Source organism: Marinobacter alkaliphilus (assembly GCF_055394375.1).
In genome coordinates, this window is record NZ_AP043751.1 from 57,672 (window position 1) to 115,342 (window position 57,671).

At 56.5% G+C, this 57,671-nt stretch carries 50 protein-coding genes, 2 tRNA genes and 3 rRNA genes (2 of these 55 cut by a window edge); 10 read left to right on the forward strand and 45 right to left on the reverse strand.

Annotated features, from left to right (window positions below; all coding sequences use genetic code 11):
* The 20 genes from ACZ5Q2_RS00290 to ACZ5Q2_RS00385 form a co-directional block, all read right to left on the reverse strand.
* Positions 1-845 carry the 5' portion of a cytochrome b gene (locus tag ACZ5Q2_RS00290; protein WP_058092412.1) on the reverse strand. Its footprint begins 388 nt before the window's first position, so 845 of the gene's 1,233 nt are visible here — the first part of the coding sequence; its start codon is at positions 843-845; its stop codon lies off the left edge, out of view.
* Positions 845-1,438, reverse strand: coding sequence for a ubiquinol-cytochrome c reductase iron-sulfur subunit (gene petA / locus ACZ5Q2_RS00295; protein WP_058092411.1), 594 nt, complete (start codon positions 1,436-1,438; stop codon positions 845-847). Before petA ends, ACZ5Q2_RS00290 begins: the two co-directional genes overlap by 1 nt.
* Positions 1,439-1,675: 237 nt before the next feature.
* Positions 1,676-2,068 carry a 30S ribosomal protein S9 gene (gene rpsI / locus ACZ5Q2_RS00300; RefSeq protein ID WP_058092410.1) on the reverse strand — a complete coding sequence of 131 codons (393 nt, stop codon included), beginning with the start codon at positions 2,066-2,068 and terminating at the stop codon, positions 1,676-1,678.
* 12 nt (positions 2,069-2,080) lie between these two features.
* A complete protein-coding gene (rplM, locus tag ACZ5Q2_RS00305) occupies positions 2,081-2,509 on the reverse strand; it encodes a 50S ribosomal protein L13 (protein ID WP_022988664.1) in 429 nt (142 codons plus the stop codon).
* A 219-nt stretch (positions 2,510-2,728) separates the two neighbouring features.
* Positions 2,729-3,496, reverse strand: coding sequence for a TatD family hydrolase (locus tag ACZ5Q2_RS00310; RefSeq protein ID WP_432210554.1), 768 nt, complete (start codon positions 3,494-3,496; stop codon positions 2,729-2,731).
* Between the two features lie 19 nt (positions 3,497-3,515).
* A complete protein-coding gene (gene prfC / locus ACZ5Q2_RS00315) occupies positions 3,516-5,096 on the reverse strand; it encodes a peptide chain release factor 3 (RefSeq protein WP_432210553.1) in 1,581 nt (526 codons plus the stop codon).
* Between the two features lie 61 nt (positions 5,097-5,157).
* The gene (gene rimI / locus ACZ5Q2_RS00320; protein ID WP_432210552.1) at positions 5,158-5,637 is read right to left on the reverse strand and encodes a ribosomal protein S18-alanine N-acetyltransferase; all 480 of its coding nucleotides are present in this window, start codon (positions 5,635-5,637) and stop codon (positions 5,158-5,160) included.
* Positions 5,637-6,446, reverse strand: a complete 810-nt coding sequence (locus ACZ5Q2_RS00325; RefSeq protein ID WP_432210551.1) for a hypothetical protein — start codon at positions 6,444-6,446, stop codon at positions 5,637-5,639. Before ACZ5Q2_RS00325 ends, rimI begins: the two co-directional genes overlap by 1 nt.
* Positions 6,447-6,488: 42 nt before the next feature.
* Positions 6,489-8,039: a 2-isopropylmalate synthase gene (locus tag ACZ5Q2_RS00330; protein ID WP_432210550.1), complete on the reverse strand. Its 1,551-nt coding sequence runs from the start codon at positions 8,037-8,039 to the stop codon at positions 6,489-6,491.
* A gap of 114 nt (positions 8,040-8,153) precedes the next feature.
* A 5S ribosomal RNA gene (rrf, locus tag ACZ5Q2_RS00335) occupies positions 8,154-8,267 on the reverse strand.
* Positions 8,268-8,373: 106 nt separating this feature from the next.
* Positions 8,374-11,266, reverse strand: a 23S ribosomal RNA gene (locus tag ACZ5Q2_RS00340).
* A gap of 344 nt (positions 11,267-11,610) precedes the next feature.
* A tRNA-Ala gene (locus ACZ5Q2_RS00345) sits at positions 11,611-11,686 on the reverse strand.
* A 124-nt stretch (positions 11,687-11,810) separates the two neighbouring features.
* Positions 11,811-11,887: transfer RNA gene (locus tag ACZ5Q2_RS00350), tRNA-Ile, on the reverse strand.
* 240 nt (positions 11,888-12,127) lie between these two features.
* Positions 12,128-13,668, reverse strand: a 16S ribosomal RNA gene (locus ACZ5Q2_RS00355).
* Together the 16S, 23S and 5S rRNA genes with 2 tRNA genes alongside form the textbook arrangement of a ribosomal RNA operon.
* A gap of 413 nt (positions 13,669-14,081) precedes the next feature.
* Entirely contained in the window at positions 14,082-14,669 is a 588-nt protein-coding gene (locus tag ACZ5Q2_RS00360) for a protein-methionine-sulfoxide reductase heme-binding subunit MsrQ (RefSeq protein WP_374814545.1), read from the reverse strand.
* Between the two features lie 35 nt (positions 14,670-14,704).
* Entirely contained in the window at positions 14,705-15,676 is a 972-nt protein-coding gene (gene msrP, locus ACZ5Q2_RS00365; protein ID WP_061332341.1) for a protein-methionine-sulfoxide reductase catalytic subunit MsrP, read from the reverse strand.
* A 92-nt stretch (positions 15,677-15,768) separates the two neighbouring features.
* Entirely contained in the window at positions 15,769-16,581 is an 813-nt protein-coding gene (gene pssA / locus ACZ5Q2_RS00370; RefSeq protein WP_061332342.1) for a CDP-diacylglycerol--serine O-phosphatidyltransferase, read from the reverse strand.
* Between the two features lie 90 nt (positions 16,582-16,671).
* On the reverse strand, positions 16,672-17,688 hold the full coding sequence (ilvC, locus tag ACZ5Q2_RS00375) for a ketol-acid reductoisomerase (RefSeq protein ID WP_061332343.1): 1,017 nt from the start codon (positions 17,686-17,688) through the stop codon (positions 16,672-16,674).
* A gap of 63 nt (positions 17,689-17,751) precedes the next feature.
* Positions 17,752-18,243: an acetolactate synthase small subunit gene (gene ilvN, locus ACZ5Q2_RS00380; protein ID WP_061332344.1), complete on the reverse strand. Its 492-nt coding sequence runs from the start codon at positions 18,241-18,243 to the stop codon at positions 17,752-17,754.
* A gap of 2 nt (positions 18,244-18,245) precedes the next feature.
* The gene (locus ACZ5Q2_RS00385; protein WP_061332345.1) at positions 18,246-19,964 is read right to left on the reverse strand and encodes an acetolactate synthase 3 large subunit; all 1,719 of its coding nucleotides are present in this window, start codon (positions 19,962-19,964) and stop codon (positions 18,246-18,248) included.
* A 473-nt stretch (positions 19,965-20,437) separates the two neighbouring features.
* Here ACZ5Q2_RS00385 and ACZ5Q2_RS00390 point away from each other — a divergent pair, with 473 nt between their 5' ends.
* On the forward strand, positions 20,438-20,917 hold the full coding sequence (locus ACZ5Q2_RS00390; RefSeq protein ID WP_061332346.1) for a DUF4124 domain-containing protein: 480 nt from the start codon (positions 20,438-20,440) through the stop codon (positions 20,915-20,917).
* A gap of 76 nt (positions 20,918-20,993) precedes the next feature.
* Here the strand turns inward: ACZ5Q2_RS00390 and clpB are convergent, their stop codons facing one another.
* The 3 genes from clpB to rluD all read right to left on the reverse strand — a co-directional run bounded on the left by clpB (position 20,994) and on the right by rluD (position 25,637).
* The gene (clpB, locus tag ACZ5Q2_RS00395; protein WP_230715621.1) at positions 20,994-23,570 is read right to left on the reverse strand and encodes an ATP-dependent chaperone ClpB; all 2,577 of its coding nucleotides are present in this window, start codon (positions 23,568-23,570) and stop codon (positions 20,994-20,996) included.
* A 341-nt stretch (positions 23,571-23,911) separates the two neighbouring features.
* Positions 23,912-24,670, reverse strand: a complete 759-nt coding sequence (gene pgeF / locus ACZ5Q2_RS00400) for a peptidoglycan editing factor PgeF (RefSeq protein WP_432210549.1) — start codon at positions 24,668-24,670, stop codon at positions 23,912-23,914.
* On the reverse strand, positions 24,660-25,637 hold the full coding sequence (gene rluD / locus ACZ5Q2_RS00405) for a 23S rRNA pseudouridine(1911/1915/1917) synthase RluD (protein ID WP_432210548.1): 978 nt from the start codon (positions 25,635-25,637) through the stop codon (positions 24,660-24,662). The genes pgeF and rluD overlap by 11 nt, the downstream gene beginning before the upstream one ends.
* A 63-nt stretch (positions 25,638-25,700) precedes the next feature.
* Between rluD and ACZ5Q2_RS00410 the strand changes: the two genes are divergently transcribed.
* Complete coding sequence (locus tag ACZ5Q2_RS00410; protein WP_138438111.1) at positions 25,701-26,534, forward strand: outer membrane protein assembly factor BamD; 834 nt, start codon at positions 25,701-25,703, stop codon at positions 26,532-26,534.
* Positions 26,535-26,600: 66 nt separating this feature from the next.
* On the opposite strand, the gene ACZ5Q2_RS00415 is transcribed toward ACZ5Q2_RS00410, so the two are convergent.
* Positions 26,601-28,265 (reverse strand): NAD+ synthase, encoded by a 1,665-nt coding sequence (locus ACZ5Q2_RS00415; protein ID WP_432210547.1) that lies wholly within the window; start codon positions 28,263-28,265, stop codon positions 26,601-26,603.
* 93 nt (positions 28,266-28,358) lie between these two features.
* Between ACZ5Q2_RS00415 and ACZ5Q2_RS00420 the strand changes: the two genes are divergently transcribed.
* Together ACZ5Q2_RS00420 and ACZ5Q2_RS00425 are read left to right on the forward strand one after the other, a co-directional pair.
* Positions 28,359-30,005 carry a sensor histidine kinase gene (locus ACZ5Q2_RS00420; protein WP_432210546.1) on the forward strand — a complete coding sequence of 549 codons (1,647 nt, stop codon included), beginning with the start codon at positions 28,359-28,361 and terminating at the stop codon, positions 30,003-30,005.
* Between the two features lie 54 nt (positions 30,006-30,059).
* Complete coding sequence (locus tag ACZ5Q2_RS00425; RefSeq protein WP_432210545.1) at positions 30,060-31,445, forward strand: sigma-54-dependent transcriptional regulator; 1,386 nt, start codon at positions 30,060-30,062, stop codon at positions 31,443-31,445.
* 5 nt (positions 31,446-31,450) lie between these two features.
* Here ACZ5Q2_RS00425 and ACZ5Q2_RS00430 read toward each other — a convergent pair whose 3' ends face one another.
* Positions 31,451-31,621 (reverse strand): hypothetical protein, encoded by a 171-nt coding sequence (locus ACZ5Q2_RS00430; RefSeq protein WP_342631862.1) that lies wholly within the window; start codon positions 31,619-31,621, stop codon positions 31,451-31,453.
* Here ACZ5Q2_RS00430 and ACZ5Q2_RS00435 point away from each other — a divergent pair.
* A complete protein-coding gene (locus tag ACZ5Q2_RS00435; protein ID WP_432210697.1) occupies positions 31,541-32,062 on the forward strand; it encodes a GspH/FimT family pseudopilin in 522 nt (173 codons plus the stop codon). The two genes, ACZ5Q2_RS00430 and ACZ5Q2_RS00435, sit on opposite strands and share 81 nt — an antisense overlap.
* Positions 32,063-32,072: 10 nt before the next feature.
* Here the strand turns inward: ACZ5Q2_RS00435 and ACZ5Q2_RS00440 are convergent, their stop codons facing one another.
* The 12 genes from ACZ5Q2_RS00440 to murJ all read right to left on the reverse strand — a co-directional run bounded on the left by ACZ5Q2_RS00440 (position 32,073) and on the right by murJ (position 46,756).
* Entirely contained in the window at positions 32,073-32,546 is a 474-nt protein-coding gene (locus ACZ5Q2_RS00440) for a type IV pilin protein (RefSeq protein ID WP_058091304.1), read from the reverse strand.
* A 13-nt stretch (positions 32,547-32,559) separates the two neighbouring features.
* Positions 32,560-36,261, reverse strand: coding sequence for a pilus assembly protein (locus tag ACZ5Q2_RS00445; protein ID WP_432210544.1), 3,702 nt, complete (start codon positions 36,259-36,261; stop codon positions 32,560-32,562).
* A 32-nt stretch (positions 36,262-36,293) separates the two neighbouring features.
* Positions 36,294-36,893 (reverse strand): PilX N-terminal domain-containing pilus assembly protein, encoded by a 600-nt coding sequence (locus ACZ5Q2_RS00450; RefSeq protein WP_058091302.1) that lies wholly within the window; start codon positions 36,891-36,893, stop codon positions 36,294-36,296.
* Positions 36,890-37,978, reverse strand: a complete 1,089-nt coding sequence (locus ACZ5Q2_RS00455) for a PilW family protein (protein ID WP_432210696.1) — start codon at positions 37,976-37,978, stop codon at positions 36,890-36,892. Before ACZ5Q2_RS00455 ends, ACZ5Q2_RS00450 begins: the two co-directional genes overlap by 4 nt.
* Entirely contained in the window at positions 37,978-38,439 is a 462-nt protein-coding gene (gene pilV / locus ACZ5Q2_RS00460) for a type IV pilus modification protein PilV (protein ID WP_058091300.1), read from the reverse strand. The genes ACZ5Q2_RS00455 and pilV overlap by 1 nt, the downstream gene beginning before the upstream one ends.
* Before the next feature lie 12 nt (positions 38,440-38,451).
* A complete protein-coding gene (locus tag ACZ5Q2_RS00465; RefSeq protein ID WP_058091299.1) occupies positions 38,452-38,970 on the reverse strand; it encodes a GspH/FimT family pseudopilin in 519 nt (172 codons plus the stop codon).
* Between the two features lie 128 nt (positions 38,971-39,098).
* Positions 39,099-40,049: a 4-hydroxy-3-methylbut-2-enyl diphosphate reductase gene (gene ispH, locus ACZ5Q2_RS00470; RefSeq protein WP_432210695.1), complete on the reverse strand. Its 951-nt coding sequence runs from the start codon at positions 40,047-40,049 to the stop codon at positions 39,099-39,101.
* Positions 40,050-40,239: 190 nt separating this feature from the next.
* The gene (gene fkpB, locus ACZ5Q2_RS00475) at positions 40,240-40,692 is read right to left on the reverse strand and encodes an FKBP-type peptidyl-prolyl cis-trans isomerase (RefSeq protein ID WP_106693201.1); all 453 of its coding nucleotides are present in this window, start codon (positions 40,690-40,692) and stop codon (positions 40,240-40,242) included.
* A gap of 5 nt (positions 40,693-40,697) precedes the next feature.
* A complete protein-coding gene (gene lspA / locus ACZ5Q2_RS00480; RefSeq protein WP_061332361.1) occupies positions 40,698-41,222 on the reverse strand; it encodes a signal peptidase II in 525 nt (174 codons plus the stop codon).
* A complete protein-coding gene (ileS, locus tag ACZ5Q2_RS00485) occupies positions 41,222-44,041 on the reverse strand; it encodes an isoleucine--tRNA ligase (RefSeq protein WP_432210543.1) in 2,820 nt (939 codons plus the stop codon). The genes lspA and ileS overlap by 1 nt, the downstream gene beginning before the upstream one ends.
* Positions 44,042-44,075: 34 nt before the next feature.
* A complete protein-coding gene (ribF, locus tag ACZ5Q2_RS00490; RefSeq protein ID WP_432210542.1) occupies positions 44,076-45,044 on the reverse strand; it encodes a bifunctional riboflavin kinase/FAD synthetase in 969 nt (322 codons plus the stop codon).
* Between the two features lie 122 nt (positions 45,045-45,166).
* Positions 45,167-46,756, reverse strand: coding sequence for a murein biosynthesis integral membrane protein MurJ (gene murJ / locus ACZ5Q2_RS00495; protein WP_432210541.1), 1,590 nt, complete (start codon positions 46,754-46,756; stop codon positions 45,167-45,169).
* Between the two features lie 270 nt (positions 46,757-47,026).
* Here murJ and rpsT point away from each other — a divergent pair, with 270 nt between their 5' ends.
* Positions 47,027-47,296: a 30S ribosomal protein S20 gene (gene rpsT / locus ACZ5Q2_RS00500; RefSeq protein WP_058091292.1), complete on the forward strand. Its 270-nt coding sequence runs from the start codon at positions 47,027-47,029 to the stop codon at positions 47,294-47,296.
* Positions 47,297-47,368: 72 nt separating this feature from the next.
* Here the strand turns inward: rpsT and proB are convergent, their stop codons facing one another.
* The 4 genes from proB to rplU all read right to left on the reverse strand — a co-directional run bounded on the left by proB (position 47,369) and on the right by rplU (position 50,461).
* Entirely contained in the window at positions 47,369-48,493 is a 1,125-nt protein-coding gene (proB, locus tag ACZ5Q2_RS00505; protein WP_106693196.1) for a glutamate 5-kinase, read from the reverse strand.
* Between the two features lie 30 nt (positions 48,494-48,523).
* Positions 48,524-49,717 carry an Obg family GTPase CgtA gene (gene cgtA / locus ACZ5Q2_RS00510; RefSeq protein WP_061332365.1) on the reverse strand — a complete coding sequence of 398 codons (1,194 nt, stop codon included), beginning with the start codon at positions 49,715-49,717 and terminating at the stop codon, positions 48,524-48,526.
* Between the two features lie 136 nt (positions 49,718-49,853).
* Positions 49,854-50,114: a 50S ribosomal protein L27 gene (gene rpmA, locus ACZ5Q2_RS00515; RefSeq protein WP_022987754.1), complete on the reverse strand. Its 261-nt coding sequence runs from the start codon at positions 50,112-50,114 to the stop codon at positions 49,854-49,856.
* A 35-nt stretch (positions 50,115-50,149) separates the two neighbouring features.
* A complete protein-coding gene (rplU, locus tag ACZ5Q2_RS00520; protein ID WP_061332366.1) occupies positions 50,150-50,461 on the reverse strand; it encodes a 50S ribosomal protein L21 in 312 nt (103 codons plus the stop codon).
* 241 nt (positions 50,462-50,702) lie between these two features.
* Here rplU and ACZ5Q2_RS00525 point away from each other — a divergent pair, with 241 nt between their 5' ends.
* The gene (locus ACZ5Q2_RS00525) at positions 50,703-51,671 is read left to right on the forward strand and encodes a polyprenyl synthetase family protein (protein ID WP_061332367.1); all 969 of its coding nucleotides are present in this window, start codon (positions 50,703-50,705) and stop codon (positions 51,669-51,671) included.
* A 47-nt stretch (positions 51,672-51,718) separates the two neighbouring features.
* On the opposite strand, the gene ACZ5Q2_RS00530 is transcribed toward ACZ5Q2_RS00525, so the two are convergent.
* Complete coding sequence (locus tag ACZ5Q2_RS00530) at positions 51,719-52,705, reverse strand: glutathione S-transferase family protein (RefSeq protein WP_061332368.1); 987 nt, start codon at positions 52,703-52,705, stop codon at positions 51,719-51,721.
* 189 nt (positions 52,706-52,894) lie between these two features.
* Here ACZ5Q2_RS00530 and ACZ5Q2_RS00535 point away from each other — a divergent pair, with 189 nt between their 5' ends.
* Complete coding sequence (locus ACZ5Q2_RS00535) at positions 52,895-53,809, forward strand: LysR substrate-binding domain-containing protein (protein WP_061332369.1); 915 nt, start codon at positions 52,895-52,897, stop codon at positions 53,807-53,809.
* A gap of 93 nt (positions 53,810-53,902) precedes the next feature.
* A complete protein-coding gene (locus tag ACZ5Q2_RS00540; RefSeq protein WP_432210540.1) occupies positions 53,903-55,429 on the forward strand; it encodes a WS/DGAT/MGAT family O-acyltransferase in 1,527 nt (508 codons plus the stop codon).
* A gap of 37 nt (positions 55,430-55,466) precedes the next feature.
* Here ACZ5Q2_RS00540 and ACZ5Q2_RS00545 read toward each other — a convergent pair whose 3' ends face one another.
* Positions 55,467-56,117, reverse strand: a complete 651-nt coding sequence (locus ACZ5Q2_RS00545; protein WP_058091283.1) for a DUF2057 family protein — start codon at positions 56,115-56,117, stop codon at positions 55,467-55,469.
* 262 nt (positions 56,118-56,379) lie between these two features.
* Between ACZ5Q2_RS00545 and ACZ5Q2_RS00550 the strand changes: the two genes are divergently transcribed.
* Positions 56,380-56,583 carry a DUF6316 family protein gene (locus ACZ5Q2_RS00550; protein ID WP_058091282.1) on the forward strand — a complete coding sequence of 68 codons (204 nt, stop codon included), beginning with the start codon at positions 56,380-56,382 and terminating at the stop codon, positions 56,581-56,583.
* A gap of 49 nt (positions 56,584-56,632) precedes the next feature.
* Here ACZ5Q2_RS00550 and ACZ5Q2_RS00555 read toward each other — a convergent pair whose 3' ends face one another.
* Positions 56,633-57,142 (reverse strand): phosphatidylglycerophosphatase A family protein, encoded by a 510-nt coding sequence (locus ACZ5Q2_RS00555; protein ID WP_058091320.1) that lies wholly within the window; start codon positions 57,140-57,142, stop codon positions 56,633-56,635.
* Between the two features lie 14 nt (positions 57,143-57,156).
* Positions 57,157-57,671: the 3' portion of a thiamine-phosphate kinase gene (thiL, locus tag ACZ5Q2_RS00560; protein ID WP_058091281.1), read on the reverse strand. The gene runs 436 nt beyond the window's last position; only the last 515 of its 951 coding nucleotides appear in the window; its start codon lies beyond the right edge, outside the window — the gene reads right to left on this strand; its stop codon occupies positions 57,157-57,159.

Genomic DNA, 57,671 nt, shown 5'->3' on the forward strand with positions numbered 1-57,671 from the left:
TTCAGACTGTTCGCAGGTTCGAAGTTCGGCTTCTCCAGGAACAGGCCGCCCATCTCCGGGAAGTAAAACACAACGATGAAGAAGATGAAGAAGAAGACCGCCACACCCAACAGGTCATGTACGGTGTAGTACGGGTGGAACGGAATGCCGTCTTTGGGAATACCGTTTTCGTCCTTGTTCTTCTTGATATCAATACCGTCAGGGTTGTTAGAACCCACTTCGTGCAGCGCCAGAATGTGCAGCACCACCAGACCGAGCAGTACGATCGGCAATGCAACCACGTGCAGGGCAAAGAAGCGGTTCAGGGTAATACCGGAAATCAGGTAGTCACCACGAATCCACAGAGACAGGTCTTCACCAATTACCGGAATTGCACCGAACAGGTTAACGATAACCTGAGCACCCCAGTAAGACATCTGACCCCAGGGCAGCAGGTAGCCCATGAATGCCTCTGCCATCAGCACCAGGTAGATCAGCATGCCGAAGATCCAGATCAGCTCACGCGGCTTCTGGTACGAGCCGTACATCAGACCACGGAACATGTGCAGATAGACCACCACAAAGAACGCTGACGCGCCGGTGGAGTGCAGATAACGAAGCAGCCAGCCCCACTCGACATCACGCATGATGTACTCAACGGAAGCAAACGCACCTTCCGCAGACGGATTATAGCTCATGGTCAGCCAGATTCCGGTGACCAGCTGGTTCACCAACACCAGCATGGCAAGCGAACCGAAGAAGTACCACATATTGAAGTTCTTCGGAGCGTAATACTTACCTACATGCTTGTTCCAAGCATCGACAACCGGCAGACGCTCGTCTACCCAATTAAGCAGTTTGTTCATTACGCTGCCTCCGGATCAAGACCAATGGTCATGGTCGCATCGTCATCAAACCGGTACGGCGGAACCTCAAGGTTCAGCGGAGCCGGCTGATTGGAGAACACACGACCGGACAAGTCGAATCGGGAGCCATGGCACGGACAGAAAAGACCACCCAACCATTCACTACCCAAGTCAGCCGGCGCCACTTCCGGGCGATAGCTTGGCACGCACCCCAAGTGCGTGCAGATACCCACCAGGACAATAAACTCCGGCTTGATGGACCGCTGTGCGCCGGTGATGTAAGCCGGTTGCTGAGGGTCTTCGGACTCAGGATCTTTCATTCGCGGAGACAGCTTTTCAATGTTCTCAAGCATCTCGTCGGTGCGCCGGATAATCCACACCGGCTTACCCCGCCATTCGACGGTAATCTGTTGTCCAGGTTCGATCTTGTCGACAGTTACGGTTACCGGAGCACCGGCCGCTTCCGCTTTCGCACTGGGATTCCAGGACGCCACGAAAGGGACCGCTGCACCGACGACGCCGACACCACCCACCACGGACGTTGCACCGATCAAAAACCGGCGTCGACCTTGGTTCACGTCGCCATTACTCATTATGGTTTTCTCCCATCAGGCGAGGCACAGACGCGGAAAAACCGGCACTGCGCTTCGAAAAGGACTTCACAACCCAAAAATATAAGCGCTGAAATGGTAATGAAATTACCCCTCGCTTACAAGCCGGAAAGGCTCAACTGAGAGCCTATCCCTGCGTCAGATCAAAAATCTGGCGACCTTCAAGGCATAAAAAAACCCGACCATAGGATCGGGTTTTTCCATCGGCAATGGCGCCGATTAACGCTTGGAGTACTGCGGACGCTTACGCGCCTTGCGCAGACCAACCTTCTTACGCTCAACCTTACGGGCGTCACGGGTTACGTAACCCGCTTTACGCAGCGCAGGGCGCAGAGTTTCGTCGTATTCCATCAGCGCACGAGTCAGACCATGGCGAATTGCGCCAGCCTGGCCACTGATACCACCGCCCTTTACGGTGATGGTGATGTCGAATCGATCAGCAGACTCAGCAACAACCAGCGGCTGACGAACGATCATGCGAAGAGTTTCACGACCGAAGAAATCTTCGATGGTGCGACCGTTAATGGAGATGTTACCGCTACCCGGCTTGATAAAGACGCGAGCCGTGGATGATTTGCGGCGACCAGTACCGTAATTTTGTGCTACAGACATATTCGCCTTCCGTTAGATGTCGAGTTCTTTGGGCTGCTGGGCGGCATGAGCATGCTCAGCGCCTGCGTACACTTTCAGCTTCTTGAACATGGCGCGACCAAGCGGACCCTTCGGAAGCATACCTTTTACGGCCTTCTGAATGATTTGCTCGGGAGCCTTGTCAACCAGCTTCTCGAAGTTGATGGATTTGATTCCACCCGGAAAGCCGGTATGGCTGTAATACATCTTTGCCGATGCCTTTTTGCCGGTAACCTTCACCTGGCTGGCATTGATAACAATGATGTAGTCGCCAGTGTCCACGTGAGGGGTATACTCAGGCTTATGCTTGCCCCGCAGACGAAGGGCGATTTCGGTTGACAGACGACCCAGCGTCTTGCCGGCTGCGTCTACAACGTACCAGTCACGTTTTACTGTTTCTGGTTTCGCACTCAGAGTCTTCATTGATTCCGCCTTGAACGCTATATAAGAAACGTTAAAAACCACCACCGGTAAATGCAAGGCATCCGGAGGAGGTTCATACCTGTATGTTGACGTCGCCACCATTCGGGGCTGAGATAGTGACATCGCCTTGAAAAGCCAGGGCGCGAAGTATACTCGAAGCCACAAGGAAAGCCAACCCTGCCTCAAGGCGTTTCGTCAATCCCCTATTCTCCCCTGAACTCAGCGCCAACCGTATAGCCGTTGGACGTTGTCATACAGGGTTTCTGCGACTGCCTCGACCGGCCCGCCCCGAAGCTCCGCCAGCGCTTGCACAACATTCGGCAGGTAAACCGGGGAATTCTGCCCCTTGGCCACACCGACCGGCGACATGTCCGGCGCGTCGGTCTCAAGCACCAGCGCCTCCAGGGGCAACCGCGCAATGGCATCGCGGGTTTTACGGGCCCGTTCGCGGGTAATCACACCACCCACACCGATAAAACAGCCCAGATCTACCAGTTTCCTGGCTTGCTGGTAGCTGCCGGAAAACCCGTGAACCAGGGCCCTGCCGGACCACCCGGACGATCGCAGCAGGCCATGCACCTGATCATGGCTGCGCACCGAATGAATGACCAGAGGCAAGGCCAGCTTGGCTGCGATGTCGATCTGCGCCTGGAACCACGGCAATTGTGCAGCGAGATCGCCGTGAGGGGCATCAAGACCACACTCACCAAGCCCCACGCAGCCCTCGGGCCGGGCCGAAAGCCGAGCTTCCAGAGCCGCCAGGTCCTGCTCGCTGTGCTCGTCAACGAACCAGGGATGAATGCCAAGACAATACCAGAGACCGCGTGCCGGGGACGCCAGCGCCTCAACCCGATCCCAATCCACCCTGCGCACCCCCGGAACCACCAGCGCCTCCACACCCCGAGCCCTGGCCGTATCCAGAACCTGATCGCGAACCCCGTCAAATTCGGGGAAATCGAAATGACAATGGGCATCGACCAGCTGCATGGAACCCTCCGGTCGCTGGTTAGTGTTCCCGGGTTTTATGGAACTGGATATCAGGATAACGCTCCTGAGCCAGATTCAGGTTAACCATCGTTGGGGCAATATAGGCCAGGCGGTCACTGCCATCGAGCGCCAGGTTGTCCTGGTTCTTGCGCTGGAATTCATCCAGCTTGCGATCATCACTGCAACTCACCCAACGCGCTGTGGCGACGTTGATCGGCTCATAAACAGCCTCGACCTTGTATTCACTCTTGAGACGACTCACCACCACATCAAACTGCAGCACACCTACCGCACCCACGATCAGATCGTTGTTCTTCATCGGCCGGAACACCTGGACAGCACCCTCTTCCGAGAGCTGAATCAGGCCTTTCTGCAGCTGCTTGGCCTTGAGAGGATCCTTGAGCCGGATACGACGGAACAGCTCCGGTGCGAAGTTGGGAATGCCGGTAAACTTCATGTCGTCGCCTGCGGTGAAAGTATCACCCAACTGGATGGTGCCATGGTTATGCAGGCCGATGATATCCCCGGCATAAGCTTCTTCGGCATGCTCACGATCACCCGCCATGAATGTCAGGGCATCGGAGAACCTCACCTCTTTGCCAATCCGCACATGGCGCGCCTTCATACCCTGATTGTAGCGACCTGACACGATACGCAGGAACGCGACCCGGTCACGATGCTGTGGGTCCATGTTTGCCTGGATCTTGAATACAAAACCGGAAAAAGTATCTTCCGCCGGCTCAACCTTGCGCACATCCGTTTCGCGCCCCTGGGGCGCAGGCGCCCAGTCAACCAGGCCATCCAGCATATGGTCCACACCGAAGTTACCGAGTGCGGTACCAAAGAACACCGGGGTGAGTTGCCCGGCCAGGAATGCCTCATGATCAAACTCATGAGACGCACCCTTAACCAATTCAATTTCGTCACGCAGGTCAGCGGCATAGCCGCCAATCGCTTCATCGAGCTCGGGGTTATTCAGGCCTTTGACAACCCGCTTTTCCTGAATGGTGTGGCCCTGGCCAGTCTGATAGAGGATCACTTCATCCCGATACAAGTGGTAGACACCCTTGAAACTCTTGCCCATGCCAATCGGCCAGGTGATGGGGGCGCAGGCAATTTTTAGAACATCTTCCACTTCATCCATTAACTCGATCGGGTCCCGGGTGTCGCGATCCAGTTTGTTCATGAAGGTGATGATTGGCGTATCACGCAGGCGGGTCACTTCCATCAGCTTGATGGTGCGTTCCTCAACGCCCTTGGCACTGTCGATAACCATCAGGCACGAATCAACCGCCGTCAGGGTCCGATAGGTATCCTCAGAGAAGTCTTCGTGACCTGGGGTATCCAACAGGTTGACCAGCTTGCCACCATAAGGAAACTGCATCACTGAGGTGGTGACCGAGATACCCCGCTCCTTTTCCATTTCCATCCAGTCGGACTTTGCGTGCTGGCCGGACTTCTTGCCCTTGACCGTTCCGGCTTTCTGAAGCGCCTGACCGAAGAGCAGCACTTTCTCGGTAATGGTGGTTTTACCGGCATCCGGGTGCGAGATAATCGCAAAGGTGCGGCGCTTGGCCACTTCCTGGGATAGGTTAGACATAAACAACGGAAACCTGATTGGGTTGGGTGAAAAGCGGTCTATTATACGGGGTAGCGTGGGGTCAGGTGAACCGATAGACCAATACGCGGGCATCTTCTCGCCCAGTGGCATCCGGATAGTAGTCGGGCCTGCGGCCGATTTCCTCAAATCCCTCGCTGGCATACAACGCAGCCGCCGCTTCGTTGCTTTGCCGGACTTCCAGAATCATCTGTACCATTCCGTCCCGGATAGATTCAGCCACGGCGTAGCGCAACAAGTAACGGCCAGCTCCGTGACCCCGCAGGGCAGGATGCACGCAGACATTCAGCAGGTGAGCCTCATCAACCATATAGTTGACTACGGCATAACCGACCAACTCATCGCCTTGCACCAGCGCCCACAGTCGATATTGCGGTTTAAAACAGTCCTGGAACACAGACATCGGCCAAGGGTGAGAATACCCCAGGCATTCCAGTTCCATCACTCGGGGCAGATCGGATTCCACGAGGCTGCGAACCCTCAGGTCCTGATTCTGAACCTGGCGAAGGACCCGTGTCGACATTAACCCTTCGCGCCCAGGGAGCGAATCCTTTGCCATAACTCTCGTTTCAGTACCGGGTTACTGGCCAGGCCAGCAAGGGAGGCGTCAAACACCACTTCCGGTCTGCGACCCATAACGTCGGAAAGGATAGTAGGCACCGCACCGACCCCGGCGCCAAAGCCAAGCGCTATGACAGACTTGCCATTGGCAGGGACCAGCGATTGCCGCAACAAGCCCGTCAGATCTGCATCACTGTTGAGCGAAACCCTCACATTATTGAACAGTGGCCAGCGAATGACGTCTGACATGTCCAGGGTCTGCTCACCGAGGCTGCGAAGAATATTGCGAGCCAATGCATCCTGCATGCTGAAACTGGCTTCCTCGGAGAGATTGGCAAGCAAAATAACTCTATCTCCCACCCAGAACTGCAGACACAGCCGAGCGATATCTTGGATCGACGCAACCCTTGGGCTGGCCTCGGGCACGTTTTCACCCAACAGTTCTGCGGCCGGGTCTGGCTCGACGGAATCCACAACTCGCGACTCAACCTCGGCCACCGGCGCTGCTTTATCTGGCTTACCAGCGCCGGTCTCCATCAGATTCTTGAGTTGCGCCAGACGGTCTTTATTGCCGGGATCAGCGGCAGGGCGAGCGGGCACAGCACGCTTGGTTGCCGGCGCATCAACAACGACCGGGGCTGACTCGACTTCGGCAACACCGAAATCATACTCCGGGCTCGGCGCTGCGCCAGGCAGCGGTGCGCGGGCATACCACAGATGAATGCCAGCGGCCCCAAGATAGAATTGCCTTTCCGCCTCTGTTCGAATCACGTCATGCCTCTGACCGGGGACAAATGCCACATAACTTCACGATCAGACATCAGCCACCTGAGGGTGCTGACGAATACCGCCCCTCGCAATCAGGTTCAACGCCTCGATATAGGCCTTTGCTGATGCGATGATGATATCAGTATCAGAGCCAACGCCATTGACGATGCGCCCGCCACGCTCAAGGCGCACGGTCACTTCGCCCTGGGCATCGGTGCCACTGGTTATATTATTCACGGAATACAGCTGGAGATTACAGCCTGAATCAACCAGCGACTCAATTGCCTTGAACGTTGCATCCACCGGACCACTGCCCTCGGCCTCAACCGAGTGTTCTTTGCCATCCATGGTCAGGGTCAGATGAGCCTTGGGTACAACACCGGTTTCCGAGCAGACCTGCATGCAGACGAGACCATAACGCCCCTCCTCGTCTTTCTGACGCGTGTCGCTGGCTATGGCCTGGAGGTCTTCATCAAAAATTTCATGCTTCAGATCAGCCAGAGCCTTGAAACGGGTAAACGCCTCATTCAGCTCGGACTCGGTATCGAACTGAATGCCCAGCTCCAGTAACCGGGTACGGAAGGCGTTACGACCGGAATGCTTACCTAGAACAAGGCTGTTGGTATGCCAGCCCACGTCTTGCGCGCGCATGATCTCATAGGTTTCCCGATGTTTGAGAACACCGTCCTGATGAATACCGGATTCATGGGCAAAGGCATTGGCGCCGACAATCGCTTTGTTGGGCTGTACCGGAAAACCGGTGATGGTCGACACAAGCCGGGATGCCGGAACTATGTGCTGGGTATCGATTCGTGTATCAATATTGAAGAGATCCTGGCGGGTACGCACCGCCATTACGATTTCTTCCAGAGAAGCATTACCGGCACGCTCACCCAGACCGTTAATGGTGCACTCCACCTGGCGGGCACCACTGGTAACCGCCGCAAGAGAGTTAGCCACAGCCAGCCCCAAATCGTTGTGACAATGGACGGAAAAAATGGCTTTGTCAGCGTTGGGGATACGGTTCAACAGCTGCCGGATTGTTTCACCGAACTGCTCGGGGATCGCATAGCCGACAGTGTCTGGAATATTAATGGTTCGGGCACCGGCCTCAATCGCTGCCTCAATAATGCGGCAAAGGAAATCCAGCTCTGAACGACCGGCATCTTCACAGGAAAACTCAACGTCATCCGTATGGCTACGAGCACGCTTTACCGCCCGAACCGCCTGTTCCACCACCTCGTCTGGCTCCATCTGCAGCTTATGCTTCATATGAATCGGCGAGGTGGCAATAAAGGTATGGATGCGGCCGCTGGCCGCTGGGCGGATGGCCTCCGCCGCACGATCAATATCCTTGTCCAGAGCACGCGCAAGACTGCAGACCGTGGAGTCCTTGATGGTTTCAGCAATGGCTTTGACCGCATCGAAATCGCCCTGGCTGGCAATCGCGAAGCCGGCCTCTATCACATCCACGCGCAGCTTCTCGAGCACCTTGGCAATACGCAGCTTCTCGTTCTTGTTCATGGTGGCGCCAGGGCTCTGTTCGCCATCACGAAGAGTAGTGTCAAAAATGACAAGGTGATCAGTTGCGGCCATTGGAAGGCTCCCATCAAAACTTGATTCGGATAATGGTAGGGAGTATATCACTTCTCCCGAAGCACAAATAAAAAAGCCCCAACATCAAGGATGCTGGGGCTTTTGGTATTAAGAGCCTGACGATGACCTACTCTCACATGGGCGAACCACACTACCATCGGCGCTGGTCTGTTTCACTTCTGAGTTCGGGATGGGATCAGGTGGTTCCAGACCGCTATGGTCGTCAGGCAAAACGGATGATCACTGGGAAGGACGAGAAGGAACGTGATGTTGATTTCTATGGAGCGTGGCGTTTGCCCTGCTCTGCGTTATCCGCAATTGTCTTGGGTGTTATATAGTCAAGCCGCACGAGCAATTAGTACTGGTTAGCTCAACGCCTCACAGCGCTTACACACCCAGCCTATCAACGTCCTGGTCTTGAACGGCTCTTCAGGAGGCTCAAGGCCTCAGGGAGATCTCATCTTGGAAGGGGCTTCCCGCTTAGATGCTTTCAGCGGTTATCCTGTCCGAACATAGCTACCGGGCAATGCGTCTGGCGACACAACCCGAACACCAGAGGTTCGTCCACTCCGGTCCTCTCGTACTAGGAGCAGCTTTCCTCAAATCTCCAACGTCCACGGCAGATAGGGACCGAACTGTCTCACGACGTTCTAAACCCAGCTCGCGTACCACTTTAAATGGCGAACAGCCATACCCTTGGGACCGGCTTCAGCCCCAGGATGTGATGAGCCGACATCGAGGTGCCAAACACCGCCGTCGATGTGAACTCTTGGGCGGTATCAGCCTGTTATCCCCGGAGTACCTTTTATCCGTTGAGCGATGGCCCTTCCATACAGAACCACCGGATCACTATGACCTACTTTCGTACCTGCTCGACGTGTCTGTCTCGCAGTCAAGCGGGCTTGTGCCATTACACTAACCGCACGATGTCCGACCGTGCTTAGCCCACCTTTGTGCTCCTCCGTTACGCTTTGGGAGGAGACCGCCCCAGTCAAACTACCCACCACACAGTGTCCTCAACCCCGATAAGGGGCCAGAGTTAGAACCTCAAACATGCCAGGCTGGTATTTCAAGGTTGGCTCCACCGGAACTGGCGTCCCGGGTTCAAAGCCTCCCAGCTATCCTACACAAGCATGCTCAAAGTTCACTGTGAAGCTATAGTAAAGGTTCACGGGGTCTTTCCGTCTAGCCGCGGATACACCGCATCTTCACGGCGATTTCAATTTCACTGAGTCTCGGGTAGAGACAGCGCCCCCATCGTTACGCCATTCGTGCAGGTCGGAACTTACCCGACAAGGAATTTCGCTACCTTAGGACCGTTATAGTTACGGCCGCCGTTTACCGGGGCTTCGATCAAGAGCTTCGCACGAGTGCTAACCCCATCAATTAACCTTCCGGCACCGGGCAGGCGTCACACCCTATACGTCCACTTTCGTGTTTGCAGAGTGCTGTGTTTTTAATAAACAGTCGCAGGGGCCTGGTATCTTCGACCGGCTTCCGCTCCACCCGCAGGGGCTTCACGTACACACCGGCGTGCCTTCTCCCGAAGTTACGGCACCATTTTGCCTAGTTCCTTTACCCGAGTTCTCTCAAGCGCCTTGGTATTCTCTACCTGACCACCTGTGTCGGTTTGGGGTACGGTCTCGAATAGCCTGAAGCTTAGAAGATTTTCCTGGAAGCAGGGCATCAATGACTTCGCGCCCGTGGGCACTCGTCGTCGCGTCTCAGGATTGTGGACCCGGATTTGCCTAAGTCCACTCCCTACTCGCTTAAACCGGGACAACCGTCGCCCGGCTCACCTAGCCTTCTCCGTCTCTCCATCGCAGCTATCCAAGGTACGGGAATATTAACCCGTTTCCCATCGACTACACCTTTCGGTCTCGCCTTAGGGGCCGACTCACCCTGCGCCGATTAGCGTTGCGCAGGAACCCTTGGTCTTCCGGCGTGCGGGTTTTTCACCCGCATTGTCGTTACTCATGTCAGCATTCGCACTTCTGATACCTCCAGCATGCTTCTCAACACACCTTCGCAGGCTTACAGAACGCTCCCCTACCCCGCACACGTAAGTGTGCAGCCGCAGCTTCGGTGACCAGTTTGAGCCCCGTTACATCTTCCGCGCAGGCCGACTCGACTAGTGAGCTATTACGCTTTCTTTAAAGGATGGCTGCTTCTAAGCCAACCTCCTAGCTGTCTGAGCCTTCCCACATCGTTTCCCACTTAACTGGTACTTTGGGACCTTAGCTGGCGGTCTGGGTTGTTTCCCTCTTCACGACGGACGTTAGCACCCGCCGTGTGTCTCCCGGATAGTACTCACAGGTATTCGGAGTTTGCATCGGGTTGGTAAGTCGAGATGACCCCCTAGCCGAAACAGTGCTCTACCCCCTGTGGTATTCGTCCGAGGCGCTACCTAAATAGCTTTCGGGGAGAACCAGCTATCTCCGGGCTTGATTAGCCTTTCACTCCGATCCACAAGTCATCCCCTGGCTTTTCAACGACAGTGGGTTCGGTCCTCCAGTGCCTGTTACGGCACCTTCAACCTGCTCATGGATAGATCGCCCGGTTTCGGGTCTATGCCCAGCGACTAATTCGCCCTATTCAGACTCGGTTTCCCTACGGCTCCCCTAAACGGTTAACCTCGCCACTGAACATAAGTCGCTGACCCATTATACAAAAGGTACGCCGTCACAGAACAAGTCTGCTCCGACTGCTTGTACGCATACGGTTTCAGGGTCTATTTCACTCCCCTCACAGGGGTTCTTTTCGCCTTTCCCTCACGGTACTGGTTCACTATCGGTCAGTCAGGAGTATTTAGCCTTGGAGGATGGTCCCCCCATGTTCAGTCAACGTTTCTCGTGCGCCGACCTACTCGATTTCACTGGACTCAGGTTTCGGATACGGGGCTATCACCCACTATGGCGGCACTTTCCAGAGCCTTCTCCTACCAGTTGTCCAGCTTAAGGGCTGGTCCCCGTTCGCTCGCCGCTACTTAGGGAATCTCGGTTGATTTCTTTTCCTCGGGGTACTTAGATGTTTCAGTTCCCCCGGTTCGCCTCTTGCACCTATGGATTCAGTACAAGATACCGACCCGAAAGTCGGTGGGTTTCCCCATTCAGAGATGTCCGGATCACAGCTCGTTTGCCAGCTCCCCGAACCTTATCGCAGGCTTCCACGTCTTTCATCGCCTCTGACTGCCAAGGCATCCACCGTATGCGCTTAGTTGCTTGACTATATAACCCCAAGACAACTGATCACGATTCAGCATCCTTCACCAGGCAAGCCTGATACAGAACCCTGTTTCGAGACAGTCACTTGAAGCCATATAACAACCACTTCAACGACAACACCGGATAACGCTTGAAATCGCTATCACTTTGAACAGTTTCTCTCGGAGATAATGAGAGAAATCTATTCGTGTTCTATCTCGTCCAATTTGTTAAAGAGCAAATCTGACCCAGTGATCAGAAAGAAGGACTTCGCTTAACAACCGATGTCATTAAATCGAAATACTTGTTTCTGCACACTGCTAACCGGAGTTAGTCAGTTAGTTACGCATCGATCTTTTGGGCTTTTTTGGTGGAGCTGAGCGGGATCGAACCGCTGACCTCCTGCGTGCAAGGCAGGCGCTCTCCCAACTGAGCTACAGCCCCTCATCGAAACCACTCACCAAGCCGACCAGATGCCGTACTCGGAAAATCGTTCAGATCTAGGCGCTTTCAGGTGTAGCGTGCGAGTAGCACGTGAGCCTGGAAGCAACGACGAGCTGAGCGATTTTGGTGGGTCTGGGTGGACTTGAACCACCGACCTCACCCTTATCAGGGGTGCGCTCTAACCACCTGAGCTACAGACCCAATTATCACTGCATCTTGTGCCACCTGAGCTGCGTTGCAGCCTTCGTTCACTCGGTCACGTACTCATGTACGCTCCCTCGCTCTCTCAGCCTGCGCCTTGTCAGCTGTCACAATCTACAGCGCTAATGCCTGCTTCACTTTAACGTGACACAGTCATCGGGACTGCAAAGCCCCTTTTGCTCTCTTTATTAGCCAACCAAGTAATTCGTGTGGACTCTGACCGAAGCGTTCGGCTTCGTTTAAGGAGGTGATCCAGCCGCAGGTTCCCCTACGGCTACCTTGTTACGACTTCACCCCAGTCATGAACCACACCGTGGTAATCGTCCTCCCGAAGGTTAGACTAACTACTTCTGGTGCAATCCACTCCCATGGTGTGACGGGCGGTGTGTACAAGGCCCGGGAACGTATTCACCGCGACATTCTGATTCGCGATTACTAGCGATTCCGACTTCACGGAGTCGAGTTGCAGACTCCGATCCGGACTACGACGCGTTTTAAGGGATTGGCGCACTCTCGCGAGTTGGCAGCCCTCTGTACGCGCCATTGTAGCACGTGTGTAGCCCTGGCCGTAAGGGCCATGATGACCTGACGTCATCCCCACCTTCCTCCGGTTTGTCACCGGCAGTCTCCCTGGAGTTCTCAGCATTACCTGCTAGCAACCAGGGATAGGGGTTGCGCTCGTTACGGGACTTAACCCAACATCTCACGACACGAGCTGACGACGGCCATGCAGCACCTGTCTCAGAGTTCCCGAAGGCACCAATCCATCTCTGGAAAGTTCTCTGGATGTCAAGGCCAGGTAAGGTTCTTCGCGTTGCGTCGAATTAAACCACATGCTCCACCGCTTGTGCGGGCCCCCGTCAATTCATTTGAGTTTTAACCTTGCGGCCGTACTCCCCAGGCGGTCAACTTAGTGCGTTAGCTGCGCCACTAAGACTTCAAGAGTCCCAACGGCTAGTTGACATCGTTTACGGCGTGGACTACCAGGGTATCTAATCCTGTTTGCTCCCCACGCTTTCGCACCTCAGTGTCAGTGTTGGTCCAGGTAGCCGCCTTCGCCACTGGTGTTCCTTCCTATATCTACGCATTTCACCGCTACACAGGAAATTCCACTACCCTCTACCACACTCTAGTCAGACAGTTCGAAATGCCGTTCCCAGGTTAAGCCCGGGGCTTTCACATCTCGCTTACCTAACCACCTACGCGCGCTTTACGCCCAGTAATTCCGATTAACGCTTGCACCCTCCGTATTACCGCGGCTGCTGGCACGGAGTTAGCCGGTGCTTCTTCTGCGAGTAACGTCAATCCCTGAAGGTATTAACTTCAGAGCCTTCCTCCTCGCTGAAAGTGCTTTACAACCCGAAAGCCTTCTTCACACACGCGGCATGGCTGGATCAGGGTTGCCCCCATTGTCCAATATTCCCCACTGCTGCCTCCCGTAGGAGTTCGGGCCGTGTCTCAGTCCCGATGTGGCTGATCATCCTCTCAGACCAGCTACGGATCGTCGCCTTGGTAGGCCTTTACCCCACCAACTAGCTAATCCGACTTAGGCTCATCCAGTAGCGCAAGGTCCGAAGATCCCCTGCTTTCTCCCGTAGGACGTATGCGGTATTAATCCGGGTTTCCCCGGGCTATCCCCCACTACTGGGCAGATTCCTAAGCATTACTCACCCGTCCGCCGCTCGTCAGCGGGGTGCAAGCACCCCCTGTTACCGCTCGACTTGCATGTGTTAAGCCTGCCGCCAGCGTTCAATCTGAGCCATGATCAAACTCTTCAGTTTAAATCATACAAGAACCCGAAAGTTCTTAATTCTTGCTCAAGACAAAACTCAATTTCGACGAGTCACTGTCCTGATATTTCGTATCCGAAATACCTCGGCCAGCGCCCACACGAATTACTTGGTTAACTTTTTAAAGAGCGTTTGAGCTGTTGCTCAATCAAGGCCGCGTATTCTACATCGTTCCGCCGCCCTGTCAACCGTTTATTTCGAAGAATCTTCAGATCAAATTTTCGAATACTTTCAAACAGTTGCTTTCGTCTGGGAGGTTGCCGTCAGCGGCTTGTCCCTCAGAAGTGGTGCGCATTCTACAGGCGCCACGAAAACTGTCAACGCCCTTTTTCGAAAAACTTTCCCCTCATTCGGTTTCCACCTATGCCACTGGTCAATACGCCACCAAAATGCTTACTTTCCAATCAAGCTCTGGACTTTCGCAAGGGAACCAACGAAGAAACACCAAACCAGTATGCCCTGATAAACAGCAAAGCCAGAAGCAACAGCCCGTATACCACCATTTCGGTCACATCGCTCCTTGCCTGCCACAAAAAATGCAGCCAGGCGAAAATTGCCGACAGGTAGATCAAGCGGTGGACCGGTTTCCATCGACGCCCCATCCGCTTCATCATCGCTTTTGTTGACGTTAATGCGAGAGGAATCATCAGGAGGAAGGCGACTGCACCCAGGGCGATGTAGGGCCGGCGTGTGAAGGTCGCCCATAAATCGCCCCAACCGAGAATCAGCTGCAAGAACGCAAGTACATGCAACACTGCGTAAAAGAAGGCAAACAAACCCAGCATGCGCCGGTGGCGCAACCAACCGGGCCAGCCGGTCATTTTCTTCAAAGGCGTTATCAGAAGCGTCACAAGCAATAACTGAAAGGCCGCAATACCCAGCCGCTCTGTTATCTCCTGGCCAGGATCCGGCCCTATTCGGCCAAGCACAACATCGGTCACCAGCCATATCAGCGGCATCAAGGCGACGCAAAAGACGATAACTTTTGCCACAACGCTCGACACCATTCGTTCGGCTGCAGGCAACATCAGTAGAACTTGGCCAGGTCCATCCCTTTGTAGAGATGCGCAACCTGCTCTTTGTAACCATTAAACATTCGGGTTTCCATCCAATTCGGACGGAGCACACCTGAGGGTAAACGCCGCTCTCTCTTCTGACTCCAGCGCGGATGATCCACCTCAGGGTTTACGTTGGCATAGAATCCGTACTCACTTGGCGCAAGCAATTCCCAGGTCGTTTTAGGCTGCTCTTCCAGAAACCGAATCCGAACTATCGATTTAATACTCTTGAATCCGTACTTCCAGGGAACCACGAGGCGGATCGGAGCGCCATTCTGATTAGGCAGGGTTTCGCCATAAAGACCAATCGCCAGGAAAGAAAGCTCGTTCATTGCCTCATCCATACGTAGCCCCTCCCTGTACGGCCAATCTATGGTACTGAACAGGGAGCGCTGCCCTCGCATCTGTTTTGGGTCATGCAGGGTTTCGAAGTACACGTACTTCGCTCGCGAATTCGGCTCCAGGCGGCTTAATACTGTCGCTAACGGTACGCCAACCCAGGGAATCACCATAGACCAAGCCTCAACACAGCGGAGCCGGTAGATTCGCTCTTCATAGTCGTGGGGCTTCAGCAGATCTTCCAGGGCGTAACGACCTGGCCGGGCACACTCGCCATCAACCTCCACAGACCAGGGGTCCACAGACATCTCGTGGGCATACTTGGCAGGGTCGCCCTTGCCGGTGCCAAACTCATAGAAATTATTGTACTTGGCTACTGCATCAAAGGGCGTTTTCTTCTCGTCGGTCAAGTACTCCGGCGCTTCACGGAAGGTCAACGGTGTGGTTGTCGGGCTGTCACCTGCCCGCAAAAGGCCGGGCGCAGCGAGGGCTGCAGCAGAGGCAATAGCTCCGGTCATGAATTTACGTCGGTTCAGATAGACAGACCGGGGAGTGACTTCGGATTCGGGCAAAGACCAGGAAGGGCGCCGTTTGATGAGCATGGGCTGACTCCAGAGGAAGCGGTTTGAATAAGTGACCGTAGATTCCCGGAGAAATTCCCGCCCGGACTTCCCCGGGCGGGTGCACTATAGCGTCAGGCGCGTTTTGCCTTTTGTCTGAACAAGGCACGCACCGGACCAGACAGTGCGTAGATCAGGAATGCCGTAAACAATACGGTGGCTGGATCAAGAGCGATCACCACCAGAATCAGCACCACCAGCAGAATGGCCGCGAATGGCACCCGCCCCCGCATATCGAGATCCTTGAAACTGCGGTAAAGCACATTGCTGACCATCAACACACCGGCACCGCCAACCACAATGATGGACAGCAGAGTCAGCCAGGTAGCAGGCTCATACTGATGGAAACACCAAACCAGCCCGGCCACACACGCCGCCGCAGCGGGGCTGGGAAGCCCGACAAAATACTTTTTATCGACTGAGCCGATCTGGGTATTGAAGCGAGCAAGGCGCAGGGCCGCTCCAGCTACGTATATGAACGTGATAGCCCAGCCAACCTTGTCGAGGCCATTCAATGCCCAGAAGAAGGCGACCATTCCGGGAGCAACCCCGAAGGCAACCATGTCTGCCAGGCTGTCGTATTCCTCGCCGAACTTGCTTTGCGTATTGGTCATCCGAGCGACCCGGCCATCCAGACCATCGAGAATCATCGAGACAAAGATCGCAATAGCAGCGCTGTCAAAGACGCCATTGGCTGCCGAAACTATGGCATAGAACCCGGAGAACAAAGACGCCGTAGTCAGGGCGTTGGGCAACAGATAGATGCCTTTACGGCGTACTTTGGCACCTTCAATCACTTCTTCCTCAACAACCTCACCAGCCGCAATCTCCGGCTCAGGCGTGCTCTGAGGTTCAGGCTTGTCGACAGATTTCTTATCTTCAGTCATTCCATAAACTCCGGAAAGCATTTGGGCGGAGTATATACGAAAAACGCGGCCACTAGGGCCGCGCTTTCAAGCCGTACCGGAAATTCCGGATCAGTTCTTTTCTTTGTCCACGATCTTGTTCGCAGAGATCCACGGCATCATTGAGCGCAGCTTCTCGCCCACCGTCTCGATCTCGTGAGCCGCATTCTGGCGACGACGCGCGGTCATGGAGGGATAGTTCAGGGCACCTTCAGAGATGAACATCTTGGCATACTCGCCGCTCTGGATGCGCTTCAGTGCGTTACGCATGGCTTCACGGGACTGCTCGTTGATCACCTCAGGGCCGGTTACGTACTCACCGTACTCGGCATTGTTGGAGATGGAGTAGTTCATGTTGGCGATGCCACCTTCGTACATCAGGTCAACAATCAGCTTCAGCTCGTGCAGACACTCGAAGTAGGCCATTTCCGGAGCGTAGCCCGCTTCGGTCAGAGTTTCGAAGCCAGCTTTAACCAGCTCAACCGCGCCACCACACAGAACCGCCTGCTCACCGAACAGGTCGGTTTCGGTTTCGTCTTTGAAGGTGGTTTCGATGATACCGGTGCGGCCGCCGCCTACGCCGCTGGCGTAGGACAGAGCAACGTTCTTGGCGTTGCCGGAAGCGTCCTGGAAGATGGCGATCAGATCAGGAATACCACCGCCCTTGGTGAACTCGGTGCGCACCGTGTGGCCCGGTGCCTTCGGGGCAACCATGATCACGTCCAGATCTTTACGGGGAACGATCTGGTTGTAGTGGATCGCGAAGCCGTGAGCGAAGGCCAGGGTAGCGCCCTGCTTCAGGTTCGGCTCGATTTCCTCGCGGTACAGCTGGGCCTGGAACTCGTCCGGAGTCAGCACCATGACAACGTCGGCGGAAGCAACGGCAGAAGCCACGTCGCTGGTCTTCAGGCCGTAAGCTTCAGCCTTGGCGATGGAGGAAGAGCCGGCGCGCAGGCCAACCACTACGTCAACGCCAGAGTCTTTCAGGTTGCACGCGTGGGCGTGGCCCTGAGAACCGAAACCCAGAATGGCAACTTTCTTGCCCTGGATGATGGAAAGATCACAATCCTTATCGTAATAAACCTGCATGAGAAACCTCTGTTATATGTAATGACCCCGACGGGCCATGATGTTCAAATTTGCAAAACAGCCTCAGAGGCTGAGCACCTTTTCGCCACGGGCAATACCCGACACACCGGTACGCACCACTTCCAGAATTCCGGAGGTACCCACCGCCTGGATAAAGCCATCCAGCTTGTCGCTGTCACCCGCCAACTGCACGGTGTACACCGAACTGGTCACGTCCACGATCTGGCCGCGGAAGATATCCACCGTGCGCTTGATTTCCGCACGCTGGGAACCGGTCGCCTTGAGCTTGACCAGCATCAGCTCTCGCTCAATGTGGGAACCTTCAGTGAGGTCGACCAGCTTGACCACTTCAATCAGCTTGTTCAGCTGTTTGGTGATCTGTTCGATGACCTTATCAGAGCCGGTGGTGGTGACGGTCAGGCGGGACAAGGTTTCGTCTTCTGTCGGCGCAACGGTCAGGGTCTCGATGTTGTAGTTACGCTGCGAGAACAGGCCAACCACCCGAGACAGAGCGCCAGGTTCGTTTTCAAGCAAAACAGAAATGATTCGACGCATGATCACACCCTCTCCGTTTTGCTGAGCCACATGTCTTTCATGGAACCACGAGCAACCTGCATCGGGTACACATGCTCGAAGCGGTCAACGTAGATGTCCACAAACACCAGCTTGTCTTTCATCGCCAGAACTTCCTTGAGCTTGGGCTCAAGATCTTCCTTGCGCTCAATGCGAACACCCACATGACCATAGGCTTCCGCCAGCTTGATGAAATCGGGCAGTGACTCCATGTAGGATTCAGCGTGTCGGGACTCATAATTCATGTCCTGCCACTGCTTGACCATACCCAGTGCCTGGTTGTTCAGGTTGATGATCTTCACCGGCAGATTGTATTGCTTGCAGGTAGACAGTTCCTGAATGTTCATCTGGATACTACCCTCACCGGTGAAGCACAGCACTTCGTCATCCGGGTGAGTCAGCTTGATGCCCATGGCTGCCGGCAAGCCGAAGCCCATGGTGCCAAGGCCACCGGAGTTGATCCAGCGGTTGGGCTTGTCAAACTTGTAGTACTGGGCCGCGAACATCTGGTGCTGGCCAACATCACTGGTCACAAAGGCGTCGCCGTTGGTGAGCTTCCAGAGCATCTCAACCACTTCCTGCGGCTTGATGACGTCCGGGCTGGTCTCGTAACGCATCCCGTGGAATGCTCGCCACTCTTCAATCTGCTTCCACCAGGCCGCCAGCGCATCCGCATCCGGCTTGTCTTTGGACTCTTTGACCAGTGAGAGCATTTCTTTCAGAACCGCATCCACCGGGCCCACAATCGGCACATCGGCATCAATCGTTTTGGAAATAGACGCGGGGTCAATGTCGATATGGATGATGCGAGCGCCAGGGCAGAATTTCTCGGTGGCATTGGTTACCCGGTCATCAAAACGCGCACCGACGCAGAGAATCAGGTCTGAGTGGTGCATCGCCATGTTGGCTTCGTAGGTGCCGTGCATGCCCAGCCAGCCAAGGTGCTGTTTGTCAGTCGCGGGATAACAACCAATGCCCATCAGGGTATTGGTGATCGGGAATCCCAGTGTCTTGGTCAGCTCAGTCAACTGGCTGGAGGCCTTACCCAGAATCACCCCACCACCGGCGTAAATCATCGGGCGCTTGGCTGCCATCAGCATATCCACGGCTTTCTTGATCTGGCCTGCGTGGCCACGAACCGCCGGGTTATAGGAGCGCAGTTTCACTTTCTTGGGATAGGAATACTCATAGCGCTCGTTCGGGGTGGTCATATCCTTGGGGATATCCACCACCACCGGGCCTGGGCGGCCGGTCGCGGCAATGTAGTAAGCCTTGCGAATGACTTCGGGAATCTCTTCCGGATGGCGCACACTGAGGTTGTGCTTAACCACCGGGCGGGAAACACCCATCATATCGGTTTCCTGGAAAGCATCTTCACCAATCAGGGTGGATGCAACCTGGCCGCACAGAACCACCATGGGGATGGAATCCATAAAGGCGGTGGCAATGCCGGTAATAGTGTTGGTGGCTCCAGGACCCGAGGTCACCAGTACGGTACCTGGTTTTCCGGTTGCACGGGCGTAGCCGTCGGCCATGTGGACCGCCGCCTGCTCGTGTCGCACCAGAATATGCTTGACTTTGTCCTGCCTGAACAGCGCATCATAAATATGAAGGGCTGCACCACCCGGATAGCCGTATATGTATTCGATCCCTTCATCTTGCAGGGAGCGGATCAGCATATCGGCGCCAGACAATAACTCCACGATTTTCTACCCTCTTCTACGAGTGAATGAGCCGGGTTTCGCCCCGGTTGCCTGGATTTTCGGTTTCCCTGCTTCTTTTGAAAGCGGAACCGGCGTACTCCTCCACACCATTCAATAAGAGGTTGTCTCCTGGCCAGCCGCCCTCCTGAGGGTTGCGGAGAACGACCAATCAACGGGTTGCACGTAAGCAACAACCAGCGCCCGCCAGCGCGTGGCGAACTCAGTGTGGTGATTAACGGGGGATACTCGCTCGGGATTGCCTGCCGTATTGACCCCAGTCTTCAGGCAATCGGTAATTCTGACAGCGGGAAACTCACTGTCAATAGGCGCTGTGGCTTAATTGCGACCATTTTCCTCTACACTCTGCCATACTGACCGGATATAACGTGCAAGAGATTTGAACCAGGCAAGGGAAAATCCATCGTTTCGGTGGCATGATATCCCCAGGCAGTAGACAAGAAACGGGCAGAGACATGAATCGAAAAATCCTGATGCTGACACTTCTGATGGCGATGACACCGGGCCTTGTGGCCGGCGCTTCAGTGTATAAATGGACCGATGAGAACGGCGTAACCCACTTTGGCGACCGCCAGCCAACGGGCGCGAACTCGGAGCAGGTGAATGTCCGCTCCGGCACGACCAGCAGAAGCCAGTCAGGCCAGCGCCAGAGTGCCCAGGAACAGCTGGGAGAACTGCAGGAGCAGCAGCGCTCCCAGGAACAGCGCCGCCAGGAAACGGCGGTTGAGGAAGCGCGCCGCAAGCAGCGGGAAGCCAATTGCGCCACCGCCCGGTCTAATCTGGACGTGCTGAACAGCAACGCGCGAATCCGGGTTGAGGAGAACGGCGAGATGCGCTATCTGGCGCCGGACGAAATCGAAGAGCAACGTCGCCGGTTCCGGGAGATTATGGAAGAAAACTGCGGGCCGGAAGGCTCTGCACCGGCCCAACGCTAGCTTTCTCACCACAAAAAAGGTCGGGCAACCCACGTTTGGCTGCCCGACCTTTTTTATTGGCTGGCGCCCGGCTTTGTCAGGCCTTCGAGAACACCAACTGGTCGTTCTCTACAGCGGCACGAATAGTGTCGCCGGGCACAAAGCCGCCCTGCAGTAGCTTCTGCGCCAGCGGGTTTTCAATCATCCGCTGAATCGCCCGCTTTAGAGGACGTGCACCGTAGACCGGGTCGTAGCCCACTTCCGCCAGCAGTTGCATAACCGCATCGTCCAGTTCAAGCTTCATATCCTGATCTTTCAATCGCCGCGCCAGATTCTCGATCTGGATACGGGCAATACCTTGAATCTGGCTTTCCGCCAGCGGATGGAACACCACCACTTCGTCTACCCGGTTGATGAACTCAGGGCGGAAGTGCGTTCCAACCTCCTCCATGACTGCCGCCTTCATGGCGTCGTAGTTTTCCTCACCCGCCTTTTCCTGAATGATGTGAGAGCCCAGGTTGGAGGTCATCACGATCACGGTATTCCGGAAGTCGACCGTACGGCCCTGGCCGTCGGTCAGGCGACCATCATCCAGCACCTGCAGCAGGATATTGAAGACATCAGGATGGGCCTTTTCCACCTCATCCAGCAGCAGCACCGAGTACGGCCGGCGGCGCACCGCCTCGGTCAAGTATCCACCCTCTTCATAGCCCACGTAACCGGGAGGCGCACCGATCAGACGAGCGACGGAGTGCTTCTCCATGAACTCGGACATATCGATCCGCACCATGGCCTCTTCGGTATCAAACAGGAACGATGCCAGGGCCTTACACAGCTCGGTCTTGCCCACACCGGTCGGCCCGAGGAACAGGAACGAGCCATTCGGCCGGTTGGGATCAGACAACCCGGCCCGGGACCTACGCACCGCATTGGAGACCGCCTCGACCGCTTCATGCTGGCCGATCACCCGGTCATGGAGGGCGTCTTCCATCCGCATCAGTTTATCCCGCTCGCCCTCAAGCATCTTCGATACCGGAATGCCGGTCCACTTGGAGACAATTTCGGCGATTTCCTCGTCGGTTACCCGGTTACGCAGCAGCTTCATTTCCATCATTTCAGCCTGGCTGGCCATATCCAGCTGGCGCTCCAGTTCCGGAATGGTGCCGTACTGAAGCTCAGACATTTTGCCCAGATCGCCAGCGCGGCGGGCGTTTTCCAGGTCAATCCGGGCCTGCTCCAGCTGGCTCTTTATCTTCTGGGAGCCATGCAGCGCCGCTTTCTCGGTGTTCCAGACTTCTTCCAGATCGGCGTATTCGCGTTCGACATTGCCGATCACCGAGGACAACTCTTCCAACCGCTTTTTGGAAGCAGCATCGGTTTCTTTCTTCAGGGCCTCGCGTTCAATCTTGAGCTGAATCAGGCGCCGCTCCAGGCGATCCAACGCCTCGGGCTTGGAATCCATTTCCATACGAATCTGGCTTGCCGCTTCGTCTACCAGATCGATGGCCTTATCCGGCAGCTGGCGATCGGTGATATAACGATGGGACAGTTTCGCGGCGGCGATGATCGCACCATCGGTCACTTCCACACCGTGGTGAACTTCGTAGCGCTCTTTGAGGCCACGAAGAATCGCAATGGTGTCTTCCTCACTGGGCTCGGTCACCAGTACTTTCTGGAAACGGCGCTCAAGCGCTGCGTCTTTCTCGATGTTTTCCCGGTATTCGTTCAGGGTGGTGGCGCCTACGCAGTGCAACTCTCCCCGTGCCAGCGCAGGCTTGAGCATGTTACCGGCGTCCATGGAGCCTTCGGCTTTGCCGGCGCCGACCATGGTATGGATCTCATCGATGAACAGGATGATCTGACCTTCCTGTTTGGACAGTTCGTTGAGCACGGCTTTCAGGCGCTCTTCGAACTCACCGCGGAACTTGGCGCCGGCGATGAGGGCACCCATGTCCAGAGACAGCACCTTTTTATCTTTGAGGCCGTCCGGCACTTCACCGTTGACGATGCGTTGGGCCAGGCCTTCAACGATGGCCGTTTTACCCACACCCGGCTCACCAATCAGCACGGGGTTGTTCTTGCGGCGGCGCTGGAGTACCTGGATGGTGCGGCGAATTTCGTCATCACGGCCGATGACCGGGTCCAGTTTGCCGGCTTCGGCCCGCTCGGTGAGGTCGATGGTGTATTTGGACAACGCCTGACGGTTTTCTTCGGCACTGGCGTCGTTGACGGTTTCGCCGCCGCGCACGGCATCAATGGCTTTTTCCAGGGCAGCCTTGTCCACGCCCTGTTCTCTCAGCACACGGCCGAGGGAGCCGCGGTCTTCGACGGCTGCCAGCAGAATCAGCTCACTGGAAATGAACTGGTCGCCGCGCTTCTGGGCCAGTTTGTCGGCCATGTTGAACAGCCGGCCCATGTCGTTTGACATGGACACGTCGCCGGCGTTGCCCTGCACTTCCGGCAGGTTTTCAATTTCTTTGGCGATGGCCTGGCGCACGCGGCCGGGCTCTACACTTACCTGCTGAAGGAGGGGTTTGATCGAGCCACCCTGCTGGTCGAGCAGGGCCTGCATCAGGTGGACGGGCTCGATGAAGTTGTGGTCTTTGCCGACGGCAATGGACTGGGCATCGGCCAGGGCGCTTTGCAGTTTGCTGGTGAGTTTGTCGATTCTCATGTGTTCGTTTCCCCGAATTTTGTGCGAATACCGGTTGGTGGTTGGTGAAGGGTATTCGTGTTGCTTTGAGAATTAATGTAGGGGCAACCTGGGGGACTTCAAGTTGGCTTGGGGCTATTTCGTCAGAAATTTGACGGCGATCAGTCTTGGCGTGGAGTTTGGTTCGTTACGGGCATGCTATTACGTCGTCGGGGCTGGAACAGGGAGCGCTTTCCAGAACACGCCGTAAATACTTCCATGTAGGCTTGACTGCAGCATCCCTGCTGCAGACAGTTCTGGAAAGCGCTCCCTGCCCCAGCCCGATGCTTCGGAGTTTTTCGCCCGAGACGTCTTGGGCTTGATTATGATTTCATCCAGATCAACGTCGCCATTCTTCCGGTTTCACCGTCTCTTCGATACGAGAAGAACCAGTCGCTGTCATTAACAGTGCACAAACTGCCGCCAGAGATGGACCTAACGCCGGCTGCTTTCAAACGCTGACTTGCGAGTTGGTAGATGTTAGCCAAGTAGTGGCCGGGGCGTTGTTTGGAGGGGGTGAATGCCTGATCGGCTTCGGGGTTGTGGTCGAGGAAGGCCTGCCGGACTTCGGGGCCGACTTCGAAGCTGTCGGGGCCTATGGCGGGGCCGAGCCAGGCCTGGAGGTTGGATGGGGGTACCGCCATGGCGGTGATCAGGTTTTCGAGTACGCCACCGCACAGGCTGCGCCAGCCGGCGTGGGCGGCGCCTATGATGGTGCCGTCGGTGTCTGTCAGGATGACGGGCAGGCAGTCGGCGGTGAGTATGGCGCAGGCGATGCCGGGGTGTCGGGTGTAGCTGGCATCGGCTTCGGGTATTGAATCTACGTTGTCTGGCGTGAGCTCTAGTACACCGGTGCCATGAACCTGGTTGAGCCAGCCGATGTTGTTGGCATCCAGGCCGGTGAAGGCGGCCAGGCGGCTGCGGTTTTCCGCTACGTGGTCCGGGTTGTCGTTGACGTGCCCGCCCAGGTTCATAGCTTCCCAGGGCGGCAGGCTTACGCCACCTTTTCGGGTTGTGCACAGGGCCCGCACATGAGCGGGTGCGCGCCAGCTCGGGGTCAGGGTGTTGTTGTCAGAAATCACTGTTTTCCAGCTCCCGGGCGTGCTTGCGCAAAGCTTCGATGAGTTGGACCATATCGTCCGGCAATGGCACTTCCCAACTGAGGGTTTCGCCGGTTGCCGGATGTTCCAGAGTCAGCCTTCTGGCATGCAGGGCCTGTCGGTTGAATGCGGCCAGGGCCTGGCGAAGTTCTTCTGTGGTGCCCTTGGGTAGGCGCAGGCGGCCGCCGTATGCAGGGTCGCCCACCAAGGGGTGGCGCACGTGGGTCATGTGCACGCGGATCTGGTGGGTTCGGCCGCTTTCCAGTTTGCACTGGATGTGGGTGTGGGCGGCGAAACGTTCCAGCAAACGGTAATGGGTTACTGCCGGTTTGCCGGAGGGAACCACCGCCATGCGCTTGCGATCCTGGGGGTGCCGGCCGATGGGTGCGTCTACGGTGGCGCCTCCGGTCAGTGAACCGACAACCACAGCTTCGTACTCCCGCCCCATGGTTCGCGTTTGCAGCTGGTCTACCAGCGAGGTGTGAGCAATCAGGCTGCGGGCCACTACCATGATGCCGGAGGTATCTTTATCCAGGCGGTGCACAATGCCGGCCCGGGGCAGGTTTTCCACCTCCGGCGCGTGATTCAAAAGCGCATTGACCAGGGTGCCATCGGCGTGGCCGGCGGCAGGATGTACCACCAGGCCCGCCGGCTTGTTGATCACCAGCAGGTGTTCGTCTTCGTAGACGATGTCCAGGCTGATGGGCTCTGCTTCCCAGGTCACCTGCACTTCTGGCTCGGCGTCCAGATCAAGAACGTCATCCAGCATTACTTTGTCTCTGGGCTTGCGAACGGTTCCGTTAACGGTCAAGGCGCCACTTTTGATCCAGGACTGCAGGCGCGAGCGGGAATGCTCGGGCATCAACTCGGCGGCGGCCTGGTCCAGGCGCTTGTCGCTGAGCTGCGGGGGTACTGTGTAATGTCCGGTAATCCGGTTATTGGAAGACATTCAGCCTCTTTTTGCTACAATGCGAAATTCATTCAAGTTATGACCATTATACGGGATTCCGGCATGAGATCAGTTGTCCGATTACTGCTACTTTCCACAATGATAGCGCTGGCAACCGGCTGCGCCTCCAAAAAAGACGTGGAAGTGCTGCCGGAAAAGACGTATTACGACAATGCCCGCAAGGCAATGAACTCCGGCAATTTCAACGAAGCCGAGCAGAACCTGGATGCCCTGGAAACCTACTACCCGTTCGGCCGTTATGCCGAGCAGGCCCAGTTGGACCTGATCTACGCCCGTTACCAGAATCTTGATCTTGAGGGGTCCCGGGCAGCGGCGGATCGTTTCATGCGGTTGAATCCGCAGAGCGAGCATCTGGACTACGCCCTCTATATGCGTGGCCTTGCCTCCTACAATCTCGATATCGGCCTGGCGGCGCGGTATTTTGCCATCGACGTTGCTGCCCGCAACCCAGGCGAGCAGCTGCAGGCCTTCCGGGATTTTTCGCAGCTTCTGAACCGCTTCCCGGACAGCGAATACGCGCCGGATGCCCGCCAACGTATGATCGCTGTGCGCAACCGGATGGCGGAACTGGAACTGCACGCTGCCCGCTATTACATCAAGCGTGAGGCATACATCGCGGCAAACAACCGGGCCCGCTATGTTGTCGAGAATTACCCGTCTTCACCGTCCGTGGAAGAAGCTTTGATTCTGCTGGCCGATACCTTCCGGTTAATGGACCTGAAAAAAGGCGCCAGCGACGCCATAGCCACCCTGCGCACCAACTTTCCCAACAGCGAGGCGTTTGATGAGAACGGCGAATTTCAGTCTGACCGCCTGCGCCGCCAGAATCGCTCGCTCACCAATGTTGTCACCTTTGGCCTGATTGGCGACGAGTAACCATCCAGAGACCCAAAGGGCCGGGAGCATTCGCCACCGGCCCTTATTTCTTTCAATGGGAAGCAATCAGAAACCAAGCTTCCAGCCATTGGTGATCGGATAGCGACGATCCTTACCGAACCCCCGCTCGGTAATACGCACGCCGATAGGCGCCTGGCGGCGCTTATACTCATTGATGTCCACCAGACGCACCACCCGCTCGACATCCGCACGGGCAAATCCCTCCGCGACAATGGCCTCGGCACTGTAATCCCGCTCTACGTAAAAATGCAGGATCTGGTCGAGAATGTCGTAGCCGGGCAAGCTGTCTTCGTCTTTCTGGTCTGGCGCCAGTTCGGCCGACGGCGGGCGGGTAATCACTCGCTCGGGAATGACCGGCGCCACGCTGTTGCGGTACCAGGCCAGGCGGAACACCAGGGTTTTCGGCACGTCTTTGAGCACATCGAAACCGCCGGCCATGTCACCATAGAGCGTGGAGTAGCCCACGGCCATCTCGCTCTTGTTACCGGTGGTCAAAACCAGCGAACCAAACTTGTTGGACAGGGACATCAGCAACACACCGCGCAGGCGCGCCTGAAGGTTTTCTTCCGTGGTGTCCGGGCGCGTGCCCTCAAAGGGTTTCGCCAAAGTCGCCATAAAGGTGTCGTACATCGGCTCAATGGAGAACACATCGTACTGAACCCCCATAGCCCTCGCCTGGGCTTCTGCGTCCTCCAGGCTGGCACTGGAGGTGTAACGGAATGGCATCATCACCGCCCGCACCCGCTCCTTGCCCAGGGCATCCGCCGCCACTGCCAGAGTCACCGCGGAATCAATGCCGCCGGACAAGCCAAGCACCACAGACTTGAAGCCGTTCTTGTTCACATAATCCCGAACACCGGTGACTAGCGCGTTATAAACATTCGCTTCCAGTGACGGCTCTGGAGGCAGTGGCTGAGACACCGGTTGGCAGTGGTGTTCACACAGAAAATCCACCGGGAACAGGCCGTTGGTGAACTGGGGAATCTCTACTTTTAACGTGCCGGAGTGGTCATAAACCATCGAACCTCCGTCAAACACCAGTTCGTCCTGCCCACCCACCAGGTTGACGTAGACGATACTGACACGATTTTCCGTGGCTTTGCGCTCCAGCAATGCCTTGCGACGGGCCTGCTTGTCGATGTCGTAGGGAGACGCGTTCAGGTTCAGGACCAACTGGGCACCAGCGGCTGCCGCATCTTCCAGGGGGCCGCCTTTCCAGAGGTCTTCACACACGGTGATGCCCACCGGAACCCCTTTGATGTCGACAACCAGGCTCTGGGAGCCTTCAGCAAAGTAGCGTTTCTCATCAAAAACCTGATAGTTGGGTGGGCAGCGCTTGAAATACCTGCCCCGGATTTTCCCCGCTTCAATAATCACTGCCGCGTTGTAAAGCAGGCCTGCTGACCGCAGGGGCGCGCCAATAACCACAGCGGGCGCCAGGTTGGCTTGCTGCAGGCGCTCAAGCGCCTCCTGCACCCGCAGATCCAGACTTGGCCGAAGCAGGAGATCTTCCGGCGGATACCCAGTCAGGCAAAGCTCCGGGAACAGAACGATATCCGCTTGATGCTGCTCCGCTGCCTCACGGGTAGCCTGAATGATCAAATCGGTATTGCCAGGAATATCCCCCACCAGAAAATCCAGCTGGGCCATCACCACCCGCAATTTACGGGGCGCAGCAGTGTCTTCGGTGATTGTACCGGTTACCGTCATGATCAGGGCTCCTGTAACTTATTGCCGTTAAAAGGCTATTATACCCCTCCATAGACAAGGATTTCTCCTGACCAGAGGCAGATAACCATACCCATGGTAACCGAAGCATCGTTAGCCACAGCCTCGCGCTCGCCTTTCGGGCCACGAGCACACCATCAGCAGGTGAGGCTGTTCCGCATCTACAATCATTACCGGCTGGTGATCAGCCTGATGCTGGTGGGCCTGCTGTTTGTGGACCCTTTCACGACGGATTCCAAATTCCGCTGGCTGGATTATTACCAGGCGGGCGCGGTGTCTTATCTCGCCATCAATGCCTTTGTTGGCCTAATGCTGCTGGCCGGGCTGCAGCCACGGCAGCGGCACATTACCCTGTCTATTCTGATCGATATCCTGATAATGCATGGGCTGTTGCTGGCCAGCACCGGCATCACCAACGGCCTTGCCAATCTGGTCATTGTCTCCGTTGCCGCTGGGAACATCCTCAATCCCAGCCGCATGGGCACTTTCTACGCTGCGCTCGCAGCCATCTGTTCCCTGGGCATCTCCGGCTGGGCGGTGCTGGTGATCAACGAATCCGCGGACGACATTGTTCGCGCCGGCTCACTGGGCATCCTCTATTTTGCCGCTGCCTTCGTTTTGCAAGGCATCTCGAAGCGCATGATGCGCAGCGAGGCTCTGGCCACCAGCCGGGCCCGAAGCATTGCGGAGTTGGAGCAGATCAACCAGCAGATCATCCAGCGCATGCGAACGGGCATTCTGGTACTGGACCGTTTTGGCCAGGTCCGACTGGCTAACGCAGCGGCGGAGGAGCTGCTTTTCGGTTCAGTCAACAGCCAGGGTAGCGCGGAGCACCAAAACCGATTACTGCCCAAACCGTTGCGCAAAGGTCTGGAGGCCTGGCTGAAAAACCCCAACATGCGCATCGAACCGTTTCAAGCGTCGCCCACCTCCCCCCTGCTACAGGCCAACTTTACCCAACTGGATCAGGAGCGGGGCGACCAGATTCTGGTGTTCATCGAGGACATGAGCAAAGTCACCCAGCAAGCCCAGCAAATGAAGCTGGCGTCGCTCGGGCGCCTGACCGCCGGCATCGCCCATGAGATCCGCAACCCCCTAGGGGCCATCAGCCACGCAGCACAACTGATGGAGGAGTCGCCCAACCTGGACAAAGGCGACAAACAGATGCTGGATATCATTCGCCGACACTCGAAGCGGGTGAACGGCATCATTGAAAACGTGCTCGACCTGTCCCGGCGCAGGGCCGCCAACTCAGAGCAAGTGGACGTGAGGGACTGGCTGACCGAATTCACTCAGGACTTCCAGCAGACCCGAGACGACGGCTCCAAAGCCATCATTGAAGTGTTGGCAGACGATGCCGTACCGCCTGCCCGCTTTGACAAGAGCCAGATTGAGCAGGTCATGGTGAATCTGTGTGACAATGGTTTGCGCTACAGCAAACAGCAGACCGGCCAAAACAGGATACAATTAGTGGTTGGCGCCACCGCCGATGGCGAGCGGGCTTACGTGGATGTACGGGATTTCGGCCCCGGCATTGCACGGGAACACCGACACTCGGTATTTGAGCCCTTTTTCACCACCGACAAGAGCGGAACAGGCCTTGGCCTGTACCTGGCCCGGGAACTTTGCGAGGCCAACCAGGCGCATTTGTCGCTGGTGGAGAATGAACAGCCGGGCTGTCGCTTTCGCATTACCTTCGCGCATCCCGGGCGGATGATTTAAACCGGGCGCGGGGCATCGGGCGTTTGAAATTCAACAGGGAACCGAACACAAATAATGACACACCAAACAGCGCTGATTGTTGACGACGAACCGGATATCCGGGACTTGCTGGAAATCACCCTCACCCGCATGGGGATTACCACCTACACCGCACCGGACCTGACCACAGCCCGGGCCTTGCTTGAACAGCATAAACCCCAGCTGTGCCTGACCGACATGAACCTGCCGGACGGCAACGGTATAGACCTGGTGCATTGGATTCAGCAGCACGCGCCCTGCACGCCGGTTGCCGTCATCACTGCCTACGGCAACATGGACACCGCCATCGAATCACTCAAGGCCGGCGCCTTCGATTTTGTCTCCAAGCCCGTGGAACTGCCCCGCCTGCGGGAACTGGTAAACAGTGCCCTGAAGCTGAGCGAACCCAAGAATCAGGATAGCCCCGAAGCTGACGAGCCGGGACTTCTGCTCGGTGAATCCCCACAAATCCGCAAGCTGCGGAACCAGACCCGTAAGCTGGCCCGCAGCCAGGCGCCAGTGTTTATCAGCGGCGAATCCGGCAGTGGAAAAGAGCTGGTCGCCCGCATGATCCACATGCAGGGCCCGCGGGCCGATGGCCCCTTTATCGCCGTTAACTGCGGCGCCATCCCTTCGGAACTGATGGAAAGCGAGTTCTTTGGCCACAAGAAAGGCAGTTTTACCGGTGCGGTCGAAAACAAGGAGGGCCTGTTCCGAAGCGCCAACGGCGGCACCCTGTTCCTGGACGAAGTCGCCGACCTGCCGCTGGCCATGCAGGTAAAGCTGCTGCGCGCCATTCAGGAAAAAGCCGTGCGGCCGGTGGGCGACACCAAGGAAGTGCCGGTGGATATCCGCGTGCTCAGCGCCACCCACAAAAACCTGCCGGAACTGGTGCAGGAAGGCAGCTTCCGCCAGGATCTGTTCTACCGCATTAACGTGATTGAACTGGCGGTACCGCCTTTACGCGAGCGGGCGGAAGACATTTCCCTGCTGGCCGACCATATTCTGCAGCGCATCGCCCGAGAGTACGAATGCGATCCGGCCAAACTAACGCCAGAGGCTATCGAACGCCTGCAGGGATACGATTTCCCGGGCAACGTGCGGGAGCTGGAGAACATTCTGGAGCGGGCGTTTACGCTGTGTGATGAAGATTTTATTGATGCGGCTGATTTGCATCTGGGTGGCGGTGCTATTCCCGGAACCCCGGTATCGGAGCGCAGCTCTGACACTGGCACATCAGAGGCTCCTGCTCCCGTGCCCGAGGGGGAGATAGACCTGGAGGGCTTCCTGGAGAACATCGAGCGGCAGGCGATTGAGAAGGCACTTGAGGCAACCCGATGGAACAAGACGGCGGCGGCTAAGAGATTGGGGATCAGTTTTCGGGCGTTGCGGTATCGGTTGAAGAAGTTGGGGATGGAGTAGATAATTTACTCGGCTCCCAGGACGAGAGCTAAGCTACCAATCACAAGGACGTAGAAATGAAAAAACAACATTACCGGGGATTCACCCTCATAGAGTTGCTGCTCACTATGGCCATACTGACCATCGCGCTCGGTATTGGCCTCCCCTCGTTTGGCAAACTCATCGAGGATAGTCATCGCAAGGACACTCTGCATCAGCTACTGACTGGCATAAGCTACGCCAGAACTGAGGCCATCACCAGAAGCGCGAATATTACCTTGTGCCCACTAGATACAAACGGTAAATGTTCTACAGACTGGAACAAGCCCATCACAATATTTGTCGATCCATCACGATCCCGGCATCTTACTTCATCAGAAGCCATCCTTCGGGTGCTGCCCTCCCCCTCCCAAGGCTACCTCTACGGGAGAACAGGAATCAGAAAGCACTTTGGGTTCAGATCGACGGGAATGGCGCGGGAAAGTATCGGACATCTACTCTGGTGTCCCAAAGATGGCGACCCGAGACAAGCATTCCAGATCAGAATCAATATGGGGGGAAGACCAATTCTGGCAAGGGATAGTGACCATGATGGTATAGTCGAAGACGCCTATGGGCGGAACATAAAATGCCCATAGGCGCAAAGGGTTATTGATTCCACTCCACCCAGGAACCAGCACCATCCTTATTCCATTGACGAACGCCATTTGACAACAAGCGCAGTGCACCATCGCCGGCCTGCGCTCCCTTGGGTGTGGCAACCAAAGTATAGGTATTTCGAGTCGCGGCACCGATAGTCAGGTCGTAAAACTTGGTGGAACCATCGAGCGGGGCCTGTGTGGGAAAGATCTCGGGAGCGCCAGTATCAGCGCCCGAAGCCGCGGCTCCGAGGTAGCTATTTCCGTTATCCGTGTAATGGCGCTCCATAGCAGCGCTGAACGCAGTTAACGCAGCCTGCGCATCGGAACGGCGGCTTTTCTCAACCGAGCTTTGATAGGAGGGATACGCAATGGCTGCAAGGATACCAACAATGGCAACCACGATCATAAGCTCAATTAACGTAAAACCGCGCTCATCAGCAGGCCGGGCATAGCCCGGTCCTGTGTTTAATGCATCGTTCATAGTTGATCCTGTTTTAGTCAATGAGCTCATGCCAACCTACTCGCCGGGTACCACTGAGACCGGCGCCGAAGTCAGTCAAAAACGGTGTTTTGTTTGCGGCCGTGTCGGGGGCAATCAACAAGTTATCGATGAACGAAAGGCCGGTAATAATACCATCTCCGTAGTACACTCCAGCCCAACCCTGATCATCGCCGTCGAGCTTGCCATCATTATTCACATCGATGATCGACTTGCTGGAATCTGTTGATCCGTCCAGTTGGAGCGCCGTCAGGAAGGAGCTTCCGCCGCCGCCACACGGATCACCGCCCACCGGAATGGTGGATGCGAAGACAACGTAATTACCGCGCACTACAGGAGCCTCCGAAAGCCGCTCACCAGAGCTTGGTAAATCCACATACCAGCCGAATTTGGTTGCCCAATCCAGGGCGGCACCGTCCGTCTTGCGGACCGGCCGCGGTTCTCCATCAACCATTATGCTACCACCGGTAAACGTCCGAATGGCCAGGTCATCTCTGGCTAAAGGGTTGCCATTACTATCAACAGACGTTCCACGATCGCTGATGCCATAGAATGTCTGGGTTTGCGACGTAGCTCCCGCAGCCGGGATATCTGATGCGTCCAGATACTTACCGGTACCAAAGAAGACCAACAAGTTGGGGTCATTCAAGTCTTTCTTGTAGGTATTCCGGGCAATATCAGGCTGCGCGGTAATCGGCTGTGCATTGCCCAGATTATCCTTAGCCACAAACAGTGGGTCCCCATTATAAAGAACGCCCCAGCTATTTTTGCCACCACTGAGGTCAATGGCCCACAAACGGCCCTCAAGATCGCCGGCATAGACACGATCGGCAACACCATCACTATTCGGATCACCATTCACATCCATGAAATCAACCAGACGCGGCGCCGACAGGCCGGCACCATTTGCAACCTCGATGAATTCATAGTTACCCGGGTTTTCAATATCGAGCACGAACAGCCCGTTCTTTCCGCTTGGTGCGCCGTAGCCATTACTGAATACGGCACTCCATCGATAATCACCGTCTGCCCACTTAAGTAGTGCAATCTGAACAGCCTCCGTCATATTACCGAGGTTGTTGTTACCGGAGAATTCCCACATAACTGTGGATCCGGCATTGGCCGCCGAGAAACTGGATGGATCCGTGACGTCCAGAGCGAAAATACCCGGCGTGGCGCCCCGCGAGCCACCGATAACAATAGAGCGCCAGGCACCTTTAGCGTACACATCAGAGGTGTTAAGCGGCAGATCCACATAGCTCTGGAAATCCAGGTTAGGATCAGTCAGGGCACTCAGACCTTTGTTTGCATTCGTCGAGTACAGGAAACCCGGTATGTAGGCCAACAACTCTTCGCCGGTGTCGGCATCAAAACCATGCAACATGCCATCGTTCGCGCCAACATAGACCGCTTTCGTGCGACTCTTCTTGCTTGTCTTGAACGCACTGTATGGCGTCGCGCCAAACATCGTTTTATCCGGCCAGATACGGTTAGGCTCACCGACATACACCGGTGCCGAATTGATGATGGCGCCCAAGCGGCTCTTGCGATCCCGGAAGGTTACACCCTCCGCGCTGGTAACCTTATTGCCCTTGATGAAAGACAAACGCGCTTGCCCCAGTGCATCTGAGCCACCCGCCTTAAGATCTGCTTTTTGGGTGGTGGTCAGGTTTGCCCAATCAAAGGTAACGCCACTCCCATTGTTGGTCAGAATAAGGCGCGGGTCGGTTGAAAGATCTCTGGCATTCAGAATCGTCGCTGCATCCCATTTTTCGCTAGACACAACACCATCCTTGTCAATAGCCTCGGCTTTCAGCGTTCCGGTCCAGATCTGGGAGGTAAACTGAGCACTGAAAATATAGCCACCACTTTTTAACGACGTCGTATTAAAGCTGACGTTCGAACCGCTTCCCTGTTGCTGCTGGACATCATCAATTGCGGCTTCCAGAGCCTTCACAAGTTCTGTTGTTGACTGGGCATCATAATATTCGCCTTTGCCGTTAACCGCCGCATGGTACAAGTCATCAATCTGCGACTCGCCACCGAAGCTGTTCATGTTCGTGCTGCCCCAATCGGGCGGATTGTTGTGGGCATCAATTACCTTGGAATAGCCGCGCCCCGCAAACTTATCCCCCTTCATTCCCAAAGCGACAGTGAAGGTGTTCATGTGGAAGTCCCGGTTACAATCCATCCACGGCTTTTCTGCACCTGTTCCACAGGCCGCATCCACACGCATTTCGCCACCCGGAAGAATAGCTCCAGCTGCCGTTCTCAACCCCTGGTTGTAGTAGTAAGCTACGTCGCCAAGGGTTCCGGAATACTTGCTATTGGCAAATGGCGCATCCGCATCTTTATCGGCATTGCCGAAATTCCAGCTACTGCCCGGATTCGAGGAGTATCCATCGGTAAACAAAAGTGCAAAGTTCTTTCTGCACTCGAGTGTCCCTCGAACATTCTCGTCAGCAAACAACTTACCCGCGCGATCAAGGGCTTGCCGATTCGGGGTGCCCAGCGCCGTGTATGTACCATCGACAAATCGACCGTAGTTGGCATCCAAGAACGATCCCACACTCGAGTCTGAGTCGTACATAGTTACACTTGGAGAGCTGTCATTAATCCAGAAAATCCCCAGACGCATATTTTCCAAGCTTTTTACCGACTCTGCGACCGCGCCGCGTATTACCTGATGGCGACGGCGATAATACGAAAACCAGTTGGCGAAGTTTTGCTGTTGTTCTGCGAAAAAGTCATCCACAGAACCGGTGCCATTCAAAGCGGCATAAACCTCGGCTTTGTTGGCACCGTTGGTGTCATCAACCAACTCGAGCCTCTGAATGCAGGTTCCATCCGGGGCAAACCCCATCTTTCGTGAAGGGATAACGTTTCCGGAAGCATCCTTGAAAAGGTAGGTCTTGTTTTCCTGTCTCCAGTCGTTGTATTGGTTCGACTCAACTGAAGAGCACGATAGAAGCTTCGTTTCAGAGACAATAACAGGCTGAGGGTTAGAGGCAAGTTGAAGATCCCAGTAACCCTCACGACAACTGCCGTTGCCACGATACCGAGTACAAACATAGACCCGTTTACCACAGTATCCGTCGCTTGTAATCCCTTCCCATTCGGAGGAGCACTCCTCGAATTCTGATGAAGTTTCAAAAACTTCTGCGGTTTTGTTAACCACAAAAAAGGTCGCTGGAATATTATCTGATCCAAGGCCGAGCGTATTCGTCGCTGTCAGGTCGTAGCTTTCAGATCGACTACCAAAACCAGCATCCATTCTGGCGTCTGTGATATCTGCGTCCGCAAAAGTGTTATTTGCGCCAGACGGCCACGGTTTGTACTCTGCGCCTGGATCATAATACTGCAGATTGTAGGTGCCAGACCGAAGATAATAATAACGCTTCTGAAAGCTGTACCAGCTATTATACAGGCGATCACCATCTTTATAGGGCCGGTCGTAACCCGGATCGAACAGATAGTAATTGGTTATGTCTCCCTGCACACCAACACTGGGAGCAATGACCTCGTAATCCATACTCCCTGAATCGTCGATCACAAACATCAGATTGTGATCAACCGCAGCGTCAATAAACAGAGGACGGTCTGCGACAGTCGCCGACCAGCCGATCGCTGGCCAAGCCACAAACATTGCGACCAGACTGCTCTTCAGGCCTTGTCGAAAGAAATTTTTAACGTTCATATTTACTCTCCACGTGATCTGTCACGCAATGTTTATTGGGCTCGGATAACGTAGGCTTCAACCGCTCGACCAGCCTCGCCAGATGCCCCGCTGCTGTAAGCGACTACCCGAAAAACCCGTCCGTTCGATGTCGACTGCTGAACCCCATCGGCCACGCCTCCGGTGCCCAGACCAAACCCACTATTGGTAGTTGAGCCGGTTGCAGGCGTTTCCTTGATAAAATATCTCGGCGGCTCCGCCAGAAGATCCACCCCGTCTAGCTGAGGCATCGGAGCCTGTCTTGTGCCATTTCCATTTCCACCTCCAGACGGCGCAGCCCAGGTTTGGGGGTTCAGTAAATCTGTCGGTGCGGCGGTATTCTCATCGTAAAGACCGGCACCGGCACTAAATGTGGGGAGCGTACCACCGCTCAACTCCGCTTCAGCTGCCAACAGCGCCGCTTCTGCGCCCTCGAGGGCGATCTGAGCGTCTCGCTGAGCCGAAACCATCCGTTCCTGGGTGGACGTACCCTGCATGCTCGAAAGAGCAAGCACCGTCAAAACCAGCAAGATGACCAGACTTACAAGTAGTGCCGCGCCGCGCTGCTGCTTCGGGAATCGATTAGCTGGCATCCAAGTTTTCAAATGACTCATGGCGATGTATCCAAAAGACGGTTGCGAATGCTGTAAGTTGACGTGTAAACCCGATAATAGTGGCGGTCAGCCGTGTTGGCGGGCGTCCAGTTATTACCAGCCGTACAATTTGACCAGGCCGGATAACAGACATCCTGCAATGACCCAGCCACACCATCCTCCTGGCTGCGCACTAGAAGGCTGATGCGTATCGCTTTCACGTAAGTGACCGAGGTATCGTTGATCGTTGCCAGGTTGGCGGCATTGACGACTTGCCAGTTATTGATAACGTTGTCTCCCTGTGGGCCTGAACCCACTTGCACCTGCATATCAATAACATCCGAAACTATGTCCTGCTGGTTAACAACTCCATTACCCCCCAATCCATCGAACACCAAAGAACGTCGTCCGTTATCTTCCCGGATGTAATAGCGCTCCGAGAAGGGCACAAAAATGTCTCCTGAGGTATAGGTATCAGGAAAGCAATTGGCCGAGCTACTGCCATTAGGGCAACCACCACCACTCTTGATATTACCGGGAACGATAGATGCACCAGTGTTATGCTGCAGTTTCAAGGATGTCTCATTTACACCTGAGAGCTGAAAAACCACTCCATTGGTGCAGTCAGTCAGTAGAACGACACCGCCAGCTCCAAGTAAGCCAGAGGGTATCGTTGAAACATCAACCACAGCAGACGAAGGGTTCATACCGGTCATGCTGATCCCCGGGCTGCGCGCTCCCTTGAGCTGCAACATGACAGTGCCCGTAGCTGCTTGCGTGCCGTCACCGATATCGAACTGAAGAGCCTCTGGACTGGAAAAGTCATGCAAATCGGGGTCATAATTTGTGTGGGTTTCATCCAGAATGCTGTCAACCTCGGCAAAATTGAGACATCCCCAGTAATCCGCATTCCGAACACTTCTACCTAAAATATCCTGAGCCAGTCGACCAGATTCCTGCATGCGCCCGATCGACTCCGCCAAACGGAACGTATCGCTCCCGCTAACAAAGAGTTGAGCCACACCCAGTGTCAAAAGTAAGCCCAGCACCGACGCAATAAGTAGCTCAACGAGCGTCAAACCTGCCTGTTTACCCAAGTCCTTCATCACTGGAACCTCGTGACTAATGTGTAGTCTGATGTGGCTTCACCGGCACCGGGTGTTGCCGTTGCATCCGGATACATGATGCGCTCTGGCCAGAGCACCTGAACCGTAAATTCATTTGTCGTGCCATCCCAGCTAGAGTCGAACGTCGCTCCGGGCATAGTGTGTGACATAGCTTCACACCAGACTTGAAACTGTCCAGACAGCGATGAGCAAGAAGCCGTGCTGCCGCCGGATTGCGCGAAGTCAGACGGGGTATTGGTCGTTCTGGCCAGTTCGGTCAGTTCCTGAGCAAACAAAGTGGCCTGGGTTCGAAGCTCGGCATTGCTGATATTCTGCAAAGACAACAACTGCAGAGCTGCCGCTCCCAGTAGTCCGATCCCCAGAACCAGTACGGCCACCAAAACCTCAATCAGGGAGAATCCCTGTTCATTAACCGGCAATTGGGTATTTTTGCGTTTCACAACATCCATTCCTTAAGGGCAGCTTATGTTGGTGTTATTGTTGATTCGAACCTGACCACCGACATTCACTTCAAGATCAACTGCTTCAGTACCAGACTGACCACATACGCGATAATCGAACTGCTGACTGGCCATACCGCGACCACTAAAAATAAGATCGGCAGCTGTGGAGGGCGTAATCTGACTTATGGACACGCTGCCAGAAAGAGAGTTGGTGGTTCTTAACAGCTGATCCGGACCAGCCGTGCCCGCTTTACAGGCCGCTATGGCAGCCTGAACACACACAGCGTACCCCGCACTTGTATCGCTGGTATCTCTTGCATAAACCGCGACCCGATTTCCACGACGAATCGCCTCTGATCGCGCAAAATTAAGCAAGCCAGACATGTCGTTTGCGGCTGCCGAGCGCTGACTGGAATCGATCAACCGGCCGAAATTAGGCACAGCGATCGCCGCAGTTATGCCGACTAATATGATCACAACCAACAACTCAATTAATGTGAATCCTCGCTGCGCGTTGATACTGCGCATAAGCCAGCTCCCTGAACAATTTTTCATGTTTACAGAATAAAGTGGCAAAAAAAAACCGCCAGATGTCATCGACAAATGGCGGTTTAGGGCTGACGAGCGGAAATCAGTCTTTTGTAATCTGACGCAGCTCACACATTAATAGCATCGATCCGCAATTCCTTAGGCATAGAGAACACAATATTCTCCTCCCTGCCCGCCACTTCCTCTGGCTCTTCCCCACCTAGCTCCTTCAGCCGGCTAATCACATCCGCCACCAGCACTTCCGGTGCCGACGCACCCGCCGTCACACCGACGGCCTGCTTACCTTCCAGCCATTGGGGATCAATCTGGGCAGCTTCATCAATCAAGTACGCGGGGGTACCCATGCGTTCGGCCAGTTCCCGCAGGCGGTTGGAGTTTGAGCTGTTTGGGGAACCAACGACCAGCATCAGGTCGCAGTCGCCGGCCAACTGCTTGACGGCATCCTGGCGGTTCTGGGTGGCGTAGCAGATGTCGTCCTTGCGGGGGCCTTCGATGTCCGGGAATTTGGCGCGCAGGGCGTCGATGACACGGGCGGTGTCGTCCATGGAGAGGGTGGTCTGGGTGACGTAGGCGAGCCGGCTGGGGTCTTTCACTTCCAGCTTTTGAACGTCCGCTTCGTCTTCCACCAGGTAGATGTCGCCGCCGTTGCAGTGGTCGTACTGGCCCATGGTGCCTTCTACTTCCGGGTGGCCATGGTGGCCGATGAGGATGCACTCGCGGCCGTCGCGGCTGTAGCGCATGACTTCCATGTGGACTTTGGTGACCAGTGGGCAGGTGGCGTCGAAGACTTTCAGGCCGCGGCGGGCGGCTTCGTTCTGTACGGCCTGGGATACGCCATGGGCGCTGAAGATCACGAGTTTGTCGTCTGGCACTTCATGCAGTTCGTCAACAAAGATGGCCCCGCGGCTGCGGAGGTTGTCGACGACGAATTTGTTGTGGACGACTTCGTGGCGTACGTAGATGGGGGCGCCGAATACGTCGAGGGCGCGGTTTACGATTTCTATGGCGCGGTCTACGCCGGCACAGAAGCCACGGGGGTTAGCGAGTCGGATTTGCATCATCTTGCCTTTCGAGTTTCCGCCAGGTGGAGTTGGTCGCCCGCGTGCTGCGGGGAGGTGCTTTCAGGGACACGCTGTGAATACGTCCGTGTACGCTTGACTGCAGCATCCCTGCTGCAGACAGTCCCTGAAAGCTCCTCCCCGCATCCCGCTATATTCGAGTTAGCTGTTCAGGGCCGCGCCTTGGCCATCAATGCGTAGGCCCAGCCGGCTCCACATCAATGATCTTCACTTCAAAGCTCAGTGTATGCCCTGCCAGCGGGTGATTAAAGTCCACATCCACCTGATCACCTTCCACCCGTTTGATCACACCGGGCAGCTCCTGCTGGCGCGCGTCGGCGAAAGACACCACTACGCCGGGTTCCAGTACCATGTCGGCGCTGAATTCGTGGCGTTTGAAGGTCTGCACGTTGCTGGGATTGTGCTGGCCGAAGGCTTTTTCCGGCGGCACCTGGAAGGTTTGGTGATCGCCGGCTTTCAGGCCCATTAAGTAAGCCTCGAAATTTTCCGGCAGGTTTTCGTCGCCGATTTCCAGGGTGGCCGGTTCTTTATCGAAGGTGGAGTCCACGGTTTCGCCATCCTCAAATTTGAGGGCGAAGTGGAGTTTTACGCGGGTTCCCTTGTCGATAGGTAGGTCTTTCATGGGAATCAGTTGCTCCGGTTGGCATCGCCGCTGTCGTCAGCGGGTTTGCGGAATGCGTCGAGTATCATCATGGCGGCACCGATGGTGATGGCGGTGTCGGCCAGGTTGAAGGCCGGGAAGTGCCAGTCCTGCCAGTAAAAATGCAGGAAATCTACCACGTAGCCATGCACTACCCGGTCGTAGACGTTACCAAGGGCGCCACCGAGAATGAGTACGATGGCGATGGCCATCCAGGTTTCGTGGCTCTGGAGTTTTCTGAGCCAGCCCACCAGTACCACGCTGACCACGATGGCCAGGGTTACGAAGAACCAGCGCTGCCAGCCGGCGGCATCCGCCAGAAAGCTGAAAGCAGCGCCGGTGTTATGCAGCAGGGTCAGGTTGAAGCTGGGCATCACCGGTACGGGGTTGCCGTAAGTGAGCATGGCGGTGGCGAGGGCTTTGGTGCCCAGGTCCAGGGCTATCACCAGCACCGCCAGCCACAACCATTTCAATTTACTACCCACACGGGTTTCAGTCATCACAGCGTCCATCAGGCGTAGGCGCGGGTTTCGCCCGGGCCTTCCACGTTGGTGACGCAGCGGCCGCACAGGTCGCTGTGCTGCGCACTGGCACCCACATCTTCGCGGTGGTGCCAGCAGCGTTCGCACTTGGCATGGGCGGCCGGAGTGACTTTCACCAACAGGCCTTCGAGGTTGGTTTGCTCTGCACCCGCTGCGTCGCTCACCGGCTTGACCGTGGCTTCTGAGGTAATCAGCACAAAGCGCAGCTCTTCACCCAGGTGGTTCAGGCGCTCAGCCAGGCTACCTTCACAGTACAAAGTAACTTCGGCACTCAAAGAGCCTTTGATTTCGCCACGGGCCCGGGCTTCTTCCAGGCATTTGTTAACGGCTTCTTTTACCGCGTAGATCTCGCGCCAGTAGTCCCGGCCCAGATCAAAGCCTTCCGGCAGAGCGGTCAGGCCTTGATACCATGTTTCATAGAACACGGTGTCACCGCGCTTGCCTGGCAGGTGCTGCCAGATTTCATCGGCGGTGAAGCTCAGGATCGGGGCAATCCAGCGCACCAGGGCTTCGGCTACATGATAGAGCGCCGTCTGGCAGGAACGCCGCGCCAGACTGTCAGCCTGGGTGGTGTACTGGCGGTCTTTGATGATGTCCAGGTAGAAACCGCCCAGGGTGGCTTCACAGAAGTTGTATACCTTCTGGTAAATCCGCAGGAAGGCGTAGTTGCCGTAGTCTTCGTGCAGTTCGTTCTGCAGCTGCAGGGCACGGTCCACCATCCAGCGGTCCAGGGCGATCATGTCTTCCGGCGCCACCGTGTGCTGCTCCGGATCAAACCCGGTCAGGTTGCTCAGCAGGAAGCGGGCGGTGTTACGGATACGGCGGTAGCCGTCTGCCGTCTGGCGCAGGATGTCCTTGGAGACGCTCATCTCGCCGCTGTAGTCGGTGGCGGAAACCCACAAGCGCAGAATGTCCGCACCCAGCTCATTCATCACTTCCTGTGGTGCGATGACGTTACCCATGGACTTGGACATCTTGTAGCCCTTGGCGTCCACAGTGAAGCCGTGAGTGAGCACCTGCTTGTACGGGGCCACGCCATTCATGGCGATGGAGGTTTTCAGGGATGACTGGAACCAGCCACGATGCTGGTCAGAGCCTTCCAGGTACAGATCGGCCGGGAACTGGCCCAGTTCCTCCCGCACTCTCAGAACAGAGTCGTGGGTGACACCGGAATCAAACCAGACATCCAGGGTATCCATTACTTTTTCGTACTGGTCGGCATCTGCGCCCAGCAGTTCCTTCTGGTCAATGTCGTACCAGGCGTCGATGCCGCCGGCTTCCACCGCTTGGGCTACCTTCTCGATCAGTTCCTGGGTGTTCGGATGCAGTTCCTGGGTCTCCTTGTGGATAAACAAGGTGATCGGTACACCCCAGGTACGCTGGCGTGAGATACACCAGTCCGGGCTTTGCTCGAACATGGCTTCAATACGGTTCTGGCCCCAGGCCGGTACCCAGCGGATGCCTTTGATGGCTTCGAGGGCATCGGCGCGCAGGTTGAGCTTGTCCATGCTGATGAACCATTGAGGCGTGGCCCGATAGATCAGCGGGGTTTTGGTCCGCCAGCAGTGCGGGTAGCTGTGGCGGAATTTCTCCGAACGTACCAGCTTGCCTTCGCGTTCCAGCGCGGCGCATACCGGCTCATCAGCCTTGTATACGTGCACACCAGCGAATTCGCCGGCCGCGTCGGTATAGGTGCCGTCGGCTTTCACCAGGTTGAGGGTGCCAATGCCGTAGGCCTTGCCCACTTCAAAGTCTTCCATACCGTGGTCTGGCGCGGTGTGAACGGCGCCGGTACCGGCGTCCAGGGAAACGTGGTCGCCCAGTAATACCGGTACCTGCTTGTCGTACACCGGATGGTGCAGCAACTGGTTTTCCAGCGCGGAGCCGGCCACGTTGGCCAGCACTTTGTAGTCTTCCACACCCCAGCGGGCCATGATGCCCGGCACCATGTCGGTGGCCAGGATCATGCGCTCGGCGCCGTGGCCCACATTCACCTGTACCAGTGCGTATTCAATGTCTGCCCCGATGGACACCGCCTGGTTGGCGGGGATCGTCCAGGGAGTCGTGGTCCAGATCACCAGGGAGACATCGCCCTCACCTTCGCTGGTTCCGAAGGTTTTCAGTACGGCGTCCTGGTCGACGGCGGTGAAACGCACGTCGATCTGGGTAGAGGTTTTGTCCTGATATTCAACTTCGGCTTCTGCCAGTGCGGACTGACCAACCACACTCCAGTAAACCGGCTTGAATCCACGCACCAGGTGGCCCTTGGCCACGATCTTGCCCAGCGCCCGTACAATGCCCGCTTCCACTTTCGGGTCCATGGTCAGGTAGGGCTTGTCCCACTCACCCATCACGCCCAGGCGGATAAAGTCGGCCTTCTGGCCTTCGATCTGTTTGGTGGCGTAATCCCGGCAGGCTTGGCGGAAGGTTTTGTAGTCCACCTTTACGCCGGCCTTGCCAATTTCCTGCTCAACCTTGTGCTCGATAGGCAGACCGTGGCAATCCCAGCCCGGCACGTAGGGTGCGTCGTAGCCCATGAAACTGCGGGATTTCACGATCATGTCTTTCAGGATCTTGTTGACCGCATGCCCGATGTGAATGCTGCCGTTAGCGTAGGGAGGGCCATCGTGCAGGATGAACTTTTCCCGGCCCTGGCGTTGTTTGCGCAGGTTGCCGTAGACGTCCAGGTCCTGCCAGCGCTTGAGCATGTCCGGCTCGCGCTTGGCCAGATTGCCGCGCATGGGGAAGGCGGTTTCCGGCAGATTCAGGGTATGCTTGTAGTCGCTCATGTTTGTGTGCGTACTCTTTGGTTGGTCAGTTGAATCAGGTTTCCGGCGTGACGGGCTTATTCGCCAGCCAGGCCCGGGCATGCTCAAAATCCCGGGCAATCTGTTGGCGCAGTTCGTCAACAGAGTCGAATTTCACTTCGTCCCGCAGGCCATGGCGGAACACCACTTCCAGATGCTGGCCATAAAGTGTGCCAGCAAAGTCGAACAGGTGCACTTCCAGCGACGGCCGCTTGCCGTCGACCGTGGGGCGCAGGCCGATGTTGGCTACGCCATCGCACCATTCACCGGTTTCCAGCCGGGCCCGCACCACGTACACGCCACGCAGTGCCGGCATCTTATGCAGCAGAATGTTGGCTGTGGGGGCGCCGATCTGGCGCCCCAGCTGGCGCCCGTAAACAATCCGGCCGTGAATGCGGTAAGGGTGCCCGAGCAGCCGTTCCGCTTCCTCAAGGCCGTTCACATTCAGGGCATTGCGCACGCGGGTACTGCTGACCCGCTCGCCATCTACCGTCACAGTGCGGGTGTTTTCGACAGTAAAATCATGCTCCTGGCCCACCTGCTCCAGCAATCTGAAGTCCCCGGCCCGGTCGCAGCCAAAACGGAAGTCATCGCCCACCACAAGATGGCGCACCGCCAGGCCCTGGATCAGCACATCTTCCACAAAGCCCATGGCAGAATAGCTGCGGAATCGCTCGTCGAAACGGATGCACAGCACCACATCCACGCCCTCGGCCAACAACGCCTCAAATTTCTGTCGGAACGGCATGAGTCGTGGTGGCGCGTCAGCACCCTGGAAAAACTCCCGGGGCTGAGGCTCAAAAATCATCACCACCGAGGGCACATCCAGCTCAGCAGCTTTCTGTTTCACCTGATCAATAATGGTTTTGTGGCCCAGGTGCACGCCGTCGAAATTACCAATGGTCGCCACACAGCCATCGGCGAGCGGCGAATCCGCCTGCCCGGACAGGCGCTTAAGATTGGTCAGACCTCGAATCAGACGCATGTACTGCGAACCTTAACTTGCCAGCTGGCTTTGTGGCGCACCTGCCCGAGAAGCGAGATGCGCTGGTGAGAAAACGCGCGATTATACCTCATGCTGGGGTGCGGTAGAAATCTTGAGGCTGCTTACTTCTGGCGGAACTGGCGAACCCGCACACCTACCAGGGCCAGAGCCACAAAATAGGCCGCCACCCCGGCAACCACCAGAACCCCCATATCGATGGCCCGCTGCAGACCACTAGCGGCAAGCCAGTCTGCCACCGGAGCATTCAGCCAGAACACCACCGCAGCCAGGGCGGCATTGGCCACCAACAACTGAATCAGGAACCTGGGCCAGCCCGGCTGGCTTTTCCAGACGCCCTCTTTGCGCAATCCGCGCCAGAGTAGGTAGCCATTCAGCCAGGCCGAAATGGAAGTCGCCAGCGCCAGGCCAGCATGAGCCAGGGGCACAATCAACGCCAGGTTGAAGGCCATATTGGCAACCATGGCAATTACGCCAATTTTCACTGGGGTTTTGGTGTCTTCCCGGGAGAAAAAACCGGGGGCCAGCACCTTGATCAACATGAACGCCAGCAAACCAGCGGAGTATGCCCGGAGACTCTGGGCCGACATGACCACATCCCGATCGGTCACCTCACCATAATGAAACAGGGTGGCAATCAGCGGTTCCGCCAGCAGCGCCAGTGCCAGCGCCGCCGGCACACCAATCAACAGCACCGCGCGCACGGCCCAGTCCAGGGTAGCGGCAAACTGATCTTTGGACGCCGCCGCATGCTTGCGCGACAGGCTGGGCAGAATCACCGTGGCAATGGCAATGCCGAATACGCCCAACGGCAGCTCCGCCAGCCGGTCGGAGTAATAAAGCCAGGATACGCTACCCGTTTGCAGGAACGACGCCAGCACGGTATCCAGCAACAGGTTAATCTGGCTGACCGACACGCCAAACAATGCCGGCGCCATCAGCTTGAGAATCCGGCTGACCCCTTCGTGCTTGTAGTCCACCCTCGGCCTGGGCAGCAGCCCCAGGCGCATCAGGAACGGCAACTGGAAAAACAGCTGCAAGGCACCGGCGATAAATACGCCCCAGGCCAGCGCCATCACCGGCTCATCCATCAGGGGAGCCAGGAAGATGGCCGACCCAATCATGGCAAGATTCAGTAATACCGGGGTAAACGCGGGAATGGCAAACCGGTCATAACTGTTCAGGATACCGCCAGCAAACGCGGTCAGAGAGATCAGCAGCAGGTATGGAAACGTGATGCGCAGCATATCGCTGGCCAGGGCAAACTTGACGTCATCACTGAGAAAGCCCGGGGCAAAGATGGAGGTCAGCACCGGCGCACCCAGCATGGCGACCAGCGTCACCGCCAGCAGCACCAGGCCAAGAGAACCTGCCACCGCATCCACCAGGCGTTTGACCTCGGAGATGTCACGATTTTCCCGATAGGACGACAGCACCGGCACGAAGGCCTGGGAAAAGGCGCCTTCGGCAAACAGGCGGCGCAGGAAGTTGGGAATTTTGAACGCCACGAAGAAGGCATCCGCCGCGGTACCGGCCCCGAAATAGCGAGCAATCACCATATCCCGCACTAACCCCAGCACCCGCGATAGCATGGTCATTACGCCAACCACCCCGGATGAACGCAGCAAGCCGGGCGCTTTTGGGGGCTCCTGAACTGGGGGCTGAGAGTCTATTGGTTGAGGTTCCGATGACATGGTTATGGGCGTCCAGAAATCCAGAGTTCAAGCCGGAACGGCATTTCGGTAATCCGCAAGGTGCCAGCCACAGCCAGTTCAGGCCCCATGCAGGCGATGCGGGAGTGTATCACAGGCCTTTTCAACGCGGGGATTACTGCGCCGCCGGCCTTGACATTTGGGGCTTTCGGCGGCATAGTTCCGCGTCATTTATTCCGACGCGCTGGTTTTGGCGCGCCTGCGATGTAAACATATTCAGTAGTTACAGCAACGAATTTCAGGAGTTTTACGGTGGCAAATTCCCCGCAAGCCAAGAAGCGCGCTCGTCAGAACGAGAAAAACCGCAAGCACAACGCCAGCCTGCGTTCCATGGCACGTACTTACATGAAGAAAGTAGACGCCCAGATCAAAGCCGGCAGCTACGAAGGCGCTCAAGAAGCCCTGAAGACCGCTCAGCCGATTCTGGACAGCATGGTCAACAAAGGCATCTTCGCCAAGAACAAGGTTGCTCGTCATAAGAGCCGCCTGAACGCCAAGATCAAGGCCCTGAAAGCTGCCTGAATCTTGCGCTCATAAAAAACCGGCTTCGTGCCGGTTTTTTTGTGCCTGAATTTTACCCGTTATACGAACAACTCAGACCACAACCAGATTATCCCGATGAATCATCTCTTCGTCGGAGACATAACCCAGCACATCGGCAATGCGATCACTTGAGCGACCGGCAATCGCCCTGGCTTCGTCCGCATCGTAATTGACCAGCCCACGGGCAATCTCTTTACCATTCAGATCAACACAAGACACCATCTCGCCCCGCCGGAACTGGCCGGCGATGGCCTTTACGCCTACCGGCAACAAACTGCGGCCGCCCTGGCGCAACACCTTTACCGCACCATCATCCAGCGTCAACTTACCCCGGGTTTGCAGATGGCTGGCAATCCACTGTTTGCGAGCCGCCATTCTGCCCTGCTCTGGAAGCAACAACGTGCCAATCACATCTCCCTGGCGCAGGCGAGAAATCGCATGCTCAATACGCCCACCGACAATCACTGTGAAAGCTCCGGAACGGGCGGCCAACCGGGCGGCCCGAAGTTTGGTCAGCATACCGCCACGGCCGAGCGCCCCGGCGCCACCGCCGGCCATCGCATCCAAATCACGATCCTCGGCTCTACGCTCGGTAACCAGCTCGGCGTCCTGGTGCTTACGGGGGTCCTTGTTAAACAACCCCAGCTGGTCGGTCAGGATGATCAGACCATCAGCTTCGATCAGGTTGGCAACCAGCGCCCCAAGCGTATCGTTGTCGCCAAAACGAATCTCATCGGTCACCACCGTATCGTTTTCATTGACGATGGGCACCACACCGTAATCCAGAAGTGTGCGCAACGTGCTACGACCGTTCAGGTAACGCTTGCGATCCGAGAGGTCATCGTGGGTGAGCAGGATCTGGGCGGTGTGAATATCATGGCGCTTGAACTGCGCCTCCCAGGTTTGCACCAGGCCCATTTGACCAACTGCCGCAGCGGCCTGCAACTCGTGCAAATGCTGGGGCCGCGAGCTCCAGCCCAGTCGACTCATGCCTTCAGCCACCGAACCCGAGGACACCACCACCACTTCCACGCCTTCGGCAATCAGCTCCGCAATCTGGTCTACCCACAACCCGAGGGCCGCGACATCCAACCCCTTGCCATCATCGGTAAGCAAGGCACTACCAATTTTGATAACCAGACGTCGAGCCTTTCGGAGCTGGAGGCGTTCACTCATGATTGTGATTCTGTCCCTTGGGGTTGCGGTTTACTCAGGGGCGTAGACGACTTCGACGTCGTAATCGTCATCATCAAAGTCATCATCGTCATCGGCTTCTCGCGCAGCCCGGCGAGCCTGTCGATCAGCTTCAATTCTGGCGCGCGCCTCTTCGTCCATCCGGCGGCGACGAGCGGCCTCCTGCTCGGCAACTTCCGGGTTCTCGGCTTCCTGCTCCGCCTGCTCTTCAATCCAGCGCATCACCGCCTGAACCAACGGCTTGGTACCTTCACCACTCAATGCCGAGATGCGGAATACCGGACCTTCCCAACCCAGCTCATCCACGATGGCCCGGCAATGGGCTTCACGATCTTCTTCTGGCACCATATCGACCTTGTTCAGCACCAGCCAACGGGGGCGGCTGGCCAGGGTTTCGCTAAACTTCTCCAACTCGTGAGCAATGGCCTTTACCGCCTCAACGGGGGATGAACCATCGTAAGGCGCCACATCCACCAAGTGCAGCAACAAGCGGGTACGCACCAGATGTTTAAGGAAGCGGATACCCAGCCCTGCGCCCTCGGCAGCGCCTTCGATCAACCCCGGAATGTCGGCAATGACAAAGCTCTGGTGAGCCTGAACACTAACCACACCAAGATTGGGTACCAGCGTGGTAAACGGGTAGTCAGCCACCTTCGGCTTTGCCGCAGATACCGACCGAATGAAAGTAGATTTGCCGGCATTGGGCATGCCCAGCAAACCGACATCCGCAAGAACCTTCAGCTCCAGGCGCAAATTACGGGTCTCACCTTCCGAGCCTTTACTGGTCTGTCGCGGGGCACGATTGACCGATGACTTGAAACGGGTATTCCCCAGGCCATGAAAACCACCTTGGGCCACCTTCAGGCGCTGGCCTTCCTTGGTGAGGTCGCCCAGCACTTCATGGGTATCCATATCCACAACGGTGGTGCCTACCGGTACCGGCAGCACCAGATCTTCACCCTTGTTACCCGTGCAGTTACGCCCAGCACCCGGCTCGCCATTCTGGGCCTTGTGTTTGCGCTGGAAGCGGTAATCGATCAGCGTGTTCAGAGCGCTGTCTGCTTCCAGGTAGACAGAGCCGCCATCCCCGCCGTCACCGCCGTCGGGACCACCCTTGGGTACATACTTTTCCCGCCGGAAACTCAGGCAGCCGTGGCCGCCTTTACCGGCTTCAACAATGATGGTGGCTTCGTCTACAAATTTCATACGCCTGATGCCTTTGCATAAACTAAAAAGCCCCGCAGCCTCATGGAAGCTTTGCGGGGCTCCGGATTCACCTGAGGGCTGATCAGATCAGCATATCAGGCTCACCCAAGGTTCGACAGAACCGGATCGCCGCTGCTTACGCAGCCGGAACGATGCTCACGAACTTGCGGTTCTGCGGGCCTTTGGTCTCGAACTTCACCTGACCTTCCGCTTTCGCGAACAGGGTGTGGTCCTTGCCAATGCCTACGTTGCTGCCGGCGTGGAAACGGGTGCCACGCTGACGAATGATGATGCTGCCTGCAGTGACAGTCTCACCGCCGTAGCGCTTGACACCAAGTCGTTTCGACTCGGAATCGCGACCGTTACGGGTACTACCTGCTGCCTTTTTATGAGCCATTACCAGCCTCCTTAATTAAGGGGTTATTCGAGGGCTTAGCCCTGGATACCCGTGATCTTGACTTCAGTAAACCACTGACGGTGGCCCTGACGCTTCATGTGGTGCTTACGACGACGGAACTTGATGATGTTGATCTTGTCGTGACGACCGTGGCTAACCACTTCAGCGGTCACCTTTGCACCATCAACTACCGGGGCACCGACTTTTACGTCGTCGCCGTTGGCAACCAGAAGAACACGATCGAACTCAACAGAGCCGCCGGTTTCAACTTCCAGCTTCTCCAGCTTCAGAGTTTCGCCTTCTTTTACACGGTGCTGCTTACCACCGCTAACAATAACTGCGTACATTCATAGTCTCCGCGATTGACCCATCCCTGCTCTTATCCACCTGGTTCTAAGGGAGGCGCTCTGGCGACCCTATTGCAGGGAGCGCAGGTTGGGATGAGTTGGGCGCGTGATTGTACGAAAAGCCGCCGGGCAATACAAGTGAGATTCCCGGGCAAGTTGACACTGTAGGCAGCAATACCTAGCATTGCCGCGTCCTGCCCGAAAACTCAACGAAAACACCAGCAAGGGACGTACCAGCCCGATGACAGCCCAGCGCATCCATGACACCGTGGCGGAAGACTTCAGCCGCGTCAATGACCTGATAATCCAGCGGCTTGCCTCTGACGTCCCAATGGTTGAGAAGATCGCTCAATACATCATTGAAAGCGGCGGCAAACGCCTGAGGCCGCTGCTGGTACTGCTATCCAGTCGGGCTGCCGGCTACAGCGAAAGCGAACACCTGAAACTGGCTGTCGTCATTGAGTTCCTGCACACCGCCACCCTGCTCCACGACGATGTTGTCGATACCTCTGACATGCGTCGGGGCCGCAGCACCGCCAACGCAAAATGGGGCAATGCTCCCAGTGTGTTGGTAGGTGATTTCCTCTACGCCCGGGCCTTCGAGATGATGGTGGAACTGGAAAGCCTGCCGATCATGAACGTTCTGTCCCACGCCACGGCGGTGATTGCCGAAGGCGAAGTAATGCAGCTGATGAACGTGAAAAACCCGGATCTTACCGAAGAGCAGTACATGGTGGTCATCCACAACAAGACTGCCATGCTGTTCGAGGCCTCCTCCCACACCGGCGCGCTGCTGGCGGGCGCCGATGACAAGCAGGAAACTGCACTGAAAGACTATGGCAAGCATCTAGGCCTGGCGTTCCAGCTGGTGGACGACGTTCTCGATTATCTGGGCGATGCCGAAGCCATGGGCAAAAACGTGGGCGACGACCTGGCCGAGGGGAAAACCACCCTGCCCCTGATTTATGCCATGGCCAACGGCAGCGATGAAGAGCGGCAGCTGATTCGTCAGGCCATCCGCAAAGGCGGGCTGGACGACCTGCCGAAGGTATTGGAGATCGTCAAATCCTCCGGCGCCATTGAATACACCATGGCCAAGGCAAAAGAGCAGGCACAGATTGCCTGCGACCTGCTCACCTGCCTGCCGAAGTCTGAGCACCGGAAGGCCTTGGAGTTGCTGACTGAAGTGGCGGTAGCCCGAGTCAGCTGAGCATCAAGCCGGGCGGCAACCCATCAGGCGCCGCCCGTTCTACTGCCTTAGCCAACCTGCTCGCGGCCATGGGGAGCATCGAAGTCCAGATCTGGCCCAACCGGCACCACCTGTGTCGGGTTGATGGTGCGCTGGCTGACATAGTAATGCTGCTTGATCTGCCGGATATCCACCGTCTCGGCCACTCCGGGCACCTGGTACAGCTCCCGCACATAACCCGACAGGTTCGGATAATCCCGGATCTGCCGGCGATTACATTTGAAATGGCTGTAATACACGGCATCAAACCGAATCAACGTGGTGAACAGGCGCCAGTCCGCCTCGGTAAGCTGGCTGCCGGTCAGATAGCGCTTCCCCGCCAGGATCTGCTCAAGCCAGTCCAGAGAATCAAACAGCGCGCTGTAGGCTTCTTCGTATTTGTCCTGTGCAGTCGCGAAGCCGGCCTTGTAAACACCATTGTTAACGGTGTCATAAACCCGCTCGTTCACCGAATCTACCTGCTCGCGCAGCTGCTCCGGGTATAGATCCAGACCGGACTTCACGCCTTCCAGGCCGTTAAACGCGGAATTGAACATCCGGATGATATCGGCAGACTCATTGCTGACAATGGTTTCCTGCCGCTTATCCCATAACACCGGTACGGTGACCCGACCGGAATAATCTGGCGCGGCCCGAGTGTAGATCTGATGCATAAACTGGGATTGATACAGATGATCCTGGTGAGCCGGATCATCCTCCCGAAACTCCCAGCCATTCTCCACCATGTCCGGATGCACAACCGACACCGAAATGTGACGCTCCAAACCCTTCAGCTTCCGGAATATCAATGTCCGGTGCGCCCAGGGGCAGGCCATAGACACATACAGGTGGTAGCGCCCGCTCTCGGCCGCAAAGCCGCCCTCCCCCGCCGGACCGGGCGAGCCATCAACCGTTACCCAGTTGCGAAACCGAGCCGCTTCACGCTCAAACTTGCCTCCGGTCTTGTCCGTGTCATACCACTCGTCGTGCCACTGACCATCAACCAACAAACCCATAAAACCTCCCCTGGGGTCAGACCCCTGTGCATAACTGTAGACTTATCAACAGGGGTCTGACCCCAATTTATTTGTCCACACAAATTCACAGGGGTCTGACCCCGTTTACAAATATTGGAGACAGGTTACCGGGTGGGCTGGTAGGCTGATAGCAAGCATTTCTGGCAAACACTTTCAGATTATTCGAACATGCATACAGCCATTACGATTGACGCACTCAAAGTGCTGGACGCCATTGACCGCAAGGGCAGTTTTGCCGGGGCTGCCTCGGAGCTGTTCCGGGTGCCATCCGCCATCAGTTACACGGTTCAGAAGCTCGAAGAGGATCTGAACGTCAGTATCTTTGACCGCAGCGGTCATAAGGCTGTGTTGACCTCGGCCGGGCGGTATCTGCTTGAGGAGGGGCGTTCACTGCTGGAAGCCGCTGAGAACCTTGCCCATACCACGCGGCAGGTGGCCCAGGGCTGGGAAACCCGGCTGCGTATTGGCTTTAACTCGCTGCTGCCGGCTGAATGCCTGTTTCCGGCCATTCAGGATTTCCATCAGCTTGGGGTTCCGGTTGATGTGCAGATTATCGAAGAAGTCTTCGCCGGTGCCTGGGATGCCCTGCAAAGCCGTCGCGTTGATATGGTTGTCGGGGCTGACCTGCTGAGCAAACCTGCCGGAGCTTTCGCCACCAAATCACTGGGGGAGGTACCGTTTGTGTTTGCCGTAGGCGCAGAACACCCTCTCGCCAGTGAGACCGGCCCGCTGGCCGAAGCGGATATTGCACAGTATCCTGCAGCGGTAGCGGCGGATACGTCGCGCTCGCTGCCACCCGGCCATGCGGGAATATTCCGGCTCCAGAGAACCCTCACCGTCAGCAACATTGACCAAAAAATTCTGGCCCAGGAGGCAGGCCTGGGCGTTGGCTGGCTCCCCTACCCGCGAATCCGGGAACAGCTTGCCCGGGGCTCGCTTATTGCCAAAGAGACGAGTGAACCCCGCGCCGCCATCAGCGTACATCTGGCCCGCCACAGCGAAGACAAAGGCAAGGCACTGATGTGGTTCTGGGACAGACTCAGCAACGATGAGACCATCCACAAATGGCTTCAACCGGAATAAAATCGGGGCACAGGGGCCAATAGGCCCGATCATGCCATGGGCTATACTCCAAGGCCCGCAACCTTAACCGTGACACACAAGGGAGTGCGCTGGATGCGTCAGCTGTCGGAACTGGATGCCTCGTTTCTGTACCTGGAGTCAGAAACCACCCCCATGCACATTGGCGGTGTGTACCTGTTCGACGCCAGCGGCCTGAGCGATCCCCTGGCATTCAGCACGTTTGTGTCCTACCTGCGCAGCCGCCTGCACGTGGTGCCCCTGTTTCGGCAAAAGCTCAAGGAAATCCCCCTGCGCCTCGGGCGCCCGTACTGGATTGATGACCCCAGCTTCAGCATTGAGCGGCACCTCGCCTACGTTAACCTGGGCGAGCACGGTAAACAGGCAAGTCTGATGTCTTTGGCGTCAAAAATCATGGAAGAGCCGCTCAAACGTGACCGGCCCCTTTGGCACATCACATTTGTCGACGGCTTTCGCATTGACGACCCGGAAGGCGATAAACAAGGATTTGCGCTGATCGTCAAACTGCACCATGCCGCCATTGATGCCTTCAGTGGCGAGGAAATCATGGGCAAGTTACTGGAATATACGCCGGAGCCCCGTCCCATTGCACCGCCACGCCCATGGCTGGCACGACCAGAGCCATCCGAAGAGCGCGTCTTTCTTCAGGCCGGCGCTAATATGCTCAAGACTCCTATGCAGGTTGCTTCACTCGCTTACAACGCGGCAGAAGCCACCGCCCGGGGCCTGATCAAGAAACAGCTGCAGAAGCTGCCGGTACCCTTCCCCCTGTTCACCGCTCCCCACAGCCCGTTTAACCGGCAGATTACCGCCAACCGACGCATTGTGTCCGCCAGTGTCAGTCTATCCCGACTCAAAGCGATCAAGGCAAGCCTCGGGGATGTCACCCTGAACGACGTTGTGCTCGGATTATGCGCGGAGACCCTGCGCCGTTACCTCGAGCAACAGGGGGGCGACACAGACAAATCACTGGTGGCAATGACACCGATTTCCGTGCGCTCCAGCAGCCTGCGAAAGGCCACCGGCAACCAGATGTCTGCGATGCTGCTGGATCTTGCCACCAACGAACCCAATCCCGCGGCTCGTATCCGGCGGATCCATCAGAACGCGGTAGAGTCAGAACCCTACCGCGAAGCTATTGCTGCCGACCGGCTGACTGAATTATTACCTTCCACCCTGTTGGCGCTGTCTGCCCGGCTGTATTCCGAGCTGCAGGTAGCGCAGCGTTATCACCCGCTATTTAACTTGCCGATCACCAATGTACCCGGACCACAAGTTCCGTTGTTCCTTCAAGGCGCGCGACTGATCCGGCAATACAACACGGCCCCACTGTTCGACAGCCTTGGGCTGGTCATTGTCGCTGTAAGCTATCAGGGACAACTGACACTGAACTTTACCCTGTGCCCGGATGTGGTTCCCGATGGAGACAGTCTGAAAGATTTGATTGAGGGTAGCCTGACGGGTATCGAGGAATGTCTGCATGACCTCGGCCCCGATCAAGGGCTGGAGACTCCGCATGGCAATGGCCAGAACCTGACGGATGAAGTATTAGGAGCTCTTGAAACCATGATAAAAGGCGGGCTTCAGCGGTTTCGCCGATAGCCCGGGCCGGGCACCAACGCCCGACCCGAGGCCAGTATTACTCAAACGCCCAGCGCAGGAAGGTTCGCTTTTCTTCCTCGGTAGCGTCTTCCCACAGCGCTTTCAGGCGCTCCAGCGTAGTCGAGCCAGATTCGCTGCCGGTACTACCGCCAGATGCAGCCAAAGGTGTGCGCGGAGCGCTGGCCTGTGACGCCCCATCCCATTTGCTGGATTCAGCAACCAGCGTTCCGTTACTATCGATAATAGCCACAGAGAAGTCTGCCATCATGGCTTCTGCCTGCTGCCGAGACGACGGCTTGTCAAAACGGAAGCGATACTCTGCCCCCGACTGGGCATCGAAGCGCACAACTTGCTGCTCGCTTTCAACGGTATGCACCTTGGATTCGCCATCTCGAACTACCCCGGTTCTGGCCCAGATGGTCTTGTAGGTAAAGACTACCTCGGTTTCACCAGGCAGTAAGCCATAATCCAACGCCAAGTCATCCAGCATGAAGCGGGTCATGCTTCTGCCATTGATGGCAGCCACCTGAATTTCACCCGGGGCTTTCAACACGGCCGGATTCGCTGCGCCCTCGGGGTCGCCCTGCCAGGCATCCACTCGCGTCAGTGATGACGCACAACCAACCAGGGTAACGCTCAGCATCAGGGCAACCAGCTTGAAAACCCTGAAAACGTAACACATACTCATTTCATCTCCTTTTCCTTGAGAGGCCTGGGCGGCCATGACGGGATCACACGCTCTCGCATTCTGACCATCGAGGCCGTGGGGAGCAAGCAAAGCTTTGATATGCGGGCGCCAAGCACCGGAGATTCTTACCGAGCCCATGCAACGCCCATCACAAGAATGTAAAAAAATGTTGAATTAAGCCGCAATTGGATTAATTTTAATCAGGTCGGCAAACAAAACGCGTTGCCCGAGAAGAAAAGAATAAGCGGGCTCAGGAGCAACCATGGACACTCAGCGCAGGACCGGGGAACAAGGCCCGGCCCCCTTTCGCAGCAGTCGTTTTTTCTGTGTAGGCAGCAAATGGTATTTCACCACCCGGGAAGGCTTTGACAGCGGTCCCTTTGCGTCCCGGGAGCGTGCTGAGATCGGCCTCAAACGATTTCTGCACGTGGTCAGGATGCTACCGGAAGAACAGCAACTCCACTAAACCTGGCCGAACGGAAGCTCCGGCTGGCTCACCCGTCGGATAATGCCCTTCAGACAATGAAGGGCATTATCCAGACATCAATACCCCACAAGCACACCAGCGCCATCATGCCGGCCACCACGTCATCCACCATAATCCCAAGGCCACCCGGCATCCGGGCATCCAGCCAACTGATGGGCCAAGGTTTGACCACATCGAACAGCCGGAACAGCAGAAACGCCATCAATACGCCGTAGATCTGGTCTGGGAACAGGCCAAGCGCGATCCACATACCCACAAACTCGTCCCAGACGATACCGCCATGGTCATGCACCTTTAGCGCGTCTGCGGTTTTCCCACACAACCAGATGCCCACCAGGAAAGCTGCCAGCACCACCAGCCAATAGGCAACCGGCGGCAACCAGGCGAAAGTGTACCATACCGGTATCGCCGCCAGACTCCCCCAGGTGCCGGGCGCCTTTGGCATGGTGCCACTGCCCAGGCCAAAGGCCAGAAAATGCACCGGGTTTCGCAGAAAGCCGGGCGGCAGCAAGGCCGCCGGGCTTTCTGGTTCTTGCATCAGATCTTCGTCCTTCAAACCGATCTCCCAAAATGGTCGAATCCAACGGGGGCTTCCGTCATCTCCGCGCCTCTCATGCGCAGCCCTAACTCCTGCTGAATACACCCAATAATGATCAACGCACCTTGCACCTCGGGTGCCAGTGCCGCGTACTGATCAGGCGCGATGGTCACGCACAGTTCGTAGTCGTCGCCTGCGGTCAACGCCAGACTGAGCGCAGCATCTCCTTTGAGTCGGTGCAACGCCGGCAACATTGGAATGTTTTTGGCGTCCAGCTCAGCGCCCACACCTGACTGTTCGAGGATGTGGTCAAGATCCGCCAGCAACCCGTCAGAGATATCGATCGCCGCCGAGGCCTTGCCAATCAGCTGTTGCCCCAGCACGAACCTAGGTTCTGGAAAGTGATAACGCGCCAGAACGGCCTGCTGGTCTGCACCGGGATGAGTGGCCCCCAGAAAATCAAGTGCGGCGCCTGCTGCGCCCAGGGGCCCGGAGACGCAGATAAGATCGCCCGGGCGGGCGCCGGAGC

Bases quoted from the DNA above. Each gene is read 5' to 3' on its own strand.
- petA (WP_058092411.1), bottom strand. From the start codon at position 1,438: ATGAGTAATGGCGACGTGAACCAAGGTCGACGCCGGTTTTTGATCGGT.
- rpsI (WP_058092410.1), bottom strand. From the start codon at position 2,068: ATGTCTGTAGCACAAAATTACGGTACTGGTCGCCGCAAATCATCCACG.
- rplM (WP_022988664.1), bottom strand. From the start codon at position 2,509: ATGAAGACTCTGAGTGCGAAACCAGAAACAGTAAAACGTGACTGGTAC.
- ACZ5Q2_RS00310 (WP_432210554.1), bottom strand. From the start codon at position 3,496: ATGCAGCTGGTCGATGCCCATTGTCATTTCGATTTCCCCGAATTTGAC.
- prfC (WP_432210553.1), bottom strand. From the start codon at position 5,096: ATGTCTAACCTATCCCAGGAAGTGGCCAAGCGCCGCACCTTTGCGATT.
- rimI (WP_432210552.1), bottom strand. From the start codon at position 5,637: ATGTCGACACGGGTCCTTCGCCAGGTTCAGAATCAGGACCTGAGGGTT.
- ACZ5Q2_RS00330 (WP_432210550.1), bottom strand. From the start codon at position 8,039: ATGGCCGCAACTGATCACCTTGTCATTTTTGACACTACTCTTCGTGAT.
- msrP (WP_061332341.1), bottom strand. From the start codon at position 15,676: ATGCTCATCAAACGGCGCCCTTCCTGGTCTTTGCCCGAATCCGAAGTC.
- pssA (WP_061332342.1), bottom strand. From the start codon at position 16,581: ATGACTGAAGATAAGAAATCTGTCGACAAGCCTGAACCTCAGAGCACG.
- ilvC (WP_061332343.1), bottom strand. From the start codon at position 17,688: ATGCAGGTTTATTACGATAAGGATTGTGATCTTTCCATCATCCAGGGC.
- ilvN (WP_061332344.1), bottom strand. From the start codon at position 18,243: ATGCGTCGAATCATTTCTGTTTTGCTTGAAAACGAACCTGGCGCTCTG.
- ACZ5Q2_RS00390 (WP_061332346.1), top strand. From the start codon at position 20,438: ATGAATCGAAAAATCCTGATGCTGACACTTCTGATGGCGATGACACCG.
- clpB (WP_230715621.1), bottom strand. From the start codon at position 23,570: ATGAGAATCGACAAACTCACCAGCAAACTGCAAAGCGCCCTGGCCGAT.
- rluD (WP_432210548.1), bottom strand. From the start codon at position 25,637: ATGTCTTCCAATAACCGGATTACCGGACATTACACAGTACCCCCGCAG.
- ACZ5Q2_RS00410 (WP_138438111.1), top strand. From the start codon at position 25,701: ATGAGATCAGTTGTCCGATTACTGCTACTTTCCACAATGATAGCGCTG.
- ACZ5Q2_RS00415 (WP_432210547.1), bottom strand. From the start codon at position 28,265: ATGACGGTAACCGGTACAATCACCGAAGACACTGCTGCGCCCCGTAAA.
- ACZ5Q2_RS00420 (WP_432210546.1), top strand. From the start codon at position 28,359: ATGGTAACCGAAGCATCGTTAGCCACAGCCTCGCGCTCGCCTTTCGGG.
- ACZ5Q2_RS00425 (WP_432210545.1), top strand. From the start codon at position 30,060: ATGACACACCAAACAGCGCTGATTGTTGACGACGAACCGGATATCCGG.
- ACZ5Q2_RS00430 (WP_342631862.1), bottom strand. From the start codon at position 31,621: ATGACTATCCTCGATGAGTTTGCCAAACGAGGGGAGGCCAATACCGAG.
- ACZ5Q2_RS00440 (WP_058091304.1), bottom strand. From the start codon at position 32,546: ATGAACGATGCATTAAACACAGGACCGGGCTATGCCCGGCCTGCTGAT.
- ACZ5Q2_RS00445 (WP_432210544.1), bottom strand. From the start codon at position 36,261: ATGAACGTTAAAAATTTCTTTCGACAAGGCCTGAAGAGCAGTCTGGTC.
- ACZ5Q2_RS00450 (WP_058091302.1), bottom strand. From the start codon at position 36,893: ATGAGTCATTTGAAAACTTGGATGCCAGCTAATCGATTCCCGAAGCAG.
- ACZ5Q2_RS00455 (WP_432210696.1), bottom strand. From the start codon at position 37,978: ATGAAGGACTTGGGTAAACAGGCAGGTTTGACGCTCGTTGAGCTACTT.
- ACZ5Q2_RS00465 (WP_058091299.1), bottom strand. From the start codon at position 38,970: ATGCGCAGTATCAACGCGCAGCGAGGATTCACATTAATTGAGTTGTTG.
- ispH (WP_432210695.1), bottom strand. From the start codon at position 40,049: ATGCAAATCCGACTCGCTAACCCCCGTGGCTTCTGTGCCGGCGTAGAC.
- fkpB (WP_106693201.1), bottom strand. From the start codon at position 40,692: ATGAAAGACCTACCTATCGACAAGGGAACCCGCGTAAAACTCCACTTC.
- lspA (WP_061332361.1), bottom strand. From the start codon at position 41,222: ATGGACGCTGTGATGACTGAAACCCGTGTGGGTAGTAAATTGAAATGG.
- ileS (WP_432210543.1), bottom strand. From the start codon at position 44,041: ATGAGCGACTACAAGCATACCCTGAATCTGCCGGAAACCGCCTTCCCC.
- ribF (WP_432210542.1), bottom strand. From the start codon at position 45,044: ATGCGTCTGATTCGAGGTCTGACCAATCTTAAGCGCCTGTCCGGGCAG.
- murJ (WP_432210541.1), bottom strand. From the start codon at position 46,756: ATGTCATCGGAACCTCAACCAATAGACTCTCAGCCCCCAGTTCAGGAG.
- proB (WP_106693196.1), bottom strand. From the start codon at position 48,493: ATGAGTGAACGCCTCCAGCTCCGAAAGGCTCGACGTCTGGTTATCAAA.
- cgtA (WP_061332365.1), bottom strand. From the start codon at position 49,717: ATGAAATTTGTAGACGAAGCCACCATCATTGTTGAAGCCGGTAAAGGC.
- rpmA (WP_022987754.1), bottom strand. From the start codon at position 50,114: ATGGCTCATAAAAAGGCAGCAGGTAGTACCCGTAACGGTCGCGATTCC.
- rplU (WP_061332366.1), bottom strand. From the start codon at position 50,461: ATGTACGCAGTTATTGTTAGCGGTGGTAAGCAGCACCGTGTAAAAGAA.
- ACZ5Q2_RS00525 (WP_061332367.1), top strand. From the start codon at position 50,703: ATGACAGCCCAGCGCATCCATGACACCGTGGCGGAAGACTTCAGCCGC.
- ACZ5Q2_RS00530 (WP_061332368.1), bottom strand. From the start codon at position 52,705: ATGGGTTTGTTGGTTGATGGTCAGTGGCACGACGAGTGGTATGACACG.
- ACZ5Q2_RS00535 (WP_061332369.1), top strand. From the start codon at position 52,895: ATGCATACAGCCATTACGATTGACGCACTCAAAGTGCTGGACGCCATT.
- ACZ5Q2_RS00540 (WP_432210540.1), top strand. From the start codon at position 53,903: ATGCGTCAGCTGTCGGAACTGGATGCCTCGTTTCTGTACCTGGAGTCA.
- ACZ5Q2_RS00545 (WP_058091283.1), bottom strand. From the start codon at position 56,117: ATGAGTATGTGTTACGTTTTCAGGGTTTTCAAGCTGGTTGCCCTGATG.
- ACZ5Q2_RS00550 (WP_058091282.1), top strand. From the start codon at position 56,380: ATGGACACTCAGCGCAGGACCGGGGAACAAGGCCCGGCCCCCTTTCGC.
- ACZ5Q2_RS00555 (WP_058091320.1), bottom strand. From the start codon at position 57,142: ATGCAAGAACCAGAAAGCCCGGCGGCCTTGCTGCCGCCCGGCTTTCTG.